We start from the raw sequence: 55,168 nt of genomic DNA on the forward strand, positions 1-55,168 counted from the left end.
ACCGCGCCGGCGACGACGCCGACGAAGAGGGCCGACGCGACCGCGGTCGCGACCGGGAAGGAGGCGACCGCGACGACCGCGACGGGCAGCGCCGCGAAGGCGGCCATCACGCGCGGCGAGGGCAGGGGGGCTGACGGGTCGGGACCCGCGTACGGGTCGGGGTGTACGGTGCGTCTGGAGCGGGATCGGTCTCGTCTCATGATTGGATGGGGGCGGGTGGCGCGAGGGCCTCGCGCCGCGGTCTGGTGCTGTGCGTCGGTCGGGGACCGTGTCGAGTGCGTCGCGGTCCGGTCGGCGTCCGGGAGCGGTCGTCGCCCGCGGGAGGTCGTCGCCCGCGGGAGGTCGTCGCCCGCGGGCCGGTCATCGGTCGCGGTCGGTCGCCGCTCGCTCTCGCGAGCGGGCCTCCGAGACCCCGACGACGTCGGTGAGGTCGGCGACCCCGACGTCCGGCGCGAGCCGGACCGAGGCGTCGACGTCGACCGTGAGGTCGTTGAGGCGGGGGCGGAGGTCGACCACGTCGACGCGTTCGACGTCGACGCCGTCGCGACCCTCGAGCTTCGATCGGACGCCGGCGTGGAGGTCGCCCGCGGCGTCGCGGGGGACCGCCACCCGGAGCGCGACGTCGGTCGCGCGGTGGCAGGGTGGGGCTGCCATACGGACCCGGGAGGGAGTCGATTCCTCACCCCGAGGCTCTGCCGCTTGAGCTACCGGGTCTAACGGTCGAAACGACCAGAGCGTCGGGGGACGGGGAAAGAAGACGGCACGCGCCTCGACGGGCGGGGGCCGACCGTCCCCGCGTCGGGGTCACGCGGCGACGGCGTCGAGACGAGCGACGACCGACCCGCGGACCCGCTTCCCGACGCTCCGAAGGGGGGCGAACGTCGGAATGGGGTCGCGGACGGTCATGGTGGGGGCGCCCGGCGGGAGATCCGCTCGGACGTGTACTCACGCAGAGGGGGAACCGAATTAATAGTTGCCCGAGTGTGGGGATCAATGGCGTGATTCGACGCCGGTGAAATATGACTATTGAGTATAATAAACGGGATGACATCGGCGGACGATTCCGCCTCGGATCACCAATACACTAAGGATGCCGGCGACCGTACACGTGGTAGACGTGTCCAGCCTGTTGCCGGTCATCGCGGCGATTCTTGTGTCGGGGCTCGTCGTCCAACTGGTCGCCCACCGACTGAAGGTGCCGAGCGTCATTTTCTACCTCCTCATCGGGGTGGTGCTGGGGCCGGAGGTGTTGGGGCTCGTGACCCTCGAGACGTTCGGGAACGGGTTGGAGATCATCGTCGGGATCAGCGTCGCGATCATCGTCTTCGAGGGCGCGTTCGCCCTGCGGATCGAGCGTATCCGCGGCGCGTCCACGGTGTCGCTCCGGCTCGTGACGGTCAGCGCGCTCGTGATGTTCCTCGGAACGGCGGCCGCGGTTCGGTTCTTCGAAGGCGCCGACTGGGAGATCGCGCTGCTCATCGGGGCGCTGCTCGTGGCGACGGGGCCGACCGTGATCACGCCGATACTCAACGTCGTCCGCGTCAGGGACCACGTCGCGACGGCGTTAGAGACCGAGGGGATCGTCAACGACGTGACGGCCGCGATCGTCGCCGTGGTGATCTTCGAGACGCTGCTGCTCGACGACCTCGGCGTTCCGGCGACCCTCTTCTCGTTCGTCGAGCGGCTCGGCGTCGGCGTGGCCGCCGGAGTGCTCGCGACGGCGATCATCTACTTGCTGCTGGACAGCGAGTTCGTCCCCGACCGCGACGTGCAGGCGTCGCAGTTCCTCGTGTTGGCGGCGGCGGTCGGGGCGTTCGCGGCCGCCGAGGCCGTCGCCGCCGAGGCGGGGATCGCGGCGGCGGCGACGAGCGGGATCCTCCTCGGCAACCTCGACATCGCTCACAGAGAGGAGATAGAGCGGTTCGCGGAGAACACGACGCTCGTCGTCCTCTCGTTCGTGTTCATCTCGCTGGCCGCGCTGATCGACGTCCAAGCGATCGCGGCGCTCGGCGTCGGAGCCGTCGGGCTCGTGCTCGTGATCATGCTCGTGCTCCGACCGCTCGGGGCGATCATCGCCACCGCCGGCGTCGAGCGGTTCACGTGGCCGGAGCGGCTGTTCATCGCCGGTGTCGGTCCGCGCGGGATCATCCCGGCGAGCGTGGCCACCCTGTTCGCCATCGAGCTGGAGCTCGCGGGGAACGTGGCGCAGGGCCAGCTGCTGGTCGGGACGGTGTTCGCCGTCATCTTCGCGACAGTCGCGATCGAGGCCGGGCTCGCGCGGCAGATCGGCGACTTCCTCGGAGTGTCACCAATGCGCACGATAATCATCGGCGGCGGTCGGGTCGGCCGGGCGCTCGCCACACGGCTGGAGCGGCGGGGAGAGTACGTCGTCATCGTCGAGATAGACGACGAAGAGGCCGAAGGAGCGCGCTCGGACGGGTTCACCGTGTACGAGGGCGACGGCAGCGACACGGAGACGCTGCGCGGCGCCGGGATCGAGGACGCCAAGCGGGTGATCACGGTGACCGGTGACGACGACATCAACCTCCTCGCGTGCCAGCTGGCGATCACGAAGTTCGACGTGGAATCGGTGTACTCGCGGGTGAACGAGCCGGACAACGTCGACGCCTTCGACAGTATCGGCGTGAAGGCGATCGACTCGCCGACGGCGACCGCGGTGGCCATCGACGACGAGATCGAGCGGCCGGCGATCACCCACTGGATGAGCGAGCTCGGAGACAGCCACGACGTGCAGGAGGTCGAGGTGACCTCGGAGGATCTCACCGGCAAGAGCATCCGCGACCTCAACGCGCAGATCCCCGACGGGACGTTCGTCGCCGTCGTCAGCCGCAACGGCGAGAACCACGTGCCGTCGGCGGACAGCGTGCTGGAGTACGGCGACCACGTCACCTTTATCGGCGACACGGACGCCGTCAGGAAGGCGATGAACCGGTTCCACCCGCACGACTGATCGGCGACGCGGGCCACGGTCGGCGTCGTCGCGAGCGCGGCTCCCGCCTCACTGACACCGGTTCTGTCGGAAGGTCACGTCGAAGACCGACTGCAGAGTGACGTAGAGCACCTCGCCGTAGGTGGCGCCCGGCGGACAGTCCGGGACGAACGTGTACTCACCGATGAGGCCGAGTCCCGAGACGTGCACGCGAATCAGCGCCCGTGCGGACTCGAAGGCGTCCTCGATCACCGACAGGGCCTCCTCCGGACCGGACGGGCCGACGGAGATGGTCTGCTGGAACACTACGTTCTCCGAGAGTCCCGACTCCACCGCGGCCGGGAGCACTTCGAGTTCGATCGTTCGTTCGGCGTCGAAGTCGCCGCCGACCTCGATGGTCACCGTCTGTGGGTCTCCGAACCTCTCTCTGAGAGAACAGCCGCCGAGTGCCCCGAGCACACTCGTTCCGAGCGTCCCGAGAATCGCTCGCCGCGTGCGCTCCATGTCGCGTTGCACCTCGTCCGGTTTCTTCAACGTTGGGGCTCGGCGACCGAGCGGCGGAGCCCCGAACGGGCGAGCGTGAGGCACGTCAGGACCGAACGCCGCGGCTGCCGAACGAAGTGAGGCAGCCGCAAAGTGAGCGTCCTGACGGAGATTTGAACTCGGAAAGACCGTCGGCCTCGCTTCGTCGCCGGCGCTTCGCGCCGGCTGCCTGCGAGACCGAAGGTCTCGCTTCGCTCGGCCGCTGCGACTTTCCTGCTCAAATCTCCGCGGCGTTTTCGGACACACGCACGGCTCGCGGTGCTCGCCGTTTGGTGTGTCCGAAAACGTTCTGACGGAGTCTCACGCGAGCGAAGCGAGCGTGAGGCACGTCAGGACCGAACGCCGCGGCTGCCGAACGAAGTGAGGCAGCCGCAAAGTGAGCGTCCTGACGGAGATTTGAACTCCGGTCCCTGGCTCCGCAAGCCAAGAGGATAGTCCACTACCCTACCAGGACTCAATCAAACGTACCGCGGTAGAACTTAAGACGGTTACGGTCCGTAGGCCGCGTGGCGGAGGGTCGCATGCGGCGCGGTCGGGAGAGACGGCCGTGGACGGATTGCACACCTTTTGTATCGAGGGGACCGATGAGCCCATATGACGGAACTCCGATCCGCGACGGCGACGCCGCGGACCCGACGGGCGACGACGCCCCGGCGCGGACCAGAAGCGGGCGTGGGTTCGGCCGTGAGACCCCGGCAAGGACAACGCTTATCCGCGGACTCGACAACCGAGGAGGTACGCGTATGGGAGTGATAGAGGACGTCTACGAGGACCTCGACACCGACGTCGAGTTCGAGGAGTTCGAGGCGGCCGTCGAGGACAAGGTCGAGCAGATGGGCGGGCTCGCCGACGAGGAGACGGCCGCGATGCTGATCGCCCACGAGCTCCGCGACGAGGAGGCCGACACGATCGCCGACATCGAGCCGGGGATGAACGACGTGAAGTTCCTCGGGAAGGTGACCTCCATCGGCGAGGTCCGGACCTTCGAGCGCGACGAGGAGGACGCCGAGGAGGGGCGCGTCTGCAACGTCGACGTCGCGGACGCCTCCGGCTCCGTGCGGGTCGCCCTCTGGGACGAGATGGCCGCGGCGGCCGTCGAGCAGCTGGAGGTCGGTCAGGTGCTCCGCGTCATGGGCCGCCCGAAGGAGGGGTACAGCGGCCTCGAGGTGAGCGCCGACAAGGTCGAGCCGGACGAGGACGCCGAGGTCGACGTGCAGGTGCTCGACACCTACCGCGTCGAGGACCTCTCGCTCGGCGCCTCCGACGTCGACCTCGTCGGACAGGTGCTCGACACCGACTCGGTCCGGACGTTCGACCGCGACGACGGCAGCGAGGGGCGCGTGGCCAACCTCACCGTCGGCGACGAGACGGGCCGCGTGCGCGTCACGCTGTGGGACGACAAGGCCGACCTCGCGGACGAGTTCGAGGCCGGCGAGGTCGTCGAGGTCGGCGACGGCTACGTCCGCGAGCGCGACGGTGACTTGGAGCTCCACGTCGGCGACCGCGGAACCGTCGAGCGCGTCGACGAGGACGTCGAGTACGTCCCCGAGACGACCGACATCGCCGACCTGGAGATCGGCGAGACGGTCGACGTCGGCGGGGGCGTCATCGAGACGGACCCGAAGCGCACGTTCGACCGCGACGACGGCAGCGAGGGGCAGGTGCGGAACGTCCGGATCAAAGACGAGACCGGCGAGATCCGCGTCGCGCTGTGGGGCGACAAGGCCGACCGCGAGATCGACCTGGCGGACCGCGTCGTCTTCACCGATGTGGAGATCCAAGACGGCTGGCAGGACGACTTGGAGGCGTCCGCGAACTGGCGCTCGACGGTCACCGTTCTCGACGAGGGGGCGGAGGCGGCGGGCAACGCGGAGACCGACGCGTCCGGGTCCGGCGACGGTTCCGGAAACAGCGACCGCGCCGCGAGCGACACCGGACTCGGCGCCTTCGCTGAGGACGGACAGAAGGCGGCGACCGAGGCCGTCTCCGGCGGGGCCGGCGGGGAGGAGAGCGCCGGATCCGGCGGCACGGCGACCGCGACTGCGACCACGGAGGAGGTCGAGTTCACGGGGACCGTCGTGCAGACCGGCGACCCCGTCGTGTTGGACGACGGCCAGCGGACGAAGAGCGTCGAGACCGACGCGAGCCTCCGGCTCGGCGAGGAGATCACCGTACGGGGCGCGGAGCGCGACGGGACGATCCACGCGGACGACGTGTTCTGACCGTCGCGGGCCGCTCCGTCCCGACTGACTCCGGTTTCGAGGGCGCCGAACAGCGACGCGACGAGTAGCCGCGACGCCAGCGCTCGGGCGCGGAGACGCCGGTAACGGAAAGCGTTATACGGTACACGGACGCGACTGTGTGTATGAGTGTCGAGTTGCCGTTCGCGCCGGTCGACGGGATCATCCGGCGGAACGCCGGGGAGCTCCGCGTCAGCGCCGACGCCGCCGAGGAGCTGGCGCGCCGCATCCAATCGCACGGTGCGGAGCTGGCGATCGACGCGGCCGAGCGGGCAACCGAGGACGGACGGAAGACGCTGATGGCGTCGGATTTCGGCGTCGAACAGGTGATCGCCCGAGAGGATCTCACCCTGCCCGTCGCCCCCATCGACCGGATCGCGCGGCTCCGGATCGACGACCGATACCGGGTCGGCGTCGACGCGCGGATCGCGTTGGCCGACATCTTGGAGGACTACGCGGACAACGTCGCGAGCGCCGCCGCGACGCTCGCGCGACACGCCGACCGACGGACCGTACAGGCCGAGGACATCGAAACGTACTTCGCGCTGTTCGAGTAGATGCGGTTTGGCTACAGCGAGCGGTGTCTCGCGCACGACACGGGGGAGCGGCATCCGGAGAATCCGGACCGACTGCGCGCGATCCGCCGCGGCCTCGCCAAGCGGCACGGCGTCGAGTACGCCGAGGCGGACCCGGCGACCCGCGAGGAGGTCGTCGCCGTCCACGACGCGGAGTATGTAGACGAGTTCGAGGCGTTCGTCGACGACGGGGGCGGAAGCTGGGACCCGGACACTGTCGCGAGCGAGGGGACGTGGGACGCCGCGCTCACCGCGGCCGGCCTCGCGCAGTGGGCCGCCCGATCGGCGCTCGACGGGGCCGACGGCCGGGACACCCCGTTCGCACTCGGCCGCCCCCCGGGCCACCACGCGGTCCCCGACGACGCGATGGGGTTCTGCTTCTTCAACAACGCCGCCGTCGCGGCCCAGACGGTCCTCGACGAGGGCGCCGCAGACCGGGTCGCGATCTTCGACTGGGACGTCCATCACGGGAACGGCACCCAGGACGTGTTCTACGACCGTGGCGACGTGCTCTACTCGTCGATCCACGAAGACGGGCTCTACCCGGACACCGGCGACCTCGAGGAGACCGGCCGCGACGACGGGGAAGGGACCACGGTGAACCTCCCGCTCGCGGCCGGCGCCGGCGACGCCGACTACCGCTACGCCATCGACGAGGCGATCGGGCCGGCGATCGACCGGTTCGACCCCGATCTGCTGATCGTCTCCGCGGGGTTCGACGCGCACCGCCACGACCCGATCTCGCGGATGCGCGTCTCCTCGGAGGGGTACGCGATGATGACCGACCGAGTCCGGTCGGTCGCCGACAACGCCGACGCGGTCGAGGCCTACGTGCTGGAGGGCGGCTACGGGCTCGACACCCTCGCCGAAGGGGTCTCGATGGTTCACGAGACGTACGACGGTCGAACGCCGGTCACCGACGACGAGGAGCCGGACGCGAAGACGGAGTCGTTAGTGGCGGACCTGCGGGAGTTGCTCGACCTATAGGCGGCACCGACCGGCGATCCGGGACCCGACGGACGCGCCGATCAGGCGGCTTCGCTCGTCGGTTAGCGTCGACAGAAACGCCCGGAGCGGGGTTTGAACCACAATCGTTCCGCTCGTTTCGCTCGCGTCACTCTCTGATTCACACCCGCAGCGATCGATTTCGACGAACGGCTCGCTACGCTCGCCGTATTGTTCGGAGAAAACGCCCGGAGCGGGAGTTGAACCCGGAGGACTTCGTTCACTCCGTTCGCTCGTCCTCAGATTCAACTCCCTGCGAAACGATTCGTCGCCGCCGGTATCGACTCGCTGCGCTCGTCGATTGGCGGCGACAGAATACGCCCGGAGCGGGATTTGAACCCGCGTCACGACCGTGACAGGGTCGTATGATGGGCCACTACACCATCCGGGCAAACAGCGACAAAGCCCCGAAACGGGGGACGCCCGGAGCGGGATTTGAACCCGCGTCACGACCGTGACAGGGTCGTATGATGGGCCACTACACCATCCGGGCTTGTCGCAGTCATTCGTACCCCTGTCTGGCAAATAAGGCTTGTCATCGCCGGCGACGATGGGGACGGGTGACAGGGCGAGACGGCCGGCCGCGTCGCCGCTCGCGGCGGTAGCCTTTTGTATAATACCCGCATGAGTGTGAGTATCGCACGCCCCCGTCGTCGTGAGCCGCGCGCGGCGGAGCCGGTTGGCAAGTCTTATGTCGCTGGCGCATATAGCGATCTGTAGTATCTCGTGATAGCTTCTTTCAATAACCACCACCCATGGTAGACGTAAGCCAACACGAACTCGTCCCGGACCACGTCCTCCTCGACGACGACGAGGTCGACGAAGTCCTGGCGGAGTACGACGTGAAACGGACGAACCTACCGAAGATCAAACGCACGGATCCCGCGATCCCCGACGAGGCCGAGGTCGGCGACGTGGTGAAGATCGTTCGAAACTCCCGCACGACGGAGGAAGCGGTCGTGTACCGATTAGTCGTCTCATGAACAGGCAAGACCGACGCGTGGTTTCACGCGAGTACTTCTCCGACGAACGGCTGGCCGAACACCACTTCCGATCGTTCAACAACTTCCTCGACCGCGGCATGCAGGAAGTCGTCGACGAGAAGGAGACGATCGAGACCGACATCGGTGACAAGGAGGGCCAAGAGCCCGTCTACGTCGAACTCGGCGACGTGCGGATGGTCACCCCGCGCGTTCGCGAGGCCGACGGCTCGGAGGAGCTGCTGTACCCGCAGGAGGCCCGCCTGCGGAACATCACCTACTCGGCGCCCGTCTTCATGGAGATGTCCATCGTTCGCGGCGGCGAAGACGAGCCCGAACAGGTCGTCGACACCACCGAGACGAAGGTCGGCCGGATGCCGATCATGGTCGGCTCGGACAAGTGTAACATGGCCGGCTTCTCGGACGAGGAGCTCATCGACATCGGCGAGGACCCCGTCGACCCCGGCGGTTACTTCATCGTCAACGGCTCCGAGCGCGTGCTGATGACCTCGGAGGACCTCGCGCCGAACAAGATCCTCGCGGAGTACGACTCGAAGTACGGCGACGAGATCCAGGTCGCGAAGACGTTCTCCCAGCGCCGCGGCTACCGCGCGCTGGTGCTGTGCGAGCGCAACCGCGAGGGGCTGCTCGAAGTGTCGTTCCCGTCCGTCTCGGGCTCGATCGACTTCGTGACCCTCGTCCGCGCGCTCGGACTGGAGTCGGACGAGGAGATCGTCCACCGCGTCTCGGACGACCCCGAGATCGTGAAGTTCATGCTGGAGAACTTGGAGGAGGCGGAGGTGCAGACGACCGAGGAGGCCATCGAGACCCTCGGCGAGCGCGTCGCCTCCGGCCAGGGGAAGAACTACCAGCTCAAGCGGGCGAACTACGTCATCGACCGCTACCTCCTGCCGCACCTCCACGAGGAGGGCGTCGAGGAGGAGGACGTCCGGATCAACAAGGCGTACTACCTCTGCCGGATGGCCGAGGCGTGTTTCGAGCTCGCCTTGAACCGCCGCGAGTCCGACGACAAGGACCACTACGCCAACAAGCGCCTGAAGGTCTCCGGCGACCTGATGCGCGACCTGTTCCGGACCGCCCTGAACAAGCTGGCGCGCGACGTGAAGTACCAGCTGGAGCGCGCGAACATGCGGAACCGGCAGCTCACGGTCAACACGGTCGTTCGCTCGGACGTGCTGACCGAGCGGCTCGAACACCCGATCGCGACCGGGAACTGGGTGGGCGGTCGCTCGGGCGTCTCCCAGCTCGTCGACCGGACGGACTACATGGGCGTGCTCTCGCACCTGCGGCGCCTGCGCTCGCCGCTGTCGCGGTCGCAGCCGCACTTCGAGGCGCGGGACCTCCACGCGACCCAGTGGGGTCGCATCTGTCCCTCCGAGACGCCGGAGGGGCCGAACTGCGGGCTCGTGAAGAACTTCGCGCAGTCGATGGAGCTGTCGCAGACGGTCGAGGACGAACAGGGGCTGAAACGAGAACTGGCGTCGATGGGTGTCGAGGGGATCCCCGGCATCGAGGGCGTCGAACGACAGACGGCGGACGACTAATATGGCTCAGGCAGAACGCGAAGCGAAGGTGTACGTCAACGGGAGCCTCGTCGGGACCCATCCGGACCCCGAGGCCCTCGCCGAACAGATCCGCGAGGCGCGCCGCCGTGGCGATGTCTCCGACATGGTGAACGTCTCGGTCAGGGACCGGACCCAAGAAGTGATCGTCAACGCGGACGCGGGGCGGGCCCGCCGGCCGCTGATCGTCGTCGAGAACGGCGAGCCGCTGCTCGGCGACGAGGAGATCGAGGCGCTCGAGCGCGGCGACATCGAGTTCGAGGACCTCATCGACCGCGGCTACGTCGAGTTCATCGACGCCGAGGAGGAGGAGGACATCCTCGTCGCCGTCGACGAGGAGGACGTGACCGAGGACCACACGCACCTCGAGATCGACCCGCAGCTCGTGTTCGGTATCGGCGCGGGGATGATCCCGTACCCCGAGCACAACGCGAGCCCGCGCATCACGATGGGCGCGGGGATGATGAAGCAGTCGCTCGGGCTTCCCTCCGCCAACTACCGGATCCGGCCTGACACGCGTCAGCACCTGCTGCACTACCCGCAGCTGGCGATGGTGAAGACGCAGACGTCCGACCAGATCAGCTTCGACAAGCGGCCGGCGGCGCAGAACTTCGTCGTCGCCGTGATGTCCTACGAGGGGTTCAACATCGAGGACGCGCTGGTGATGAACCAGGGCTCCGTCGACCGCGCGCTCACCCGCTCGCACTTCTTCCGGACCTACGAGGGCGAGGAGCGCCGGTACCCCGGCGGTCAAGAGGACCGCTTCGAGATCCCCGACCAGGACGTCCGCGGCGCGCGCGGCGAGGAGGCGTACACCCACCTCGACGAGGACGGCCTGGTCAACCCCGAGACGAAGGTGGACGAGTCCTCGGTACTCCTGGGCAAGACCAGCCCGCCGCGCTTCCTGGAGGAGCCCGACGACATGGGCGGGCTCTCCCCGCAGAAGCGCCGGGAGACCTCGGTCACGATGCGCTCGGGCGAGTCGGGCGTCGTCGACACCGTGACGCTGATGGAGGGCGAGGACGGCTCCAAGCTCTCGAAGGTGAAGGTTCGCGACCAGCGCGTCCCCGAGCTGGGCGACAAGTTCGCGTCCCGCCACGGCCAGAAGGGCGTCGTCGGCCACCTCGCTCCGCAGGAGGACATGCCGTTCACCGAGGAGGGGGTCGTCCCCGACCTCGTGATGAACCCGCACGCCCTGCCGTCCCGGATGACGGTCGGCCACGTGCTGGAGATGCTCGGCGGCAAGGTCGGTTCGCTCCGCGGCTCGCGGGTCGACGGCACGCCGTTCCAGGGCGAAGACGAGGAGGAGCTCCGCGAGGGGCTCGAGGAACACGGATTCAAGTCCTCCGGCAAGGAGGTCATGTACTCCGGCGTCACCGGCGAGAAGATCGACGCGGAGATCTTCGTCGGGACGATCTTCTACCACAAGCTGTACCACATGGTGTCGAACAAGCTCCACGCTCGCTCGCGCGGGCCGGTCCAGGTGCTCACGCGCCAGCCGACCGAGGGGCGCGCCCGCGAGGGCGGCCTGCGCGTCGGTGAGATGGAGCGCGACACGATCATCGGCCACGGCGCGTCGATGGTGCTCAACGAGCGGCTGTTAGAGTCGTCCGACGCCGAGACGGTCCACGTCTCCGCGGAGACGGGGCTCGTCGCCGTCGAGGACCGCGAACAGCGCCGGGTGTACGACCCGGTCACGGGCGACGAGGACGACATCCACGAGCTCGAAGTGAGCTACGCGTTCAAGCTCCTGCTCGACGAGATGATCGCCCTGGGAATCCGACCGAAGCTCGAACTGGAGGACGCTATTTAAATGTCAATGCAAACACCGAAAGTGCTCGGCGGCATCGACTTCGGCCTCATGGACCCGGAAACGTACCGGGACATGTCGGCGACGAAGGTGATCACGGCCGACACGTACGACGACGACGGCTACCCGATCGACATGGGGCTGATGGACCCGCGGCTCGGCGTCATCGACCCCGGCCTGGAGTGCCGGACCTGCGGCTCCCACTCCGGCTCCTGTAACGGTCACTTCGGCCACATCGAGCTGGCCGCGCCCGTCATCCACGTGGGCTTCACGAAGCTCATCCGGCGCCTGCTCCGCTCGACGTGCCGCGAGTGCGGCCGACTCGCCCTGGACGAGGCGCAGCGCGACGAGTTCCGCGACCGCTACGAGCGGGCGAAGGAGCTCGGCGACGACGAGCACGACGTGCTGAAGGCCGCCGTCCGGCAGGCCCGGAAGGCGTCGACGTGCCCGTTCTGCGGCGAGCCGCAGGCGGACATCAAACACGAGAAGCCGACCACCTACTACGAGGTGCAGGACGTGCTCTCGGGCGACTACTCCGAGCGGATCGCGGCCGCGATGCAGCCCGACGAGGAGGAGGACGACCCGGGGACCTCCCCGCAGGAGCTCGCCGAGAAGACCGACATCGCCTTAGACCGGATCAACGATATCATGGCCGGCGAGTTCCGCCCGCGCAAGGAGGACCGCCGGTCCATCGAGAAGGCGCTCGACGTCGACCTCACCGAGGAGGACATGAACAAGCTGATGCCCTCGGACATCCGCGACTGGTTCGAGGACATCCCGAACGAGGACTTAGAGGTCCTCGGCATCGACGCGGAGGACTCCCGGCCGGAGTGGATGATCCTAACGGTCCTCCCCGTCCCGCCGGTGACCACGCGCCCGTCCATCACGCTCGACAACGGCCAGCGCTCCGAAGACGACCTCACGCACAAGCTGGTCGACATCATCCGGATCAACCAGCGGTTCATGGAGAACCGCGAGGCGGGCGCCCCGCAGCTGATCATCGAGGACCTCTGGGAGCTGCTCCAGTACCACGTCACCACGTTCGTCGACAACGAGATCAGCGGGACCCCGCCGGCGAGACACCGCTCCGGCCGCCCCCTCAAGACGCTCAGCCAGCGGCTGAAGGGGAAGGAGGGCCGCTTCCGCGGCTCGCTGTCCGGGAAGCGCGTCAACTTCTCCGCTCGGACCGTCATCTCGCCGGACCCGACCCTCTCGCTGAACGAGGTCGGCGTGCCGGACCGCGTCGCCAAGGAGATGACGCAGACGCTCAACGTCACCGAGCGCAACGTCGAGGAGGCGCGCCAGTACGTCCGGAACGGCCCGGAGGCGCACCCCGGCGCGAACTACGTCCGACGACCTGACGGGCGTCGCCTGAAGGTGACCGAGAAGAACTGCGAGGAGCTCGCCGAGAAGGTGGAGGCCGACTGGGAGGTCAACCGGCACCTCGTCGACGGCGATATCGTGATCTTCAACCGGCAGCCCTCGCTGCACCGGATGTCCATCATGGCCCACGAGGTCGTGGTGATGCCGTACAAGACGTTCCGGCTCAACACCGTCGTCTGCCCGCCGTACAACGCCGACTTCGACGGCGACGAGATGAACATGCACGCGCTCCAGAACGAGGAGGCCCGCGCCGAGGCGCGCGTCCTCATGCGCGTGCAAGAACAGATCCTCTCGCCGCGGTTCGGCGGGAACATCATCGGCGCGATCCAGGACCACATCTCCGGGACGTACCTGCTCACGCACTCGAACCCCGAGTTCACCGAGACGCAGGCGCTCGACCTGCTCCGGGCGACGCGAGTGGACGAGCTCCCCGAGGCCGACGGCGTCGACGACGACGGCCGCGACTACTGGACCGGCCGGACGCTGTTCTCCGAGCTGCTGCCCGACGACCTCACGCTGCACTTCTCGTCGTCGACCGGCGACGACGTCGTCATCGAGAACGGCCAGCTGGTCGAGGGGACGATCGACGAGGACGCGGTCGGCGCCTTCGGCGGCGAAGTCGTCGACACCCTCACCAAGGAGTACGGCGAGACGCGCTCGCGCGTGTTCATCAACGAGATCGCGTCGCTCGCGATGCGCGCGATCATGCACTTCGGCTTCTCGATCGGGATCGACGACGAGTCGATCCCGCCGGAGGCCGAAGAGCAGGTCGACGACGCGATCGAGAGCGCGTACGACCGCGTCCAAGAGCTGATCGCGACGTACGAGGCCGGCGAGCTGGAGTCGCTGCCGGGCCGCGGCGTCGACGAGACCCTGGAGATGAAGATCATGCAGACGCTCGGAAAGGCCCGCGACTCGGCCGGGGAGATCGCCGACCAGCACTTCGGCGACGACAACCCGGCGGTCGTGATGGCCCGCTCCGGCGCGCGTGGCTCGATGCTGAACCTGACGCAGATGGCCGGCTCCGTCGGTCAGCAGGCGGTCCGCGGCGAGCGGATCAACCGCGGCTACGAGGACCGGACGCTCTCTCACTACAAGGAGAACGACCTCTCCGCGGAGGCGCACGGCTTCGTCGAGAACTCCTACCGCGGCGGGCTCACGCCCGAGGAGTTCTTCTTCCACGCGATGGGGGGCCGCGAGGGGCTGGTCGACACGGCGGTCCGGACCTCCAAGTCCGGCTACCTGCAGCGCCGCCTCATCAACGCGCTCTCCGAGCTGGAGGCGCAGTACGACGGCACGGTCCGAGACACCTCGGGCCGGATCGTCCAGTTCGAGTTCGGCGAGGACGGCACCTCGCCGGTGAAGGTGTCCTCCGGCGAGGGCGACGGCATCGACGTGGACGACATCGTCGACCGCGTCGTCGACTCCGAGTTCGACTCCGACGACGAGAAGGAGCGGTTCCTCGGCGAGCGCACGCCGCCGACGAACCTGTCGGAGCACGCCGGACCCGGCCTGAACAAGGCCTCGGGGGTGGAGTCGGATGACTGAGTACGACCACGTCACCGACGACATGGAGGCGGTCGTGGAGGCGACCGAGCTGCCCAGCCGCCTCAAAGACGAGGTGTACGAGGCGCTCGAGAAGAAGGGCGAAGAGACCGGCGAGATCACGGTCGAGCAGGCCACCGAGGTCGCGACGGGCGTCGAGAACCGCTACGTCGAGACGCGCGTGGACCCGCTCGACCCCGTCGGCACCGTCTCCGCGCAGTCGATCGGCGAGCCCGGAACGCAGATGACGATGAACACGTTCCACTACGCCGGCGTCGCGGAGATCGACGTCACGCAGGGGCTCCCCCGGCTCATCGAGCTGGTGGACGCCCGGAAGACGCCGGACACGCCGATGATGACCGTCCACCTCGAGGGCGAGTACGCGACGGACCGCGAGAAGGCCCACGAGGTCGTCTGGTCCATCGAGGCGACGCGCATCCTCGCGCTCGGCGACGTGTCGACGAACGTCGCCGACATGCTGGTGCGGATCGACCTGAACGACGACACCCTGCTCGAGCGGTGGCCGACCCACTCCGATCCCTCGGAGGTCGCCGAGATCATCGCCGAGACGATCGAGGACTCGCTCGGCGTCGACACCCGGCAGTCGGGCACCGTCATCGAGTTCGGCCCCGGAGAGCCGAGCTACCGCGAGCTGCTCCAGCTCGTCGAGCGGCTCCGGGAGATAGTGTTCAAAGGGATCGAAGAGATCGAGCGCGTCGTCATCCGGAAAGAGGAGATCGACGGCGACGAGGAGTTCGTCCTCTACACCGAGGGATCGGCGTTCGGCGACACTCTCGACATCGAGGGCGTCGACGCCTCGCGCACGACGTGTAACAACATCCACGAGATCTACCGCAACCTCGGCGTCGAGGCGGCCCGCGAGACGATCATCGACGAGACGAAGAACACGCTCGAAGAGCAGGGGCTCGACGACGTGAACGTCCGCCACCTGATGCTCGTGGCGGACATGATGACGACCAACGGCGAGATCGACTCGATCGGCCGCCACGGCATCTCGGGATCGAAGGACTCCGTGCTCGCGCGCGCGGCGTTCGAGGTGACGGTCAACCACCTGCTCGACGCCGCGATCCACGGCGAGTACGACGAGCTCGACGGCGTCATCGAGAACGTCATCGCCGGCAAGCCGATCTCGCTCGGCACCGGCGACGTCGACCTCCGGATGGGGTCACGCGTCGTGGGCGACGACTGATGTACGTCGAGCTCTCCGACGAGGCGCGGCGCTACATCGGTCGGTTCGACGAGCTGACCGGGGTCGCGCCGAAGGACTGCCTCGTGGAGGGCGACCGGCTCGTGTTCCTCGTGCCGGCCGGCGAGATGGCCGCCGCGATCGGACAGGCGGGCGAGACCGTCGAGGAGGCGGAGCGGCGGCTGGGCAAGTCGGTCGAGCTGGTGGAGGACGCGGACACGCCGGAGGCGTTCGTCTCGAGCGCGCTCGCGCCCGCGGCGGTCAACGCCGTGACCATCTCCGAGCAGAACGACCGCGTCGCGTACGTCGAGGTGCCGGAGCCGGACCGCGGCGTCGCCATCGGCGCCGACGGGACCAACATCGAGACGGCACGGACGCTGGCGAAGCGCCACCACGACATCGACGACGTGCAGCTGACGTAGGTCGCGATCCCGCGTCTAGCCGTCCGCGAACGTACGTTCCGTATCCGGGGATCCGCGCGCTTTTGACCGCGGCTCCGTTTTGTGACCCATGAACCGCAGACGCCTCCTCGCGAGCCTCGGGACCGCAGTCGCGGTCGGGAGCGCCGGCTGTTCCGACGACGACGGTGACGGGTCGGGCAACCCGACCGACGACGGGTCCGACCGCCCGTTCACCGACGCGAACTGGCGCGACGGCGACGCGCTCGCGCTCGACGCGCTCGCCGAGTCCCACGTCGACGCGTTCGTCGACGCGGGCGGCTTCACCCTGTTCTCGACGGCCGAGACGAGTCACGACGGCGACGCGGATCCGACGCCGTGGCTCCCGTCGCAGGTGTACGAATCGGGCTACGACCTCGAGAACGGTCGCCAGTACGTGAGACAGGAGCTGACGGAGACGGAAGAGCCGGACGTCACGGAGCTGTACATCGCCGGCGACGAACTGCTGTTCCGGCGGCAGACCGACGGCGAGACGCAGTACGACCGCCAGTCGGTGGACCGCTCGGAGGGCGACCTCGAAGAGGCGATGCGACAGGAGGCGCTGACGGGGATCCGCGTCGAGGGGGAGACGGAGACCGGCGAGACGCAGTACGAGGGACTGAACCGCTGGAACACGGCGAGCGACGGGGCGGGCGAAGTCCGCGGCGAGACGACCGCCCGGTTCACCGCCGACGGGTTCGACGGCGACCGGAACATCCCCGAGACCGTCGAGACCGCGTCCGCGACGGCGCACGTGTACGAAGCCGGCGTCGTCCCGCGGCTGGAACAGTCGTGGGCCGGCGGACACGACGGGGGAGAAGCGACCGTCGACATCGACATCGACTACCGCGATCCCGGGGCGGAGATCCCCGAACCCGACTGGGTCGCCGACGCCCGCGAGGCGACGAGCGAGTGATGACGACCGGCGGCGACGGCGACTCGCGGTCGGCGGCGAACGACGGGCGCTCGCGACGGCTTACCGTCTCAGCGGAGACGAGCGGCGGTCGTTTCGAATGCGCTCGTGGAGAGAAACACTCTCAGAACGGACGAGAGGTACCGCTCGGGCGATCTGAGGGCGTTTCGCCGCGTCGAAAGACGACGCTTAAGTAGCTCCGTTCGGAAGTAGACGTACGATGGCGAACGGCAAATACGCGGCCCGTAAGCTCAAACAGGACCGGCAGAAGCGCCGCTGGTCCGACTCCGAGTACGCTCGGCGAGAGCGCGGGCTCAAGAAGAAGTCCGACCCCCTCGAGGGCGCCCCACAGGCTCGCGGGATCGTCCTGGAGAAGGTCGGAATCGAAGCAAAGCAGCCGAACTCGGCGATCCGAAAGTGCGTCCGCGTCCAGCTCATCAAGAACGGGAAGCAGGTCACCGCGTTCTGTCCCGGTGACGGCGCCATCTCGTTCATCGACGAGCACGACGAGGTCACGATCGCCGGGATCGGCGGGGCTAAGGGTCGCGCGATGGGCGACCTCTCCGGTGTCAACTACAAAGTCGAGAAGGTCAACGGCGTCTCCATGATCGAACTGGTTCGCGGAAACGCGGAGAAGCCCGTCAGATGAGCGGCGAGGAGACCGAGGCGCCGTCCGACGAGGACGTCGCCGCCGACGAACCGGATCCGGACGCGCCCGCGTCCAGCGAGGCCGCCAACGAGAACGCCAAGCTGTTCGGCGTCTGGGACGTCACCGAGATCGCCTACGAGGACCCCTCGACGAAACGCTACATGACCGTGACGCCCATCGCCCACACGATGGGGCGCCACGCGTCGAAGCAGTTCAAGAAGTCCGAGATCTCCCTGGTCGAGCGGCTGATCAACCGCCTGATGCAGACCGACGAGAACACGGGCAAGAAGCAGCAGGCGACGCGGATCGTCCGCGACGCCTTCGACATCGTCCACGAACGGACCGAGGAGAACCCGGTGCAGGTCCTCGTTCGCGCGGTCGAGAACGCCGCGCCGCGGGAGGAGACCGTCCGCCTGAAGTACGGCGGCATCTCCGTCCCCAAGGCGGTCGACGTCGCGCCCCAGCGCCGCGTCGACCAAGCGCTGCTGTTCATCTCTGACGGCGTCGCCAGCGCGACGTACAAGTCGAGCACCGCCGCCGCCGAGGCGCTCGCCAACGAGCTTACGACCGCTGCCGACTACGACGCCGACCGCTCCTACTCCATCTCGCAGAAAGAGGAGCGCGAGCGCGTCGCCGCCGCGGCCCGCTAACGAGGCGGACCTCGGCGAGCCGACCGGCGCCGAGCGATTCTCTCTCCGCGCCCCCCGAGCGACGGCCTCGTCCGGACCGCGAAGGCTCTGACTCCTGACTCCCGCCGCCTCGTGTCACAGGTCCCGGCGAGCCTGCGGGTCTGGCAATATTTACTTGTGGGTCCTCCAGAAACACGCTCGCCGTATGGCAAACGCGCTGATGCAGTCCTGGCGGCGGTACCGCGAGGTACCGATCGTGTATCGCATCGGACTGGCGTTCGTGCTCGGTTCGGTGTTCGGGCTCGTCGTGGGGCAGCCGGCGACGGTGCTCCAGCCGCTCGGCGACCTGTTCGTGAACCTGCTGAGCATGCTGATCGTCCCGATCGTCGTGTTCACGCTGCTGATGGGGGCGCGGCGGCTCTCGCCGAGCAACCTCGGGAAGATCGGCGGGCAGGTGGTCGGGTTGTACGCGCTCACCTCGGCCGCGGCGGTCGGGTTCGGACTGCTAGTCGCGAACCTCATCGATCCGGGAGCCAACCTCGAACTGGGCGACGCGGAAGCACAGACCGCAGAGGCGCCCGACATCGTCGAGGTGCTCCTCGGGATCGTTCCCGAGAACCCGATCGGCGCGATGGCGGCCGGGGACATTCTCCCGACGATCTTCTTCGTCATCGTGTTCGGACTCGCGCTGGCGCTCGTCGAGCAGTCCACCGACTCGGCCGACATCCGCGAGGGCGTCGAATCGTTCTACAACTTGGCTGAGGCGGGCGCAGAGGCGATGTTCAAGGTTGTCTGGGGCGTGATGGAGTACGGCGTGATCGGCGTGTTCGCGTTGATGGCGGCGGTGTTCGGGGAAGCCGGCGTCGACGCGATCGTCCCGTTCGCCCTGCTTATCGCCACACTAGCGATCGCCGTCGCCGCGCACATCGCGGTCGTCCACCTCGGGGTCATCGTGCGGCTGCTCGCCGGACAGTCGCCAACAGCCTTTCTCGCCGGGGGACGCGACGCGCTGATCACCGCGCTGTCGATCCGCTCGTCGAGTGGGACGCTTCCGGTGACGATGGCGAACGCCGAGGACAACTTCCACATCGACGAAGGGGTCTACAGCTTCTCGTTGCCGCTTGGCGCGACGATCAACATGGACGGCACCGCCCTCTACCAGGGCGTGGCCGCGGTCTTCGCCGCGAATCTCGTCGGCGTACAACTGTCCATCGCCGAACAGGTGACCGTCGTCCTCGTGGCGGTGCTGGCGAGCGTCGGGGCGGCGGGCGTGCCGGGGACCGGGCTCATCATGTTGACGCTCGTGTTGACGCAGCTCGGACTGCCGCTCGAAGTCGTCGGGTTCGTCGCCGGCGTCGACCCGATCCTGGATCGGCTGCGGACGATGACCAACATCAGCGGCGATCTGGCGGTCACCACGATCGTCGCGAAGTGGAACGACGCGGTCGACTTCACGCGGGGCGCGTGGGTCGGGAAGAGCGATGACCTCGGCGTCGCCGCCGGCGACGATTAAAAACGGAGTAAGCTGGGACGATCGGCGTCGGCGGTCGCCTCAGTCGTCGGCCGGCGCCGCGCCGGAGCCGTCGTCGACGTGCTGCTGTTTGACCCACGAGAGCTTGCCGCCGGCGGCGAGGATGTCGCGCTCGCGCTCGGAGGCGTCGAGGTCGGCGGTGAACTCCCACTCGCCGTTGACGCTCACGGTGAACTCCTCCTGCCCGGAGGAGACGCCCGCGGGCACGTCGTCGACGATCTCGAGGTCGTCGCCCTGCTCGATCTCCTCGTACGTCTCCGCGTCGATCGCCAGCGGGACGATGCCGAAGTTGAACAGGTTCGCCTTGTGGATACGGGCGAAGCTCTGCGCGAAGACCGCCTCGATGCCGAGGTACATCGGACAGAGGGCGGCGTGCTCGCGGGAAGAGCCCTGCCCGTAGTTCTCGCCGGCGACGAGGACGCCCCCGTCGGCGTCGAGCGCGCGCTGCGCGAACGTGTCGTCGACGCGCGAGAGCGTGAACTCGGAGAGCTTCTCGATGTTCGAGCGGAACTTCAGGATGTCCGCCGTCGCCGGGATGATGTGGTCGGTGGTGATGTTGTCCTCCATCTTGAGGAGCGCCTCACCGCCGTCCACGTCGATCCCGTCCTTGAGCGGCACGTCGCCGATGTTCGGGCCCTTGACGAGACCGTCGTCGATCGCCTCGTCGGGCGAGATGATGTCGGAGTCGGACTCACCCATGCCGGGGCCGTACTTCGTTCCCATTTCCAGGCCGGGCTCCTCGAGGTCGCCGAGGTCGTCCGCGAGGTCGCGCGGGTCGACGATCTCGCCGGTGATGGCCGCCGCGGTGGCGACCTCGGGCGAGCAGAGGAAGACGGAGTCGTCCTCGATGCCCGAGCGGCCCTCGAAGTTGCGGTTGAAGGTGCGCAGCGAGACGGAGTCGGAGGCGGGCACGTGACCGATGCCGATACACGCGCCGCAGGTCGCCTCGGAGAAGTTGACGCCGGCCGCCATCATCTCCGCGGTCCAGCCCTCGCGGGCCAGCATCTCGGACGCCTGCTTGGAGCCGGGCGCGACGATCATCTCGGTGCTCTTGGACACCTCGCGTCCCTCCAGCATCTTCGCGCTGGGGAGGATGTCCTCGTAGGCGCCGTTGGTACAGGAGCCGATGATGACCTGCTCGACGTCGGTGCCCTCGTACTCGCTGACGGGGGCGACGTTGTCGGGCATCGACGGGGCGGCGACGAGCGGTTCGAGGTCGGAGAGGTCGACCTCGATCGTCTCCGCGTACTCCGCGTCGTCGTCGGGCTGGAGGTCGACGTACTCCTCTTCGCGGTCCTGACGGGAGAGCCAGTCTTTCGTCTTCTCGTCGGTCGCGAAAATGGAGGAGGTGGCGCCGAGCTCGGTGCCGAGGTTGGTGATCGTGGTCCGCTCGGGGATCGAGAGGTTCTCGGCGCCAGGGCCGGTGTACTCGAAGATCTTGCCGACGCCGCCCTTGACCGTCAGATCGCCGAGGAGGTGGAGCGCGATGTCCTTCGCGGTCGCCCACTCGGGGAGCTCGCCCTCGAGGTGGACGTTGACGACCTCGGGCATCTCGACGTAGTAGGGGCCGCCGCCCATCGCGACGGCGATGTCGAGCCCGCCGGCGCCGATCGCGAGCTGGCCGAGCCCGCCGGGGGTCGGCGTGTGCGAGTCGGAGCCGAGCAGCGTCTTGCCGGGCGCCGCGAAGTTCTCCTTGTGGACCTGGTGGCAGATGCCGTTGCCGGGCCGCGAGAAGTAGGCCCCGTACGTGCCGGCCGCGGAGCGGAGGAACCGGTGGTCGTCGGTGTTCTTGAAGTCGAACTGGTACGTCTGGTGATCGCAGTACTGCGCGGCGAGCTCCGTCTGGATCTCGTCCATCTCCAGCGCCTCGAACTGGAGCCACACCATCGTCCCCGTCGTGTCCTGCGTCAGCACTTGGTCGATCTCGATGCCGATCTCCTCGCCGGGCGTCAGCTCGCCCTCGACGAGGTGGTCACCGAGGATCTTCTCCGTAATCGTTTGTCCCATATCATCCGCACGTCGCTCTCCCGTGGATATAAAACCCGCGAGTTTCCCGAAAGATCGACCGTGTAGGATCCGTCTGACCGGCAATTCTTGGCGGGAGATCGGCGGGATACCGTTCCCCGTGAGAGCGGTATCCGTAACCAGTTTATAAGGCTCATAAAGGCCGTTATCGGCCGAACTATCTGGATCCCACGTCGGCGGCGACTGGGCCGGGCCGCGTCGCGACCGGGTGCGACACCGTTTAGTCTCGCCCGCGGATTCGGTCGGGCATGTTCGACTCGGGAGCGACGGTCGCGGCGGCGCTGGAAGCCGGCGACGCCGACCTCGACGACGCGCAGCGACAGCCGAACGGCGTCGACCTCACGGTCGGAGAGGTCTTCCAGCAGACGGCGCCCGGACGGATCGGCCGCGACGGGAAACGCGTCGGCGAGCGTGAGCCGGTACCGCTCGAAGACGGCGTCTACCGGCTGGAGCCGGGAACGTACGTGGTCCGGTACGGGGAGCCGGTGCGGATACCGAGCGAGCGGGTCGGGTTCGTGCTCCCGCGGTCGACGCTGCTGCGAAACTCCTGTACCCTCGACACCGCCGTCTGGGACGCCGGCTACGAGGGCGTCGGCGAGGGCCGCCTCGACGTGGGCCACGCTCTCGAGATCGAGCCCGGCGCGCGGATCGCCCAGTTGGTTCTCGCCGCCGCCGATCACGACGGAGCGTACGAGGGGTCGTATCAGGGGGAAAATCTCTGAGAGCGTCGGGGGAGGACCGCTGAGAATATCAGGGGAGGACCGCTGAAAAACGGGCGCGGAGTCGGCGACGCTCGCACGCGCCGGGGGCGCGGCCGCGGAAGACGGTCTTCGCTCGCCGACATGAGGCCGTCGCTCGCCGACATGAGGCCGTCGCTCATCGATACGAAAGGACGAACGGCACGCCCGTGCCGGGAAAAGGTGGCACAGGCGTGCCGTTCAGTAGGTCCCCGCTGACGCTTCGGCCCTCCAAGCGAAGCGTCAACCGAGATAAGCAGTGGAACGCACTTAAGGGTAGCGGGGGCGGCAGGGCTATCGGATTCGGATCCAGTGAAGTCGACAGGAGAATCGGCCGACACGAGCGACCTACCGCCTCGCCGGATGGTCGTCGCGGAGCCGGGACTGCCCCTCGCCGAGCAGCCGCTCGCGGAGGGTGCCGTCGCCGCGGGGAGCGTCGCCGGCGTCGTCCGGGTCCGGAACGAGTCCGCGCTCGCGGAGCTCCGGGACGACGAGGTCAACGAAGTCCGTCAGCGAGTCGGGGCGGACGACCTCTTTGACGTTGAATCCGTGGACGCCGACCTCCTCGTGCCAGTACGCCAACTCGTCGGCGACCACCTCGGGGGTACCGACGATCGTCGGTGAAGTGGTGCCGAGCCCGCAGAACTCCGCGACCTCGCGGACCGTCCACTCGCGGTCCGGCTGCGCCTTCGTGAACGCGTTCATCGTCCCCTGTATCGCGTCCGTCTCGATGTGCTCGACCTTCTGGTCGGGGTCGAGCTCCGAAAGGTCCATGTCGAGGAAGCCGGAGAGGAGCGCGAGCGTCGCCTCGACGTCGACGTGGCGCGTGTACTCCTCGTGCTTCGCCTCCGCTATCGCCTGCGTCTCGCCGACGACAGGGACGACGCCGATGAAGAACTTCAGGCTCTCGGGGTCGCGGCCGTGGTCGGCCGCGCGCGATTTCACGTCGGCCATATACTCGCGAACGCCCTCCTCGGTCGGCTGGCTGGCGAAGACGGCCTCGGCGTTCGCGGCCGCGAACTCCCGGCCACGGTCGGAGGAGCCGGCCTGATACACGACCGGGGTCCGCTGCGGCGAGGGCTCGCAGCCGTGGGGGCCGGGCACGGAGAAGTGCTCCCCCTCGTGGGCGATCGCAGACACCTTCTCGGGGTCGGTGTAGCGCCCGGCCTCGCGGTCGACCTCGACCGCGTCGTCGTCCCACGACTCCTCCCACAGCTTGTAGCAGACGTCGAGGAACTCGTCGGCGCGGTCGTAACGCGTCTGCTTGTCCATCCGCTCCGAGAGCCCGAGGTTTTCGGCGGCCGACTGGAGGTAGGAGGTGACGACGTTGATCGCGATCCGCCCGTCGGTGAGGTGATCGAGCGTGGAGAACTCCCGCGCGAGCTGGTAGGGATGGGTGTACGTCGTCGACCGCGTCACGGCGAACCCGAGGTCGTCGGTGACCTCCGCCATCGCGGGGACGACGAGCTGCGGGTCGCTCGCGGGCGTCTGGACCCCCTTCTCGACGGCCGTGTGCCGGTCGTCGCCGTACACGTCGTAGATCCCGCGCACGTCCGCGAAGAACACCGCGTCGAACCCGCCGCGCTCGGCGGTCCGGGCGACCTCGGTCCAGTACTCCCGGTCCGCGTACTCCGGCGACCGGTCGCCGGGGAAGGTCCACGACCCCGGCGAGACGTGCTCGACGGAGGCCATGGTAAAGAGGTTGAGATGCAGGTGGTCGGGCATGGACGCGGATACGGGAGGCCCCGGTAATACCCCACAGAAAGGGGCGTCACTTGTCGGCGTCGCGGACGCGGGGAGCGGCGGCGGTGAGCCCGACGGGGCGGGACGACCGTGCGGAGGGGAAGCGGCCTACGGAGACGCCGTCTCCGGCGAGGAGACGTACGCGGCGAAGTCGGAGGTCGTGATGATCCCGATGGGCGTGTCGCCGTCGACGACGGGCACGTGGTGGAACCCGTGCTCGACCATGACCGCGGCGATCACGGAGACGGAGTCCTGCGCGCTCGCCGTGATGGGATCGCGCGTCATGTACCGCTCGACGGTCGTCTCCGCCTTCGGCTGGCTCTTCGCGACGATGTCGACGAAGTCGGTCGTGGTGAGGATGCCGACTAGGGCGCCGTCGTCGTCGACGACCAGCGCCGAGCTGATGTCGTTGTCGAGCAGCACGGCGGCCGCGTCCTCGACCAGCGTGTCCGGCGTTACCGTGTGGAGCTCGCTCGTCATCAACCGCGCGACGAACACGTCTTCGATGTCGTCCATACGTGTGAGTCCGTCGCTCGGGGTATAAGGATTCCCACAACGATCGTCCGCGACGGCTACAGGAACCGCGAGAGCCCCGACTGTCTGCGCGGCCCGTCGCCCCCGGGGTCGGCCGCCCACGCGGTCCGTTCGTCGCGGAGCCCGTCGCGGTCGACCGCCGGCGGGTCGGCGGGGTCGTACGCGTCACAGCCCGCGCCGCAGTCGCGACCCGGGTCCACCACTCGGTCGAACCGCTCGCAGTACGGGCGGCCGTCGGCGGTCCCCGTCGCGTGCGCGCATCCCGGGGGCGCCGGACGCCACCCCTTTCCGTACGCGCGCTCCGCGATCCGGCGCCGCTTGCGGGCCAACGCGTCCGGGCCGGCGAGCGCCACGTCGGTCCGGAGCGACCGCTCGTCGCGGATCTCGACGCCGGGCGCATCGGGGTCGAGGGGGGACGGCTCGCGGACCACCTCGCGCTCGCCCGTCTCCGGGTCGAACCGCCAGACGCCGACCGGGTCGGGGATCCGGTTCAAGTGCGCGCGGGTGACGTACGAGGCGGTGGCGAGAATCGCCTCGTCGAACAGGCCGAGCGCGACGTCGTACCGCAGTTGGGCCGCCAGATCGCCCGGCGTCCCGAGGTCGGGCTTGTTCTCGATCGCGGTCAGGGAGCCGATCCAGTCGTCGGGGTATCTGGCGGTCGCGCGCACGACCGGGCGCCCGTCGCGGCGCTCGCGTTCGAGGTAGCCGACCTCGGCCGCGCGTTCGACGACCGCCGCCGCCCGGTCCGGCGGGAGGTCGAACGCCTCGGTCACGGGGACCGCCTCCCCGGGCCCGACCGCCGCCTCGATCGCGGGGTCCGGGATCCGCTCGGGCGCGATCGCCGCCCGCCGATCGAACTCCGGTCCGGGTTCCAGCACGCAGACGTCGACGATCCGGCCGCCGGGGTTCGTGACCCCCGCGCCGAGCTGGCGGGCGACGACCTGGTCCGTCGATTCGAGCGCGGCGCACAGGGCCAGCTCGAACCGGAACTCCATGAAAGAGGTGAGGGGCGCCGGCGAGTAAAGCGCGTCGGCGCGGGCAGGGTTCGACCACGGCGAGCGGCAGGGGAGACGGGACCGCAACGGGAAGGCGGGACCGCGACGGGAGCGGCGGGGAAACGGGACCGCGCCGCCGCGGTCGAAACCGGTATTCCCGGCCGGCGCCAACGTCGACCATGCGCCGGGTCACCCGGAACCTCCTCGTCGCCATTGCGCTGGTCATCGTCGCCCTGCTCGCGTTGGGGGCCCTGCCGAGCTACCTCGGCAGCGGCGATCCCTACTACCTGACCGCCGAGCCGATCGAGACCGACGGGCCGGCCGTGGACGCGAACAACGTCTCGGAGCGCCGGTGGCCGTTCCTGACGAGCGCGCTCGCGAGCGACGACGGTCGCTCCGACCCGTACCGGGCCGACGCGTACGGGATCAAGAAGTGGTTCACCCACACGCCGTTCGACGAGGTGGACGCGCTCGCGCGACAGACCCCAGAGGCCGCGACCGGCGACGCGGTCCGCGTGCGGTACGAGGGGACGGTTTATCGCGTGGAGGTGGTTCGCCCGTGAGCGACGACGGTGAGCGCGCGAGCGACGAGGGCGACGCGCCCCGCCGCAACGACTCGGGCCGCGACGACGCGCCCGCCGCCGACCTCCGCGACCTCCCGGCCTTTTCCGACGGTCGCAACCACTCGCTGCCGGGCGAGCCGGAGTGGCCGGTACGGGAGGTCGCCGTCGAGTACGACCCCGGCTGGTTCGTCGGGGGGTACGACCGCGTCGAGCAGCCGGACGGCTCGGAGAAGAAGTACTACTGGGCGGAGCTGTCGCCGGCGACGGTCGTGATCGCGGTCGCCGACGGCGACGTGCTGTTCGTCGAGCAGTACCGCCCGACCGTGCGGAACACCCAGCTGGAGCTGCCCGCCGGGATCGTCGAGCGCGGCGAGTCGTACACCGCGGCCGGGGCGCGCGAGCTCGCCGAGGAGACCGGCTTCGAGCCCTCGTCGACGTCGCTGTTACAGGAGGTGTGGTGCTCGACGGGCGTGCTCCGGCACACGCGCGGGTACGTGTTCGCCGAGGGGCTGGAGCCGGTCGACGTCGACCACGACAGCAACGAGTTCCTCTCGCCGCGCGCGGTCCCGATCGAGGAGGCGCTGGAGGTCGCACGCGACCCGCCGACGAACGACGCGACGCTGGAGGGGCTGCTGCTCGCCGAGCGGGAGGGACTGCTGTAGGGGGAGACCGAATTTCGACGACGACGAGGGAGCGTGCGGCCCCGGAGCGAAGGCGACGAAACCCGACGAACGTCCAGTTCACGGGCGAGAAGCGGGGATATTAGTCGTCTCGGCCCCTGTCTATTACCATGAGTCAGACCTCGAAGCAGTCGGTGTTGCTGTCGGACGACCCGCCGCTCGACCTCCGTCTCTCGGAGTCGGAGCTGGAGGCGACCCGCGAGCGCGTCGTCGCGTTCATCGGGGACGTCGTCGACGACGCGGGCGCGGAGGGCGCCGTCCTCGGCCTCTCGGGCGGAGTCGATTCGACGCTGACCGCCTACCTCGCCGTCGAGGCCCTCGGCGAGGACGGGCTCCACGGGATCACGATGCCCTCGGCGGTGAACGACCCGGACGTGATGACCGACGCCGAGCGCGTCGCCCACGAGCTCGGGATCGAGTACGACGTGGTCGAGATCCAGCCGATCGCGGAGTCTTTCTTCGACGCATTCCCGGAGGCCGCGGCCGATCAGACGGCGGCCGGGAACGTGTACGTCCGGACCCGCGCGGTCCTCAATTACCTCGTCGCCAACGCGGAGAACCGGGTCGTGCTCGGGACGGGGAACCGCGCGGAGGCGATGACCGGCTACTACACGAAGTACGGCGACCAGGCGGTCGACTGCAACCCGATCGGGAACCTCTACAAACAGCAGGTCCGGCAGCTGGCGGCGCACGTCGGCGTCCCGCGCGAGCTCGTGATGCAGGAGCCGACCGCGGGGATGTGGGAGGGCCAGACCGACGCGGAGGAGATTGGCCTCGACTACGACACCGTCGACGCGATCCTCGCCGTCCACGTCGACGGCGGGCTCTCCCGGGCGGCGACGGTCCGCGAGCTCGACGTGCCCGCCGAGGCCGTCGACCGCGTCGTCGAGCTCCACGATCGCAGCGCTCACAAGCGGTCGATGCCGCCGGCTCCGGAGCGGTAAGCGGCGTCAGCGGGGACGGCGAGGGCCGGAGCGGAGAGCGGGCCGAAGCGGAGAGTGGGCCGAAGCGGAGGGAGTCGGAACGGAGAGCGGGCCGTTCAGGCGTCGTGCGCCCGTTGTTTCGTGACCTCCGCGATACCGGCGTTGGCCGAGCAGTTCGGGCACGCGTGGATCCGGCCGCGCGCGTCCGAGAACACGCGGGCGAACCGGTCGGAGACGTGCGCGTCGCAGTGTTCACACGTGGGCATGGCAGGGGCTCCCCTCGTGTGAGGTGGCGTCGTGTATCATGGTGTTCTGTGCGTGTGAGAGTTGGTCACGAACACCTAAGTGGGCTTTCCGAACTCCGGCCCAAATTACGCCCAAAACTCCGGCCGGTCGCCGGGAGACGGGGGCGGTCAGAACGCTCGCAGGTCTTCGAGCACGGCTAGCGCGGAGCCGTCGTCAATGGCCCCGCGGGCGGCGTCGAGTCCCTCCTCGATCGAGTCGGCGTCCTCGCGGGCGTAGATCCGGAGCGCGGCGTTGACCGCGACCGCGTCGGCGAAGGCGTCGTCGCGCTCGCCGGACAGTACCTCCTCCGTGATCCGCGCGGAGTCGACGGCGACGTCGTCGACCGCGAGGTCCGCCTCTTCGAGGTCCATCCCGTACTCGGCGGTCTCGATCTCGAAGTCGTCGAACGACGCGCCCTCGCTGCCGGCCACGTCGCCGTCGGCCGCGTCCCACTCGGCGACCTTGGTGTAGCCGGGCCGCACGTCGTCGTACCCCTCCATGCCCTGGAACATCAGGACGCGGTCGAGGTCGTGGAACTCGCTCTCGACGAACGTGTCGACCACCTTCTTCGCGAACGCGAGGTGGTAGAAGGAGCCGAGGTGGACGGACGCGCCGGCGGGGTTCGCCAGCGTCTCGATCGTGTTGACGAACGTGCGGACCCCCATCATGTCCCGGCGGTCAAACAGGTCGTCGATCGCGGGGTTGAACGCGGGCTGGTAGTAGAAGCCGAAGCCGGTCTCGTCGACCATGTCGGCCGAGTCCGCGGGGGTCAACTCGGTGTGGACGCCGAGATCTTCCAAGACGTGCTTGTAGGCGTCCTGCTTCTGCGTGGGGACGCGGTCGCCCGAGTGGACGACGACGGGGGTGCCCGCGGCGGCCGCGACCGCCCCGGCCGCGACGCCGAGGATCGCGGAGCGCCCCTTGCCGTCGTAGTTGGCGCCGCAGTCGACGGGGTCGGCGTCGGGTTCGGCGTACTCGACGCGCTCGCACATCACGTCGACGTACGCGCCAAGTTCCTCGGGCGTGTTCCGCTTCCAGCGGTTCGCGAGCCAGAACGCCCCGAGCGTCGTCGGGTCGGGCTCGTCCGCGAGGATGCGTTCGAACGCCTCGGTCGCCTGTGCGCGCGTCAGGTCGTCGGCCGACTTGTGGCCGGAGCCGCAGACCTCGGTCATCAGCCGCTTGAGGGGCCAGTCGCCGAACTCCTGAGTCGCCTGAGCCATACGCGTCGTTCGGGTCCTCGGACGAAAAGTCCCTCGCTCGGCTCCCGTGCGGTGGGAACCGACCGGCCGAGATCGAACCCGGCGAGAGCGGCCCCGTCAAGTGCAGGCCCGGCGAGAGCGGACCCGGCGGGTGCAGGCCCGGCGAGTGCGCGCGAGCGACGAGCCCGCCGACGCGACCGTCTCTCTCCGGTTCCGTGGTACTGAATCACACACACTAAACCACCAATCGTTGTGTTTTCTCTTCTTACACTGTACATTCTAAGTACTCTATCGTCACTAGAGTTTGTAACACACCAAGGTAAGCGTTAGAGTTATATGTATGTCCATCCAGTAAAGAATTGTTCCCGATGACGTCCAAATCCGTGGCCACCGCACTCACGCTGTATCGCGCCCGCACCCTGACGCTCGAACAGGCCGCCACCGTCGGCGGCTGCTCGGCGGCGGAGTTGGAGGAGAGCGCCCGGGCGTTCGCGCCGGCGCCCGGAGCGGCCCCCGCTGACGACTGACTCCTCCGCGACGACCGACGGTTCCCGGAACCGCTGACCACCTCCGAAACCGGTAGGTACGCGCGGTCCCAACGGAACGCAATGAGTTTGGACGCCGATTGGCGGGCCGACATCGACTCGGTCGACGCCGTGCTCATCGACGAGTTCCAGAGCGACTTCCCCGTCGAGTCGCGCCCGTTCGAACGGGTCGCCGGCGAGATCGCGGCCGAGACGAGCGTCGACGTCGACGCCGCGGCGGTGCTCGACCGCGTCCGCGACCTCCGCGAGCGGGGGGTGTTCCGGCGGTTCGGCGCGGTGCTCAATCCGCCCGTCATCGGCTCGTCGACGCTGGCGGCGGTGCGGGCGCCCGACGAGCGGTTCGACGAGATCGCCGACGTGATCAACGGCTACCGGCAGGTGAACCACAACTATCGTCGCGACCACGAGTGGAACCAGTGGTTCGTCGTCACCGCGGGCTCCCGCGAGACGCGCGACGCGATCCTCGCGGAGATCGAGGATCGGACCGGCTGCGAGGTGCTGGCCCTCCCGATGCTGACAGACTACTACATCGACCTGGAGTTCCCCGTGGTGAACGGGGACCGGTTCGCGCGCGAGTCGCTCGACCACACGGCGGTCTCCGCCACCCGCATCTCGGAGGACGCCCGGGGCGACCTGACCGCGCTGGAGGCCGATCTCCTCCTGGCGATCCAAGACGGCTTCCCGCTGTCGGCGACCCCCTACGCCGACGTGGCGGCCGAGATCGACGCCCCCCTCGACGACGTCCTCGCGGCGGTCGATCGCCTCCTCGCGGACGGCTGTATCAAGCGGATCGGCTGCGTCGTCAACCACGTCGTCACCGGGTTCACGAACAACTGCATGGTCGTCTGGGACGTGCCCGACGACGAGCTCGACGAGCGCGGCGAGGCGGTCGGCAGCCTCCCGTACGTCACGCTCTGTTACCACCGCCCGCGCCGGCCCGAACAGGAGTGGGAGTACAACCTGTTCACGATGATCCACGGGCGCGAGGCCGAGGCGGTCGACGCGAAGATCGACGAGCTGGCGGCCGAGCACCTCCCGTTCGACCACGAGCGGCTCTACTCCACGGAGACGCTGAAACAGACCGGCGCGCAGTACGAGGACCTCGTCGCCGACGAAGAGGAGTGAGGAAGGGGTCTATCGGGGTTCAGTCGGTTCAGTCGTCGCCGAGCGACGGCGACGAGCCGTCCGTGTCGGTGCCGGGCGCGTCGCGGCCGCGGCCGCGGACGCCGGCGTCGAGCCCGCTCCCCGCGCCGAGCCGATCGAGCGCGTCCGCGCCGGCGACCGCGACGACGACGAAACCGACCTTCGAGACGACGTCGAGGTAGACGAACACGAGCATCTCCGTGGAGCCCGTCAGGAGCCCGAGCCCGGTGGGCGCGAGCACCCACACGACTGGGTACAGCGTCCAGAGGACGACCGTGATGTTCCGGAGCGTCCCGAAGACGGCGCGGACGCGGTCCCCCTCGGCCGACGCCGAGCGCGGGAGCGCGGCGAGCAGGCCGTAAACGAGCGCGGCGTACGCCGCCGCGGCGACGCCGAACAGGGCCCACGAGAGCGTGCCGGCGGTGACGACCGCGGCGGTCCCGCCGGCGATGATCACCACGTCGACCGCGATCAGCCCGGCGAGCAGCCGGCGCGACGGCCGCGCGAGCAGCCCGAGGTACAGGATCAGCAGCGGCGTCGTTATCAGCCAGTCGACGTAGCGGGCGACCTCGAGGTCGCCGCCGGGCGTCGACAGCACGCCGAAGCCGAGCGCCATCGCGAGGTACGCGAGCGCCGCGACCCCGGTGACGCCGGTGAGAGTGGCGTAGTACCGCGCGTGCGACTCGCCGGTCTCGGACGACCCCGTGAGCCACGCCCACAGCGGCGGGACCGTGCCCGCGCCCATCGCGAGGACGCCGAGCCACGCCCATATCGTCGTGTCGGCGATCATCTCGGGTCACCTCCCTCCCCGGCGGCGCCGTCGTCGGGCGCGCCGGACGAGAAGTCGAAGGCGGAGTCGTCTCCCCCGCCGTCGGTTCCGGGGTCGCCGCCGCCCGCCGTCCCGCCGTCGGAGACCGCCGTCGCCGTCGCGGGCTCCGGGCCCCCTCCGAGCGCGTCGTCGGCCGTGAACTCGAAGCCGCCGACGGCGTCGCGCAGGCTGCGGGCCCGGTCGGAGAGCGACTCGGCGGCGGTCTCGACCGCCCCGAGGGTCCGCTCCTGCTCGTCGACCGCGCCGGTGACGTCGCCGGCCGCGCCGGCGGTCTGCGCGCTGATCGCGGAGACGTCCTCGACGTGGCCGACGACCGCGTCCACGGAGTCGGCCTGCGTCTCCGTGGCGCGGGTGATCTCGGTCATGCTGGTGTCGGTGCGCTCGGAGGCCTCCGCGAGCCGTTCGAGCGCGTCGATCGACGTCTCGACGGTCTCGACGCCGGCGGAGATCCGCTCTTCGGTGCGCTCCATCGCGTTCGCGCCCGTCTCCGCGCGCTCCTGTACGGAGTGGATCCGCGCTTCGATCTCGCTCGCGGACTCCTGCGTCTCCTCGGCGAGCGCCTTCACCTCCTCGGCGACGACCGCGAAGCCGGCGCCCTCCGCGCCGGACCGGGCCGCCTCGATCGACGCGTTGAGCGCGAGCAGGTTCGTCTGCTCGGCGATCTCCGAGATGGTGTCGACGACCTCGCCGATCTCCTCGACCTCCGCGGCGAGCGCCTCGACCTCGGCGGTCGTCTCCGCGGTCGTCTCCTCGACCGCGTCCATCTCCGCGAGCGCCTCCTCCGCGGCCTCCCGTCCCTCCTCGCCGACCGCCGCGGCGTGCTCCGCGGTCTCGGCCACGTCGGTGACGGTGGAGGCGACCTCCTCGGCCGACGACGCGAGGTTCTCCGCCTCGTCGGTCGCCGCCTGGAGGTCGTCGCGCTGGGTGCGCGCCCCCTCGGCGATCTCCTCGACCGCCTCGCTCACGGTCCCGGTCGTCGCCCGCAGGCTCTCCGTGCGGTCGTCGACGGTGCCGGCGACGTCGGCGGTGTCCTCGGCGACCGTCGCGACCGACGCCACCGTCCCCTCCAGCTCGTCGGCCATCTCGTTGAAGGCGGCGCCGACCCGAGCCATCGCCTCGTTGTCGCTCTCGGTGTCGACGCGCTGGGTCAGGTCGCCGTCGGCGAGCGCCCGCATGGCCGACTCGTACTCGGTCGCCTTGCGCTCGACCGTCTCGGCTCGCTGCGTCGCCTCCCGGCGGGCCTCCTCGGCCTCCCGGCGGGCGGTCTCCGCGTCGTCGATCTCGGCGCGGAGCGAGCCGCGCATGGCGTCGAACGCCTCGAACAGCCGACCGATCTCGTCGGTCCGGCCGGTCTCGAGCGTCACGTCGAGGTCGCCCTCGGCCATCCGCTCCGCCTTCGTCGTGAGCTGGCGCAGCGAGATGACCGTGTTCGACCCGACCGTGACGCCGATGAGCGCGAGCCCGATCACCGTCAGCAGCGTCATCCCGATGAGGCCGGAGCGGATCTCCGCGCCGACCGCGCCGATTCCCTCCGTCCGGAGGTAGACGACGGCCCCGTACGTGACTGAGATCCCCGTGACGCCGATCAGCGACAACGCGAGCTTCGCGCCGTAGCTCGACCGGACGCCGGAGAACGGTCCCTCTTGCATGATGTATCGATCCACAGGGAAAGCATCAGGATAATAACTTGGGCAAAAATATCAATCATGAGAACCCTGCGGCGCGAAGTCGGTCGGAGACCCCGTCGACCGACGGGCGGCCCGACGCCGACCCGAGATCGAGGGGAACGAGGTGGACCGGTACGTTCACAGGGATTGCGCCCCCCGGGCAGGTATGTCCGACGCGTTCGATCGGCTCGGGTACGGGACGTACAAGCTGGCGGACGGCGAGGAGTGCGTCGCCGGGGTCGCCCACGCGGTCGAGACGGGGTACCGCCACGTCGACACCGCGCAGGGGTACGACAACGAGGCGTCGGTGTCGGCGGGGATCGACCGCACCGACGTCGATCGCGACGACCTGTTCGTCGCGACGAAGCTCTCGACGGACAACCTCTCGTACGACGACGCCACCGCGACCGCGCGGGTGAGCCGGGACCGGCTCGGCGTCGACTCGATCGACCTCCTGTACGTCCACTGGCCGATCAACACCTACGACCCCGACGAGACGCTGCCCGCCCTCGACGACCTCGTCGACGAGGGCGTCGCCGACCGGATCGGGCTCTCGAACTTCCGTCCCGACCAGCTCGAGGCGGCTATCGACCGGCTCGACCACGACGTGTTCGCCCACCAGGTCGAGTGCCACCCCCTGCTCCGCCAGCCGGAGCTTCGCGAGCTCGCGGTCGAGCACGGCCACTGGCTCGTCGCGTACTCGCCGATCGCGCGCAACCGAGTCGCCGACGTGGACGTCCTGCGAGATATCGCCGCGAAGCACGACGCGAGCCCGGCGCAGGTGAGCCTCGCCTGGCTGCTCTCGAAAGAGCGGGTCGCGCCGATCCCGAAGGCCGCGAGCGCCGATCACGTCGAGGCGAACTGGGCGGCGCGCGACCTCGACCTCGATCCCGTGGACGTCGAGCGGATCGACGCTCTCGACCGCGAGGATCGAGTCGTCGACTTCGACGAGGCGCCGTGGAATCACGGGTGACGGGAGGACCTCCCGGCCGGTTCGGTATATAGCCGTCCGGAGCCGATCCCACCGCTACGACCCTCTCATAGTCGGTTTTACGTCGGTTCCGGCCGACGCCAACACCGTGACCGACCCCGAGACCGATCCCGCCGGTCGGCCGGCGCTGCTCGCCGCGACGCCGAGCGCGGAGTGGGTCGCCGGATGGCTCCGCGCGCTCGCCCTGCTCGCCGGCGCGACGGCGCTGTTGCTCGCGCTGATCGCGTTCGAGCTCCTCGTTCGGCTCTGAGCGGGGCGCGGCGGTCGCGGCGGAATCGCCGCGGCGACGTCGCCGAGCCCCCGCCGTCGCCCGAGGCGGAACTGAACGCCGCGTCGCACCGAACCGCGACCCTGACGTCCCGTCCGTCGCGATTTCACTTCCGCTTTCGGGCGCGTTTTTAAAAGGCGTCGGGACGACGTGACGGGTATGGCCCAGTCCACGTTCGACGACGACGACCTGTTCGGGGAGGCGGCCGCGGAGACGCGCGCGGAGGTCGAAGAGCACCTCGCGGCCGCTCGGGCGGAGCTCCCCGACGCGGACGACGTGTGGGAGACGGACGCGGACAACGTGCTCGGCACCCTCAACGGGCTCAAATCCGCCCTAGACGTCGGCGACGCGATCGGCTCCGTCCGGTCGGCGAAGAAGGCGTACGTGCTCGGGGAGCGCGCCGACGCCTTCGAGGACGCCGACGATCTGAAAGCCGAGATCGAGGAGCTGGAGTCGCTCGTCGGCGACATCGAGAGCGCCGCCGAGGAGGTCGCCTCGCTCACCGGCACCGTCCCCGCGATCCGCGGGGCCCTGCAGGACGCGGCGGAGGCCGCCGAGGAAGGCGACGAGTAGGGTCCCCCGTTTTCACTCGGACTCCCGCTCGACGACCGCCGCCGCGAGCGACGCGAGCGCGTCGCTCGCGAGGCTCAGGAGCTCCTCGCCGCGCTCGGCGTCGCCGGCGGTCGGGTCGCCGACGATGCCGTTCTCGGTGAATTCGTCGGAGTCGTGCGCGAGGTTCACGCCCGAGACCCACTCGCCCCAGCGGTCGGCGGCGCCCTCGCCCGCGGCCGCGACGCGGTCCTCGCGGACGAGGTCGGGGTTCGTCGCGCGCAGCAGCGCCGTCTCCAGCGGGCCGGCGTGGCCCATGTCGGCCCCGTGCTCGCCGACCGCCTCGAACCACGTGAACGCGACGGCGTAGCCGTCGTGGGCGTCGTCCCGGGAGAATCGCCGGGCGACCTCCGCGAGCGCCGCCACGTTGCCGCCGTGGCCGTTGACGAACACGATCCGGTCGATCCCGTGGTGCGGCAGCGATTCGGCCGCCTCGCGGACGTACGCGCGAAAGGCGTCCGGCGAGACCCACATCGTCCCGTCGAAGGCGCGGTGCTCCTCGGCGACGCCGACGGGGATCGGCGGGGCGACCGCGACCTCGCCGGCGGTATCGCCGGGCCCCTCCGTCGCGTCTCCGTCCGCCGATTCGCCTTCCGTCTCCTCGTACGCCGCCGCCCCGGCCTCCGCGACCGCGACGGCGTCGAGCGTGTCGGTCCCGAGGGGCGCGTGGGGGCCGTGCTGTTCGGTGCTGCCGACGGGGACGAACGCGACGTCGACGTCGGCGTCGCGCACGTCGGTCCAGGTGGCGTCCGTGAGTCGCATGCGGTCCCTTCGACGGGACGCGCCGTATAGCCGACGGTCGGACGAGGGGATCGACCGCGAACGGACCGCGAGTCGCCCCGGGAGTTATTCCGATCCGCGATGACAGTCACCTCATGAGTAATGAGAACGAAGACCGCGGTCGAACGGCGGGGGTGACGTTCGGACCGCTGAAGCGGGCGCTTCGCGAGCACGCCTATCCGGTGTCGGTCGCGGAGTTGATCGAGCAGTACGGCGGCTTCGAGCTGGAGACCGGGAGCGGAGGCGAGCGGCTCGAAACCACGCTGGAGCGGTGCGAGCGGACGCGGTTCCACGAGCCGCGCGAGGTGCGCGACGCGATCCTCGACGCGCTGGGCGAGGAGCCGAGAGGGGAGGCACCGACCGCGGGAGAGCGCGGGGAGGAGAGCGAGGCCGACGGCGCCGACGACTGGAGTCAGCTGTCGACGTGAGCGGCCCGAGGGGAGGCGTCGGGGCGCTTCGGCCCGTCCCGTCCCGCCTCAGTCGTCGTCGGTCTCCGCGTCCTCGATCAGGCGCGCGGTGCGCTTCTGCGCGCGGTCGATGAACTCCTGCGGGAGCTCGTCGATCTCGCCGGCCTGCACGCCCCAGAGGTGGGCGTACAGCCCCCCGTTGTCGAGCAGCTCCCCGTGGGTCCCGCGCTCGACGACCTCGCCGCCCTCCAACACGAGGATGGTGTCGGCGTCCTTGATCGTGGAGAGCCGGTGCGCGATGGCGAACGTCGTCCGATCGGCCGTAAGCCGGTCGAGCGAGCGCTGGATCAGCATCTCCGTCTCGGTGTCGACGTCCGAGGTCGCCTCGTCGAGGACGAGGATGTCGGGGTCCTTGAGGACCGCCCGCGCGATGGTGACGCGCTGGCGCTGCCCGCCGGAGAGCTTCACGCCGCGCTCGCCGACCATCGTGTCGTAGCCGTCCGGGAGGTTCTCGATGAACTCGTGGGCCTCCGCGGCCTTCGCGGCCTCGCGGACCTCCTCGTCGGTCGCCTCGAACGTGCCGTACGTGATGTTCTCGCGGACGGTCCCGTAGAACAGGTACGACGACTGGCCGACGTAGCCGATCGACCGGCGGAGCGACTTGAGCGTCACGTCGCGGACGTTCTGCCCGTCGATCCGGATGGCGCCGTCGTCGACGTCGTACATCCGGAGCAGGAGCTTGAGCACCGTGGACTTGCCGGCGCCGGTCGGGCCCACCAAGGCGAGCGTCTCGCCGCCCTCGACTTCGAAGTCGACGTCGGAGACGATGGTCTCCTCGTCGTAGCCGAAGCTCACGTCGTCGTAGACCACGTCGCCGTCGTCGACGACCAGCTCCTCGGCGTCCGGGTCCTCGGCGAGCCGCGAGGGCTCGTCCATCAGACCGAAGATCCGCGCGGAGGAGGCGCGGGCGCGCTGGTACATGTTGATGATCTGCCCGAACTGCGCCATCGGCCAGATGAACCGCTGGGTGTAGAGGATGAAGACGACGAACATCCCCTCGGAGAGCTCGCCGGAGAACGGGCCGGGCGGACCCTGGAACACCCACAGTCCGCCGATGATGAACGTGATCACGAAGCCGATCCCGGCGAGCACGCGGAGCGCCGGGAAGAACTTGATCCGGGTCGTGATCGCGTCCCAGTTGGCGCCGAAGTAGTCCATCGAGACATCGTCGACGCGGTCGGACTCGTACGGCTCGGTGTTCGACGACTTGATCACCTGAATACCGCCGAGGTTGTTCTCCAGCCGGGAGTTCATCTTGCCGACCGTCGACCGCACCTCGGCGTACTTCGGCTGGATGGTCTTGATGAACAGGTAGGTGAACCCGGCGATGATCGGGACCGGAAGCAGCGCGACCAAGGCGAGCTGCCAGTTGATCCAGAACAGCAGGACACCGATCCCGACCACCATCACGGACAGGCGAAACACGGAGTTCATCCCGTCGTTGAGGAACCGCTCCAGCCGGTTCACGTCGTTCGAGAGGATGGACATCATCTCCCCGGTCTGCTTGTCAGAGAAGAACTCCATGTTGAGCCGCTGCATCTTGTCGTAGGTGTCCGTCCGGACGTCGTGTTGGATGTTCTGCGCGAACGCGTTGAACCCCCAGTTCCGGATCCAGTGGAACCCCGCGCCGAAGAGGAACGCCCCGGCCAGCACCGCGATCGTGAACCAGAACTGCTCGGTCTGCGCGGTCGGGAGCCACGCGTCCGGTAGCAACACGAGCGGGATCTGCTCGTTGAACGGGGCCTCGCCGCGGAAGATCGCGTCGAGGGCGATACCGAGCATAAGCGGCGGGAGGAGGTCGAGGAGCCGCGCGAAGACGCTGGCGAGGACACCGACGGAGACCTGCGGGAGGTAGTCGCGACCGTACTCGAGGAACAGGCGTTTCATCGGGTTATCGATCTTGTCCCGTTGTTCCTCGAAGGGGTCGTCTTCTTCCCATTCGACGCTACTCATTACCGTTTCATATCGTATCGCGCCGCAAATAGGTTTCCTTCGAACCGAAATACATCGGCGGAAATCTCCGGTTTCGAAGGCCAACGACCGCGTTTCTGTCGTCGGCTACCCCTGCGAGCACGAGCGGCCCCTCACACCTGCCGGCGTTCGACGGACGGGTCGACGTCGGCGGCGGCGAGGTCCTCGCGGATACGCCGTCGGAGGGGATCGGGGATATCGTCGCGGGGCACCGGGGAGGCCGTGGCGGTCGCCGTCGCGGCGTCGGTCGCCTCAGGGCCGTCGCCATCGGCGACCGGCACCGTCCAGTAGATGACCCGCTCGGCGTCGGCGTAGAACTCCACCGCGAACCGGTCCCCGCCGCCACCGTCGTAGTGGACGCGGGCGGCGTCGCCCTCGGCGCGCCACCCCTCCCGTCCGACCAGCGCGGCGATCGAGTCGTGCATGGGCGCGCTCGGGCCGGCGGACACATGTGGGTGTCGCCGTCGGGGCGCGCCTCCCGCCGTCATCGATACCGGTTTACAACCGCCGCTCCGACGTGCGGGCATGTCCCTTCGCGTCACGTTCCTCGGCACGGGCGGCGCCGTCCCGACCACCGAGCGCGCGCCGAGCGCACTGTTCGTCAACCGCGAGGGCGACCGCCTCCTCTTCGACTGCGGCGAGGGGACCCAACGCGGGATGATGCGGTACGGCACCGGGTTCGGGATCGACCACGTGTTCGTCTCGCACCTCCACGGCGACCACGTCCTCGGGATCCCGGGCTTGGTCCAGACGCTCGGGTTCAACGACCGATCGGCGCCGCTGACGGTCCACTGCCCGCCGGGGACGGGCGAGGACCTCCGCGACCTCGTCCACGCGGTCGGGCACGACCCCGCGTTCCGGGTGCGAATCGAGGAGGTCGCGCCCGGCGAGGTCGCGCTCGACGCCGACGGCTACGCGGTCCGCGCGTTCGAGACGGAGCACCGGACCGTCTCGCAGGGGTACGTCCTCGACGAGGACGACCGGCCCGGTCGGTTCGACCGCCCGAGGGCGGAGGAACTCGGCGTTCCCGTCGGCCCGAAGTTCGGCCGGCTCCACGACGGCGAGCCCGTCGAGGCCGAGGACGGGACGGTCGTCGAGCCGGATCAGGTCGTCGGCCCGCCGCGGCCCGGTCGGACGCTCGTCTACACCGCCGACACGCGCCCGCGAGAGCGGACGGTCGAGGCCGCCGCCGGCGCCGACCTCCTCGTCCACGACGCGACCTTCGGCGACGACATGGCCGACCGCGCCCGCGACACGGCCCACTCGACCGGCCGCGAGGCCGGGGAGATCGCCGAGCGCGCGGACGCGGAGCGGCTGGCGCTCGTCCACATCTCCTCGCGGTACGCGGCCGACGCCTCGCCGATCCGTCGGGAGGCGATGGAGGCGTTCGACGGCGACGTGCTCCTCCCGGACGACGGCGACCTCGTCGAGGTGCCGTTCCCCGACGCGGAGGAGTAGGGTCGGCCGAATCGTGGCCCGGATCGACTCCCCCTTCCGGGAAAGCTTGATGAGTCGCGCCGCCGACCCCTCGCGTATGTCAGACGACTGCATCTTCTGTTCGATCGTCGCCGGCGACATCCCGGCGCGGACCGTCCACGAGACCGACGACGTGCTTGCGTTCCTCGACGCCAACCCGCTCGCACGCGGGCACACGCTCGTGATCCCGAAGTCGCACGCGCAGCACGTCGGCGACCTCGACGAGGACCTCGCGAGCGAACTGTTCGCGACGGTGACCGAGCTCACCCCGCGGGTGCAGGCCGCGGTCGACGCCGACGGCGCCAACGTCGGGATCAACGACGGCGAGGCGGCCGGGCAGGAGGTCCCGCACGTCCACGTCCACGTCATCCCGCGGTTCGAGGGCGACGGCGGCGCGCCCCTCCACGCGGTGGGCGGGACGCGACCCGACCTCTCCGACGACGAACTGGACGCGGTGGCCGAAGCGATCGCCGGGTGAGGGCGGCCCTCGTCGACGGCCGAGTACCGCGCCCCTGATAAACGGCGGCCCTCGTCGACGGCCGGCGTACGACAGAGTTAACAGCGAAACTCCGAGTAGCCGACCGCATGCAGGCGACGACGCTCGCGCTCGTCGGAGCGACCGGCGGCGCGGGGACGACACGGACCGCCGTCGAACTGGCCGCGCTGGGCGCGAGGGACGGCCGCGACGTGGCCGTGGTCGACGCGGCGTTCACGACGCAGGGGCTCTCCGAGTACGTCTCGGGGCGGATAGACCCGGACGTGACGGCGCTCGTCACCGACGAGACCGGCGCGTCGCTGTCGGCGGCGGCGTACGCGACCGACACCGGGTCGAGCGATCGTGACGGGGAACCCGATCTCTCGGGACGCGCCGATCTGCTCCCGGCCCGCGCGCCGTTCGAGCGCGCCGCCCGCGCGAAGACGGCCGAGGCCGCGCGGAAGTTGGAGCGACGGATCGACGAGGCGGCGACCGCGTACGACGCCGTGGTCGTCGACGCCGCCCCCGTGGGGTCGAACGAGGCGGTCGCGGCGGTCACGGCCGCCGACCGCGTCGAGGCGGTGACCCCGGCGACGGCGCACGGCCGCGACGCGCTCCAGCGGCTCCGCGGCCGCGTGGCCGACGTCGGCGGGAGCGTCGACGGGACGGTCGCGGTGGCTCGCGCGGAAGGGCCGGCCGAGAGCGACGTCGGGGAGAACGCCGACACCCGGCTTCCGGCCGTCGACCCCGCGGTCGAGAGCGCCCCCGCGGCGGCGACCGGGACCGGCGACTACGTCGCGGCGCTGGCCGAGACGTACGAGCGCGCCTTCGACGCGGCGCTCGGGATCGAGTTCGAGGAGCCGGGGCTGGTCGATCGGATTCGGTCCTGAGGCGGTCGGAAGGACGGTGAGGAGCGGAATCGAAGGCGGTCGAGACGGTCAGCGCAGGCCGTCCGGCGACCCCAGCGCGCCGCCGAGAGCGTCGCCGTCGCCGCGGAGGCCGTCGCCGAGCGGCGCGGAGCCCGCGACGTGCGCGTCGACGGCCTCGGCGACCGCGGGGACCGGGTCGTGGGTCTCGACGTACGTCGCCAGCGCGAAGTCGGCCTCGTCGCCGCCGGCGAGCGCGACCGCTTCGCTCCGGGCGGTCCGTCCGTCGAGCCAGTCGCGGACGACGCTCCGGCGGCTCGGCGCGAGCGGGCAGACGCCCTCGACGCCGCAGCGGTGGAGCGCCTTCGCGCCCGTCATCGGCGTCACCCCGGCCTCGCGGGCGGCGTCGCCGACGCTCCGCCCGGCCGTGTACGCGTCCACCAGCGTCGCGGTCGCGGCCGGGGTACACGGGAGGTCGTCCGCGTGCGCCGCGAGCCGGTCGACGAGCGGCGTCTCCGTGTCGTCGGCGACGGCGACACCGCGGTCGCGCTGGCTCGCGGTCACCTCCACCCCGTCCGCGATCTCCGACAGCGTCATGCGAACCGATGGCTCGGTCAGCGGGTTAAAACCACCGTACTGCGGCGGTGCGAGACCGCCGATCACCGACCGGTAACCGGTCGGTTCGAACGCGTCGATCCGGCCGATCACCCCCGAATTCGCCCGGGTTTAAGTAAGGCATCGGGCCCGAGTTCGACGTGTGATGAGTCAGGCACGCTCGACCCGCGTCCGTTCGCACCGCACCGAGACCGCCGACCGCGCCGCCGAGACGACCGCCGACGGAGAGGCGACCGCCGATCGCGAGGCGACCGCCGACAGCGAGACGACCGCTGCGGCGGGGGAGAGAGAGGCCGAAGGGACGCCGGCGACCGGACCGACCGCCGTCGACGAGTGTCCCGAGTGCGGCGGTCGGACCCGCGTCGACTCCGCCGAACGCGTCTGTACGGAGTGCGGACTCGTCGTCGAGGCCGATCGGATCGACCACGGCCCGGAGTGGCGGTCGTTCGACGACGACGACGCGAACCCCAAGCGCACCGGCGCGCCGCTGACGCGCTCGCGGCACGACCGCGGACTCTCGACGGAGATCGGTCGCTCGACACGCGTGAAGGGGCGCAAGCGCCGGCGGCTCGCCCGGATGCGGACCCAGCACAACCGCGCGCAGATCTCGACGAAGCGCGACCGCAACAAGGTGTACGCGTACACCGAGATCCGTCGGCTGACCGGCGTCTTGGAGCTCCCCGACAGCGTCCGCGACGCGGCCTGCGCGCTGTTCGACTCGGCGCAGGACGAGAGCCTGCTGCGGGGGCGGTCGCTGGAGGGCTTTTCCGCCGCCTGCGTCTACGTCGCCTGCCGAACCGCCGACGTGGCCCGCACGGTGGGCGAGGTGTGCGCCGAGGCGAAGGCGACCGAGGACGAGCACCAGGCCGCCTTCGACGCGATGAACCGAGAGCTCGGGCTCCCGATCGGCCCGACCGGACCCGCGGAGTACCTCCCGCGGTTCGCGAGCGACCTCGGCTGCGCGGCCGACGTGGAGCGGCGGGCGGGCGAGCTCGCGGAGCGCGCCGTGGAAGAGGGGATCGCGAACGGCCGCAACCCGGTCGGCGTCGCCGCCGCCTGCCTGTACACCGCGGCCCGCGAGCTGGGCGCCGACTGCACGCAGCGGGAGGCGGCCGACGTCGCCGACGTGACGCCCGTGACGGTCCGGCGGACGTACGTGGACCTGACCGGGGAGTGAGCCGGGCGCGACCGGGGCGCCGCGGGGGGAGCCGTCAGCCGATCAGGAGCCAGCCGAGGACGACGGCGGTCCCGCCGACGACGGAGCTGACGGCCGCGTGAGTGCGGAGTCGGTCGCGGAGGCGGTGTCCGTCGGCCGCGGCGTCCGCGGGGCAGGTCTCGCTTCCGGCCGTGCACTCGGGCAGCAGATCGACGGCGACGTGGAGGAACACGCCGGCCCCGACGCCGAACAGCAGACCGCGGACGGTGCTGGACGGGGTGACGCCGACCGCGGCGACCGGGAGGGCGATGAGGCCGACGGCGGCCGCCGGGAGCGCGAGCACGGCGACCGACCGGTCCCGCCCGGCGAGGCGGCGCGCCGCGGCGTACCCGGCCGGCGCCTTGTGCGAGACGAGCGCGATACCGAGCAGCGACGTGAGCGACGGCATCGCGCCGTAAATGGCGCCGATGATCGCGCCGGCCGCGAGCGCGTGGACCGTCAGCTCCGCGGCCGTGTGGTCGACCGGGAGATCGAGGTGCGTGAACCGGTGTCCGAGCGAGTGACCGGCGTACCCCGCCAGGAAGCCGACGGCGATGCCGAGGCTACCGAAGCGCCCGTGTTGGGCGAGCGCTTGCGGGATCAGAAACAACGCCGTGCTCGTCACCATCGCGCCGCTCGCCAGCCCGTACCCCCAGACCGGTTCGAGCGGGTGATCGGCCGCCGCCGCCCGGGCGCCCAGCGGCGCGCCGAGCGCCATCGCACCGAACGCCACCCACGAGATCGCGGGTAGCTTCCACGTGACGTCGGTCGCGAGCGCGAGCGCCGAGAGAGCGACGAGCGCGAGCACGCCGGCGCCGCCGATCGCCCGCTCGCGGGTCGACAGCGGGACCCGATCGCCGTTCGCCCGGTCGGCGATGTCTTCGAAAGACACCATTGTGCATTAATAACTATATTGTATTAATTGATAATTGTTCCGCCGAGGACGCGATTCGCGGAGCGCTATCGGGGCGTCGAATCCGGGACGGACGGGCCGAGAGAGCCGCAGTCCGTGACGCCCCGTCGGGCGGGCGCGCGGCGTCAGCGGGGACGCCGCGAGCCGAGGCGCGCGGAGCGGCCGACGGTACGAGAGGAACGCGGTACGGCCGGCGGCGCGGTAGGCGCGTGGTGCACGCGGTGCGCTCTGGCGAGCGCACCAAAAATGTGAGGTCACAGAGGCCATTACCTGATATTTCTGTCATACCACTTATGATCCTATCTGCTGATATACGGATGTCGACCGGGAATATCGGTCGACGCGGTCCCCGGAACGGGGAACGCTGTCAGAGGCACGGCGCGTGACTCGGTGAGGACAGCGAGTCACGCAGGTCGCCGCTCGGAGGACGTCGGTGGGAGATCGGGCCGAGTGTGAGGCCGAGCAGACGACCTCGTCCGGTCGCGTGAGACGGAGAGCTGAACGGCCGTCGAGTCCCGCACACGCGTACATATTCGGTATCGCCCGCGAGAAGCGGATTATTCCGTGAAACGTGACATACTGATTCGGTGAAATTATTCGGCATGAATTCGGACGTGTCAGTTACTCGGTTCGACGCGGCGAGTGCACCGTCCGCGCTCGACGCGATGTTCGATGCGGTCTCGGCGTTCAAAAACACGGAAGGCGACGAGCTCCGACGCCTCGATAGGTACGTCAGCCCCGATGGCATAAACCTCCTCTTCGGCGGGCCGGGCGGTTCAGCGACGCGTCTCGAAGAGGGAACGCTGTCGTTCCGGTACGACGACGTGTTCGTGACGATGACGCACGACGAGCTGATCGAGGTCATCGACGCCGACGCGTTCCGCTCACGGCCATTGCATTACGGACTCTCAGCGGACGCACGCGCACGGGAGTCGACCGAAGCGGCTCTCGAAGTGGCGGCAACGGCACTCGCCGAGGCTGAAGAACACGTCTGGACCGCCGCTACCAACGCGTCGGACAGTGAACTCGTCGACCCGCTCTGGGCAGTGGTGGAGCGGCTCTGGGCCATTCAGACATTGATCGATGACCTGACCGCTCGGCCGTGTTCGACTGAACCGCTGGCAACACGGGTCGATGACGAGCGGTGACGAGGTGACCGAGGACGCGCTGTTCAACCTCGGCGTCGACCTCAACCGGGAAGAGACAGTAGGCGGCGCTGTTGATCGGACACTGACCGCGATCCGTGCCACACTGGGAGACGCAGCGATTACCGTGTGGCGAAACCACAACGAGCGCGACAGCAGCGTTGAGAACGCCCAACCGCCGGAACAGCCGTCCCAACCGGCGTTTAGTTCCGAACGTCATATCGGTCGGCCGGGCCGAACACCCCCACCGGACGCAGCTCTTATCAAGCGATGTTTCACGACTGATGCGCCGGCTCGAACCGACGGGGTGGCCGGACCAATCGCACCGGATGACAGCCGCTGGCTGCCGCGTGAGGAACTGTTCGTTCCGATCGGTCCCGAGCGTGTGCTGTCGGTTGGATGGGGTCACCGCGACGCTGCGACCGCGTTGGACGGGGCCGCCGTCCGCGATGTCCTAGAGCGAGCAGCGGAGTTACTGGCCGCGGCACTCGACCGCATTGGCTCCCAGACACGTGAGCCGACAGGCGAGATCGCCTCTGAGATTCGCCTCGGGGCGTTTCAACAAGCGATTGAGGACGCCGCCGATGGCGTCGCCATTCTTGACGACGAGTCGTACGTCTATATCGACCAGACGCACGTCGACATGTACGGATTCGACAGCAAACAGGAGTTGCTCGGTCGAAGTTGGCGAGAGCTATACGCTGCGGATGAAGCGGCACGGATCGAGAAGGAAGCTTTCGACGCGCTCGAACGCGATGGTCACTGGCAGGGGCGAGTAACGGGAAGTCGGCCAGATGGAACGACGTTCCCGGCGGAGCTGTCCCTGACGATGGTCACCCCATCCCGAATGGTCTGTACGGTGCGTGACGTGAGCGATCGTGAAGCGCGGGAACACGAACTCGCATTAAAAGAGCGGGCGCTGGACGAAGCAGGGACCAGCATCCAGATTACGGACCCGACCCAACCGGGGAACCCGTTGGTGTACGTCAACGAGGAGTTTGTACAGCTAACCGGATACGAGCGGTCAGAGGCTCTCGGCCGAAACCCGAGATTCCTCCAGGGCCCCGGATCAGATTCGGAGACGACAAAGCGCATCCGTACGGCGATCGAAACCGAGCGACCGATAACGACTAAGCTGAGAAACTACACCGCGGAGGGTGAACCGTACTGGGCGAAGCTCTCCGTGACGCCGGTTCGAGACGCAAACGGAATCGTGACAAACTACATCGGGGTTCAACACGATATTACCGAGCAACGACGGCGGATCAGAGAGCTCAGAGACCAGACTGAGCGGCTGGAACTCGTCCTCAGCGGGACGGAGACGGGCATCGGTGAGTGGGACTTCAGTACCAACACAGTCACGTTGGACGCCACTTTACGAGAGACGGTCGGAGCGAGCCCGACGACGATAGACGAATGGCAAGCAGTAGTTTATCCGGAGGACCGCGAACGTGCCGCTGACGCCCTGCGGCGCCCGATCGAGACCGGTGACCCGGCTGCTGAGACGATACGAATCGGGACGGATGACAGCGAAGTCACGTGGATAGATCTACACACCGTTGTGAGTGATGCGGGTGATGGCTCTGCCAGTGTGCTGGCGATGGGGCGGGACGCGACGAAGCGCTCCGAGCGTGTGAAATGGGCGTCGAAACTGTTTGATCAGGGCCCGCTGCTGTTCGTTCAAACTCGGGCCGTTGGCGGCGAAGCAGTCATTGAGGCCTGTGACCGGTCGTTTTCCGACGCGCTGGGGTGCGAGCGCGAAGCGGTGGTTGGACAGCCGCTCAGTGAGTTTTATGACGATAGCTCGACTGATTCACTCCAGTCAGACGGCTACGAACGCGCGCTTAGCGGTGATCTCACCGTCGCAGAACGCACGCTCGTGACGACGGACGGCGACACGGTCCCGTGTCTGTTACGGGCGATCCCACGCACCGTTGACGACGAAGTCGTCGGTACCGATGTGTTGTTTATTGATATCTCTGAACGCGAGAAGTACACTCGGCGACTGGAGGCTGTGTTTAACAGCCCACACCAGCTTACCGCGTTAGTCCGCCCCAATAAAACCGTGACTGACGTGAACGATACGCTGGTCGCACGCATCGGTGTTGATCGGTCGGCAATTGTTGGTGAACCGATCGACAAATTCCCGTGGCTGAGCCTTGACCCGAACCACGAACTCACGGTTTCTGAGGCGGTCAACCGCGCGGGTGACGGTGAACTCGTCCAGACCGAAGGAGAACTACAGGGTCCAGATGGTCTCGCACGCATCGACGTGTCGTTCAAGCCAATTCGTAACGCCGCTGGTGAAATCACGCTGATCGCCGTTGAGGGGAAGGATATTACCGTGAAGACGCGACAGCGACAGCATTTACAGGTGTTCCAGCGGGTCGTCCGACACAACGTCCGCAACGATTTAAACAAGCTCGTGGGATGGACAACGATGCTCGCCGAGGAACCGGACGCTGACTGTCGTCACGATCACCTCCGCCGACTGACGCGTATATTCGACGGATGGGAACGGCTTACGAGCAAAATGCAGGTGATCGATCGCGCGATACGGGAGATACCACACGACGAGTCAACCGTTAACATCGCTGAGGTCACTGAAAAGGCCGCGACGGCGGTACGGGATGACCACTCGGACGCAACGATCGCCGTCTCTGTCGACGCGACCGACGGGACTGTCTCACGATGGCTTACACACCCGCTTACCGAGGTGATAAAGAACGCGGTGGCCGCAGGAGACAGAGAAGACCCGCACGTCAACGTATCGGTGAGACAGGCAGACGACGGCTGGCTCCAGATCGTCGTGACTGACGACGGGCCTGGCATGCCAGATATCGAGCGGGGGGTACTCGTCACCGGCGAAGAGACGCCGTTACAGCACGGTTCCGCGCTCGGGATCTGGCTGATTCGTATGTTAGTTTCGATGCTTGGCGGGGAGGTCGACGTCGACGTGACCGACACAGGTACCGAGGTCGTGCTTCGCGTTCCGACGGCGCCAGCAAACCGCAACCCGGCTTCGGTCGAACCCAGCCGGATGGCCTAAAGAGCGTACTGTACAAACCGCGAGGAGTATGGGGTGGTCGACGAACAAAGCGCGGCCTCACGACGAAGATCAGCGAGCCGAAATCCAGCGATCGAGGCCGGCTCGTGGCCCGGATTCGCCGGGTGCTATTCCGAGGTAGACTCGCCGCCACCTTCGTCGGCTGTCCCGGAGAGCTGTCGGTCCACCAACCGGACCGACGCTTCGCTATCCGAGCACGGCGCCGAGCCAACCACCTGCCATGTGGGAGCAACGTCCTGCTTCCCAGACACGCGCGCCTCGATCTGGCCGTCGCCGGTTCGCATCTCGATGACGTAATCGAGGTGCGCCGCCCCGAACCGGTCGGCGCCGTCGACGTCGGTTGTCGGCGGCAGGTGGACGAGTCCGCCGACGCCCTGATTGCGCCACTGGCCGACCAGCTCGTGGAGGAACTTGTCGAGCGTGCGGGCGTCGTGGTGCGCGAGCAGCTGCGTCATCGTCGCGATCGCGAAGGTCCCGGGTCGGTCGTCCGTCACGAGCCGCATCGTCGCGCGCTCGGCGGCGACCCCGAGCGACGTGAGGTCGCCGCACCGGACCGACCCCGCGTCGCTCGTCGCGATGTCGACGCCGCCGTCGGCCTCCGCGCCGGGCGTCGAGTCGATGACGAGCGGGTCCATCGCCGAGAGTCGGCCGTAGACCTCGTGACGCGGGTACTTCGTCGTCAACACCGCGCCCGTTTCCGCCATCGCCTCGTACACGGCGTAGAACAGGTCGTCGTACAGCTGGGAGCTCGGCGCCGCGAAGCCGACGACGTCGTCGTACTGAACGGCGGTGTCGGCGATAAAGGCCGGCGTGACCGTCTCCGGAGAGGGGTTCAACACGGCTTCGAACACCTCTCCGGGGCGTCGCTCGGCGGCGAGCAGCCTCTCGACCAGGTCGTCCCCCCGTTCGTTGACGGAGACAGAGGGGTGGACCCACGACGACCGGTCGTCGCCCGCCGCACTCGCGAGGGGGTCAGTAGAGCGGTTCAGGTACTCGTACACCAGCGTCGGCAGCTCGGATCCGTCGGCGCTCACCGATCCTCACCCCCGGTCGACACTGCCCGTGTGAGGGGCGCCACAGGAGTTCGCACCGCGCCGTTTCGAGCGGGGTTCATACCTGTTATTGTCGTAGTATCGCCGATAGTTCTACGTCCGAAGATATGTGGCAGGCCGGTGTGATACCGAATATGTCCGTGTGAGTTGCCGCGGTCGGCTGGCGGCCGTCACTCGAAGAAGCCGCGCATGATCTTCGACTCCGCGGCGCGGAGGTGCTGGTGGAGCGTCGACGAGGACACGTCGAATCGGTCAGCGAGGTCGGTGCCGCTGATGCGGCGCGGATCGTCGTAGTACCCCTCTCGGAGCGCCGTCTCCGCGATCTCTCGCTGGCGGGTGGTCAGGTCCGGCTCCCCGGTCCACCCGTCGGGGCCCCCGGACGGCTCGGAGACGTGCCGCTTCGAGACGAGCCGACACGAGTCGGAGACGGGAACCAGCGCCGCCCGGACCCGCCCGATCACCGTCGGGTCCGTCGTCCGAAACGCCAAGACGTCGGCGTCCGGGCGGGAACGGACGCCGCGCAGCCGCGTGTCCGTCCCGGCGAGCACGTCGCGGACGGCGGCCAGCGAGCGGTCCGGCGTGTCCCGCATCCGCACGGCGACCTCGTGGGTGTCGCGGTCGACGGAGTCGACGCCGTCGAGTTCGATGCCCGGCGTCGCCGCGACGTAGTCGCGGAACGCCGTTTCGGTGTAGCCGTCGACGCGGCCGGTCAGGTGAAAGCTCTCGCCGCCGGTCATCGCGACGTGCTCGACGGCGATCGAGCCGTCCGCCGGGAGGCCGGGGAAGAGCGGCGACGGCCGCCGGCACTCCAGGGCGAAGGCGATAGGCGCGTTCGACGCGGTGGCGGACTCGAGCGTCGACAGGCGCATCCCGGCGGCGTCCGCGACCGCGCCGAGCGCCCGCCGCTCCGGCTCGGCGAAGCGCTCGGCGTCCGTGCTGATGAACTCGGCGACGGCGTGGACGGTCCCGTAGTGGCTCACCGGAACCGCGAACGACTCCCGGTAGCCGAAGTGGAGCAGCCGGTTGATCCACTCGCCGTGACCGGCCGCGGTCGCCTGCCCGTCCACGGCGTGCTGCCGCTCGTCGCGCGTGGCGGCGACGACCGCGGGGAACGACTGCTCGTCGGTCTCGTACAGCTTCGCGGGTCCGCCCGGCTCGGTCACCTCGACCGGGTCGACCCGCTTTGCGGCCGGGTCGTACGTGCCGACGAACGCGTACTCCGCCACCCGACCGCCGACGTCGACGATCGCTTCGCGCACCGCAGCCGGCGTCTCCGCCGTCGCGATGGTCTCGACGGCGTCGACGACGCCCTCCCGCAGGTCCCTGTGCCGGTTCGCCTGTCGCCGGGTGCTGGCGACGTCGTTCGAGAGGCCCGCTATCGACGTCTCCTGGCGGAGCTGGGTGAGCGCGGCCGAGACCTGCTGGCTCACCGCTCGGATGAACGACTCCAGCGACTCGTTCCGCTCGTCGACGACCACGCTCAGCAGGCTCGTGTCACCGAGCTGCGTGGCGAGCGCCTGCTTCCCGGCCGCGTCGGCCGAGTCGACGACGGCGTCGGCCGGGAGCCAGCACGTCTCGGGCTCGCTGAACGCTCGCCAGAGGTCCGTCTCGCCCGGCTCGATGCGTCGGCGACTGGGCGGGGCGGCCTCGTCGCCCGCGGTCGCCAGCCGCACCAGCTCCCCCTCCGAGGTGTCGCGGTCGTATATCGCTAGCTCGTCCGCCGTCACCACGTCGGCGACCGCCTCGACGCAGGCGTCGAACGCGTCCTGCGGGTCCGTCGCCTGGAACACGCGGTTGCTCACGGCGTAGAGGTTCGTCAGCCGGCGCTGACGGTCGAGCTCGTCGCGCGCGTCGGTGAGGTCGGTGATGTCGTTGGCGACGCCGAGCACCGCGTCTCCCTCGCCGTCGACCGGAGAGAACGGGATCTTCCACGTCTCCAACACGCGTTCGTTGCCCGCGGCGTCGGTCAGGGCCTCCTCGGTGCGATGGAGCGGCTCGCCGGTCTCGATCACCCGCCTGTCGTCGGCGGCGAACGCGTCCGCCTCGTCCGGGTCGGTCGCGTAGTCGGCGTCGGTCGATCCGATCAGGTCCGAGACCGTGGTGCCGTACGCCTCGGCGACCGCCTCGTTCGCGAGTAGGAACTCGCCGTCGGTGTTCTTCGCGAATATCAGCTGCGGGACCGTGTTGATGACGCGTTCGAGCTGGTTGCGCTCGGCCTCGATGCGGTCGCGTGCGGCGCGCAGCTGTCGGCGCTGCGCGACGAGTTCGATCGCCGTCCGGAGGTACTGCGTGACGATCAGGATGAGCTCGCGCTCGTCCTCGTCGAGGGCGTCCGACTCCCGCGCCCCGACGATGAACACGCCGTCGTCGCCGACGGGGACGATGAACTCCGTGCTGATCGGCGTCGCCGGGTTGTGGACCCCGCGCTCCGCGGCGACGTCCGGATAGTACGCCGGCGTCCCGGCGTCGAACGCGTCCCACGCGAGCGACTCGCCCGGGCGGAATCGCGGCACGTCGTCGACGATCGACGCCCCCTCGTCGGAGACGGACACCGGGACGAGGGCGTCGTCGGGGGCGCTCGGCCCGGCGGAGTCCGTCTCGGCGGCGCCGTCCGCCCAGTAGCCGGAGAACGGTCGGTCGATGATCTCCGCGATCCCCTCGATCGCGGTGTCGATCACGTCCTCATACTCGTCCGCGGTCATCAGCGTCTCGGCGAGCGACCGCGTCTCACCGAGGCGGCGGAGCCGGCGCTCCTGCTCGGTGAGGTCGAGGTTGACACAGGTGATCCCGCCGTCGGGGAGCTGCGCGAGCGACACGCGTTGCGTGATCGGCGTGCCGTCCCGCTTGACGCCGACCAGCTCCCCGTCCCACGATCCCGTCTCCGCGACGACCGGGAGGACCTCGCGTTCGATCCGCTCGATGACATCGTCCGCGTAGATCTGTCGCCACGTCCCGCCGAGCAGCTCGTCGGCGTCGTCGTAGCCGAACATCGTGACGTGGGCGTCGTTGAGGTACGTGTACGTGCCGTCCGCGTCCAGCAGCGCGATGCCGGATGTCGTGAGGTCCATCGCGGTCGCCTGCCGTTCGACCCGGGTGAGGTGCGCCACCCGCTCGCTCGCGTCCGTGAAGATGCCGAGCACGTACTCCGTGCCGGCGTGCGTGAACGGCGTCGACCGCACGTCGACGGGCACCGTCGACCCGTCCGCACGCAGGATCGTGACCGGCTCCGCCGCCTCGCCGGAAGCGCGTTCCCGTCCCGCGTCTCGGACCGCCTGAAACCCCTCGCGCACGTTCTGCTCGGCCTCCGGCGGGTGAAGCTCGGTCTGGTGCATGCCGACGAGCGACGAGCGGTCGCGACCGAACAGCTCGGTCGCGGCCTCGTTGACCGCGACGACCGTGCCGCTGTCGGCCTCCGCCGCGAGGATCGGAGAGGGAGCTTTTATCGCCAGCCGCGCCAGGAACGGGTCGGCCCCAGAGTCGGCCGAGATGCGATCCAAACTCATCTTGTTACGTAAATCAGTATTCCGAACTGACCTGAGTGTATCGGCTCGGGAGCGCTCCCGAGCGCTCGGGAGCGATCACGTGACGTGGGGACGGATCGCACGAAAACCGTTAAGCCCGGCTGTCGCCTACGAGCGTGTATGAGCGCTGACCGGTCCGCGTTACGGCGGGCCATCGAGCGCGGCGAGCGCGACGGCGGCGCGATCGAGTTCAAAGAGCGGCTGACACGCGAGGTCCACTTGGCGGAGGGACGCATGGAGTCGCTCGTGGCCCAGCTCCGCCACCGAGTGCTCTCGGGCGACGGCGAGGCGACGTACGTCCTCGGCGTCACCGACGACGGCGGGCTGGCCGGGATCGCGCCCGAGACCTTCTCCGAGACGATGGACGTCCTCTCGCTGTTGGCCGACGAGGCGGACGCCCACATCGCCGACGTGGAGACGTGGAGCGCCGGCTCGGCCGGCAACGGCGGTTCGGAGGGACTCGTCGGTCTCGCGACCCTCCGCGACGGCGGGATGTTCGAGACGGACGACGACCACCTCGTGGTCGGCACGGCCGGCCACGTCGACCACGGGAAGTCGACGCTCGTCGGCACCCTCGTGACCGGGCGGGCCGACGACGGCCAGGGCGGGACGCGCGGCTTCCTCGACGTCCAGCCCCACGAGGTCGAGCGGGGGCTCTCCGCCGACCTGTCGTACGCCGTCTACGGCTTCGAGGAGGCGGGCGGCGAGCCGGTCCGGATGGATAACCCGCACCGCAAGTCCGACCGCGCGCGGATCGTCGAGGAGGCCGACCGACTCGTCTCCTTCGTCGACACGGTCGGCCACGAGCCGTGGCTGCGGACGACGATCCGCGGGCTCGTCGGCCAGAAGCTCGACTACGGGCTCCTCGTCGTCGCCGCCGACGACGGGCCGACGAAGACGACCCGCGAGCACCTCGGCATCCTGCTGGCGACCGAGCTGCCGACGATCGTCGCGATCACGAAGGCGGACGCCGTGAGCGACGACCGGGTCGCCGAGGTCGAGCGCGAGGCCGAGTCGATGCTACGGGACGCCGGGCAGACCCCCCTCCTCGTGGACCGCCACGGGATCGACGCGGCGGTCGCGGAGGTCGGCGACGGCGTCGTGCCGCTCCTCCGGACCAGCGCGGTGACGAAGGACGGGCTCGGGACGCTCGACCGACTGTTCGAGACGCTTCCGAAGCGGGCGACCCCGGAGCGCGCGGAGTTCCGGATGTACGTCGACCGGAGCTACAAGGTGACCGGCGTCGGCGCCGTCGCGTCCGGCACGGTCAACTCCGGCACCGTCGAGGCCGGCGACGAGCTCCTCCTCGGCCCGATGGCCGACGGCTCCTTCCGCGAGGTGGAGGCGCGCTCGATCGAGATGCACTACCACCGGGTCGACAAGGCGAGCGCCGGCCGGATCGTCGGCATCGCGCTGAAGGGGGTCGACGAGGCGGAGATCGAGCGCGGGATGGCCCTGGTGCCGCGCGAGAGCGACCCCGACCCCGTCCGCGAGTTCGAGGCCGAGGTGATGGTGCTGAACCACCCGACCAGAATCCAGGAGGGGTACGAGCCGGTCGTCCACGTGGAGACCGTCTCCGAGGCCGCCGTCTTCGCGCCCGAGGGCGGCCGGCTCCTGCCCGGCGACACCGGACAGACGCGGGTCCGGTTCAAGTTCCGGCCCTACCTCGTGGAGGAGGGCCAGCGGTTCGTCTTCCGCGAGGGGTCGAGCAAGGGCGTCGGGACGATTCGGGACGTGGATTCGGCGGAGTGAATCGACGGATTGGGCCTCAACGGGACAGTTCAGTCCCCCTCGACGAAACGGATCAGTCCCCCTCGACGAAACGGATCAGTCCCCCTCGACGGAGACGAGTTCCATCAGCGGGTAGCCGTCGGCCATCGTCATCTGAGGGCGAACCGCCACCCCCCCC

Annotated in this window: 48 protein-coding genes and 3 tRNA genes; 31 read left to right on the forward strand and 20 right to left on the reverse strand. The window is 69.1% G+C overall.

The features are described from left to right. Positions 1–360: 360 nt before the first annotated feature. On the reverse strand, positions 361–654 hold the full coding sequence (locus tag DJ81_RS06860) for a hypothetical protein (RefSeq protein WP_094522278.1): 294 nt from the start codon (positions 652–654) through the stop codon (positions 361–363). A 436-nt stretch (positions 655–1,090) separates the two neighbouring features. Here DJ81_RS06860 and DJ81_RS06865 point away from each other — a divergent pair, with 436 nt between their 5' ends. After that, complete coding sequence (locus DJ81_RS06865) at positions 1,091–2,971, forward strand: cation:proton antiporter (RefSeq protein ID WP_170938264.1); 1,881 nt, start codon at positions 1,091–1,093, stop codon at positions 2,969–2,971. A gap of 48 nt (positions 2,972–3,019) precedes the next feature. Here the strand turns inward: DJ81_RS06865 and DJ81_RS06870 are convergent, their stop codons facing one another. Further along, positions 3,020–3,454 (reverse strand): hypothetical protein, encoded by a 435-nt coding sequence (locus DJ81_RS06870; RefSeq protein ID WP_094557037.1) that lies wholly within the window; start codon positions 3,452–3,454, stop codon positions 3,020–3,022. A gap of 420 nt (positions 3,455–3,874) precedes the next feature. Continuing rightward, a tRNA-Arg gene (locus DJ81_RS06875) sits at positions 3,875–3,947 on the reverse strand. 289 nt (positions 3,948–4,236) lie between these two features. Between DJ81_RS06875 and DJ81_RS06880 the strand changes: the two genes are divergently transcribed. The 3 genes from DJ81_RS06880 (at position 4,237) to DJ81_RS06890 (ending at position 7,295) form a co-directional block, all read left to right on the forward strand. After that, a complete protein-coding gene (locus tag DJ81_RS06880) occupies positions 4,237–5,715 on the forward strand; it encodes a single-stranded DNA binding protein (RefSeq protein ID WP_094557036.1) in 1,479 nt (492 codons plus the stop codon). Between the two features lie 143 nt (positions 5,716–5,858). After that, entirely contained in the window at positions 5,859–6,290 is a 432-nt protein-coding gene (locus tag DJ81_RS06885; RefSeq protein ID WP_094522281.1) for a histone, read from the forward strand. Next, complete coding sequence (locus DJ81_RS06890) at positions 6,291–7,295, forward strand: histone deacetylase (RefSeq protein WP_094589092.1); 1,005 nt, start codon at positions 6,291–6,293, stop codon at positions 7,293–7,295. Positions 7,296–7,631: 336 nt separating this feature from the next. On the opposite strand, the gene DJ81_RS06895 is transcribed toward DJ81_RS06890, so the two are convergent. Together DJ81_RS06895 and DJ81_RS06900 are read right to left on the reverse strand one after the other, a co-directional pair. Continuing rightward, a tRNA-Asp gene (locus tag DJ81_RS06895) sits at positions 7,632–7,704 on the reverse strand. A gap of 29 nt (positions 7,705–7,733) precedes the next feature. Further along, a tRNA-Asp gene (locus DJ81_RS06900) sits at positions 7,734–7,806 on the reverse strand. Positions 7,807–8,068: 262 nt separating this feature from the next. Between DJ81_RS06900 and DJ81_RS06905 the strand changes: the two genes are divergently transcribed. The 10 genes from DJ81_RS06905 (at position 8,069) to DJ81_RS06950 (ending at position 19,962) form a co-directional block, all read left to right on the forward strand. Next, entirely contained in the window at positions 8,069–8,296 is a 228-nt protein-coding gene (locus DJ81_RS06905) for a DNA-directed RNA polymerase subunit H (protein ID WP_094522283.1), read from the forward strand. Next, on the forward strand, positions 8,293–9,858 hold the full coding sequence (locus tag DJ81_RS06910) for a DNA-directed RNA polymerase subunit B'' (protein ID WP_094522284.1): 1,566 nt from the start codon (positions 8,293–8,295) through the stop codon (positions 9,856–9,858). The genes DJ81_RS06905 and DJ81_RS06910 overlap by 4 nt, the downstream gene beginning before the upstream one ends. Before the next feature lies 1 nt (position 9,859). Then, entirely contained in the window at positions 9,860–11,689 is a 1,830-nt protein-coding gene (gene rpoB, locus DJ81_RS06915) for a DNA-directed RNA polymerase subunit B (protein ID WP_094522285.1), read from the forward strand. 6 nt (positions 11,690–11,695) lie between these two features. Next, positions 11,696–14,617, forward strand: a complete 2,922-nt coding sequence (locus DJ81_RS06920; RefSeq protein ID WP_094522286.1) for a DNA-directed RNA polymerase subunit A' — start codon at positions 11,696–11,698, stop codon at positions 14,615–14,617. Further along, positions 14,610–15,824: a DNA-directed RNA polymerase subunit A'' gene (gene rpoA2 / locus DJ81_RS06925; protein WP_094522287.1), complete on the forward strand. Its 1,215-nt coding sequence runs from the start codon at positions 14,610–14,612 to the stop codon at positions 15,822–15,824. Before DJ81_RS06920 ends, rpoA2 begins: the two co-directional genes overlap by 8 nt. Continuing rightward, positions 15,824–16,243, forward strand: coding sequence for a NusA-like transcription termination signal-binding factor (locus DJ81_RS06930; protein WP_094522288.1), 420 nt, complete (start codon positions 15,824–15,826; stop codon positions 16,241–16,243). Before rpoA2 ends, DJ81_RS06930 begins: the two co-directional genes overlap by 1 nt. Before the next feature lie 88 nt (positions 16,244–16,331). Further along, positions 16,332–17,174, forward strand: a complete 843-nt coding sequence (locus DJ81_RS06935) for a hypothetical protein (protein WP_094589094.1) — start codon at positions 16,332–16,334, stop codon at positions 17,172–17,174. A 217-nt stretch (positions 17,175–17,391) separates the two neighbouring features. After that, the gene (locus tag DJ81_RS06940) at positions 17,392–17,820 is read left to right on the forward strand and encodes a 30S ribosomal protein S12 (protein ID WP_004048726.1); all 429 of its coding nucleotides are present in this window, start codon (positions 17,392–17,394) and stop codon (positions 17,818–17,820) included. Next, entirely contained in the window at positions 17,817–18,470 is a 654-nt protein-coding gene (locus tag DJ81_RS06945; protein ID WP_094522290.1) for a 30S ribosomal protein S7, read from the forward strand. Before DJ81_RS06940 ends, DJ81_RS06945 begins: the two co-directional genes overlap by 4 nt. Positions 18,471–18,654: 184 nt before the next feature. Continuing rightward, on the forward strand, positions 18,655–19,962 hold the full coding sequence (locus tag DJ81_RS06950; RefSeq protein WP_170938265.1) for a dicarboxylate/amino acid:cation symporter: 1,308 nt from the start codon (positions 18,655–18,657) through the stop codon (positions 19,960–19,962). A 39-nt stretch (positions 19,963–20,001) separates the two neighbouring features. Here the strand turns inward: DJ81_RS06950 and DJ81_RS06955 are convergent, their stop codons facing one another. Further along, positions 20,002–21,987 (reverse strand): aconitate hydratase, encoded by a 1,986-nt coding sequence (locus DJ81_RS06955; protein WP_094581883.1) that lies wholly within the window; start codon positions 21,985–21,987, stop codon positions 20,002–20,004. Between the two features lie 266 nt (positions 21,988–22,253). Here DJ81_RS06955 and DJ81_RS06960 point away from each other — a divergent pair, with 266 nt between their 5' ends. After that, entirely contained in the window at positions 22,254–22,727 is a 474-nt protein-coding gene (locus tag DJ81_RS06960; RefSeq protein WP_094581882.1) for a deoxyuridine 5'-triphosphate nucleotidohydrolase, read from the forward strand. Between the two features lie 363 nt (positions 22,728–23,090). On the opposite strand, the gene DJ81_RS06965 is transcribed toward DJ81_RS06960, so the two are convergent. The 3 genes from DJ81_RS06965 to DJ81_RS06975 all read right to left on the reverse strand — a co-directional run bounded on the left by DJ81_RS06965 (position 23,091) and on the right by DJ81_RS06975 (position 26,014). Further along, positions 23,091–24,467 carry an LLM class flavin-dependent oxidoreductase gene (locus DJ81_RS06965; RefSeq protein ID WP_094527136.1) on the reverse strand — a complete coding sequence of 459 codons (1,377 nt, stop codon included), beginning with the start codon at positions 24,465–24,467 and terminating at the stop codon, positions 23,091–23,093. 126 nt (positions 24,468–24,593) lie between these two features. After that, a complete protein-coding gene (locus tag DJ81_RS06970; RefSeq protein WP_094589096.1) occupies positions 24,594–25,001 on the reverse strand; it encodes a cyclic nucleotide-binding/CBS domain-containing protein in 408 nt (135 codons plus the stop codon). 56 nt (positions 25,002–25,057) lie between these two features. After that, the gene (locus DJ81_RS06975) at positions 25,058–26,014 is read right to left on the reverse strand and encodes a DUF5787 family protein (RefSeq protein WP_094589098.1); all 957 of its coding nucleotides are present in this window, start codon (positions 26,012–26,014) and stop codon (positions 25,058–25,060) included. 179 nt (positions 26,015–26,193) lie between these two features. On the opposite strand from DJ81_RS06975, the gene DJ81_RS06980 reads away from it, so the two are divergent. The 3 genes from DJ81_RS06980 to DJ81_RS06990 all read left to right on the forward strand — a co-directional run bounded on the left by DJ81_RS06980 (position 26,194) and on the right by DJ81_RS06990 (position 28,201). Next, a complete protein-coding gene (locus tag DJ81_RS06980) occupies positions 26,194–26,577 on the forward strand; it encodes a hypothetical protein (RefSeq protein ID WP_094522297.1) in 384 nt (127 codons plus the stop codon). Beyond that, complete coding sequence (locus DJ81_RS06985; protein WP_394338290.1) at positions 26,574–27,239, forward strand: NUDIX hydrolase; 666 nt, start codon at positions 26,574–26,576, stop codon at positions 27,237–27,239. Before DJ81_RS06980 ends, DJ81_RS06985 begins: the two co-directional genes overlap by 4 nt. 128 nt (positions 27,240–27,367) lie before the next feature. Further along, positions 27,368–28,201: an NAD+ synthase gene (locus tag DJ81_RS06990; protein ID WP_094522298.1), complete on the forward strand. Its 834-nt coding sequence runs from the start codon at positions 27,368–27,370 to the stop codon at positions 28,199–28,201. Positions 28,202–28,296: 95 nt separating this feature from the next. Here the strand turns inward: DJ81_RS06990 and DJ81_RS19145 are convergent, their stop codons facing one another. Together DJ81_RS19145 and DJ81_RS06995 are read right to left on the reverse strand one after the other, a co-directional pair. Beyond that, a complete protein-coding gene (locus DJ81_RS19145; RefSeq protein WP_170938266.1) occupies positions 28,297–28,446 on the reverse strand; it encodes a hypothetical protein in 150 nt (49 codons plus the stop codon). Between the two features lie 147 nt (positions 28,447–28,593). Then, a complete protein-coding gene (locus DJ81_RS06995; RefSeq protein ID WP_094589100.1) occupies positions 28,594–29,685 on the reverse strand; it encodes an anthranilate phosphoribosyltransferase in 1,092 nt (363 codons plus the stop codon). Between the two features lie 347 nt (positions 29,686–30,032). Here DJ81_RS06995 and DJ81_RS19150 point away from each other — a divergent pair, with 347 nt between their 5' ends. Next, on the forward strand, positions 30,033–30,191 hold the full coding sequence (locus DJ81_RS19150; RefSeq protein ID WP_170938267.1) for a hypothetical protein: 159 nt from the start codon (positions 30,033–30,035) through the stop codon (positions 30,189–30,191). Between the two features lie 81 nt (positions 30,192–30,272). Further along, on the forward strand, positions 30,273–31,334 hold the full coding sequence (locus DJ81_RS07000) for an Lrp/AsnC family transcriptional regulator (protein WP_094589102.1): 1,062 nt from the start codon (positions 30,273–30,275) through the stop codon (positions 31,332–31,334). Between the two features lie 28 nt (positions 31,335–31,362). Here DJ81_RS07000 and DJ81_RS07005 read toward each other — a convergent pair whose 3' ends face one another. Together DJ81_RS07005 and DJ81_RS07010 are read right to left on the reverse strand one after the other, a co-directional pair. Beyond that, a complete protein-coding gene (locus DJ81_RS07005) occupies positions 31,363–32,142 on the reverse strand; it encodes a bacteriorhodopsin (protein ID WP_094527626.1) in 780 nt (259 codons plus the stop codon). Next, positions 32,139–33,830 (reverse strand): methyl-accepting chemotaxis protein, encoded by a 1,692-nt coding sequence (locus DJ81_RS07010; protein WP_094527632.1) that lies wholly within the window; start codon positions 33,828–33,830, stop codon positions 32,139–32,141. The genes DJ81_RS07005 and DJ81_RS07010 overlap by 4 nt, the downstream gene beginning before the upstream one ends. Positions 33,831–34,014: 184 nt before the next feature. Between DJ81_RS07010 and DJ81_RS07015 the strand changes: the two genes are divergently transcribed. From DJ81_RS07015 to DJ81_RS07020, 3 genes are all read left to right on the forward strand, one after another. After that, positions 34,015–34,821: an aldo/keto reductase gene (locus tag DJ81_RS07015; protein WP_094522302.1), complete on the forward strand. Its 807-nt coding sequence runs from the start codon at positions 34,015–34,017 to the stop codon at positions 34,819–34,821. Between the two features lie 106 nt (positions 34,822–34,927). After that, complete coding sequence (locus DJ81_RS19155; protein ID WP_170938268.1) at positions 34,928–35,089, forward strand: hypothetical protein; 162 nt, start codon at positions 34,928–34,930, stop codon at positions 35,087–35,089. Positions 35,090–35,266: 177 nt separating this feature from the next. Continuing rightward, positions 35,267–35,680, forward strand: coding sequence for a DUF5790 family protein (locus DJ81_RS07020; RefSeq protein WP_094522303.1), 414 nt, complete (start codon positions 35,267–35,269; stop codon positions 35,678–35,680). Positions 35,681–35,692: 12 nt separating this feature from the next. On the opposite strand, the gene DJ81_RS07025 is transcribed toward DJ81_RS07020, so the two are convergent. Further along, a complete protein-coding gene (locus DJ81_RS07025; RefSeq protein WP_094522304.1) occupies positions 35,693–36,478 on the reverse strand; it encodes a creatininase family protein in 786 nt (261 codons plus the stop codon). Positions 36,479–36,591: 113 nt separating this feature from the next. Here DJ81_RS07025 and DJ81_RS07030 point away from each other — a divergent pair, with 113 nt between their 5' ends. Then, a complete protein-coding gene (locus DJ81_RS07030; RefSeq protein WP_094522305.1) occupies positions 36,592–36,924 on the forward strand; it encodes a hypothetical protein in 333 nt (110 codons plus the stop codon). A 48-nt stretch (positions 36,925–36,972) separates the two neighbouring features. Here DJ81_RS07030 and DJ81_RS07035 read toward each other — a convergent pair whose 3' ends face one another. Together DJ81_RS07035 and DJ81_RS07040 are read right to left on the reverse strand one after the other, a co-directional pair. Next, complete coding sequence (locus DJ81_RS07035) at positions 36,973–38,916, reverse strand: ABC transporter ATP-binding protein (RefSeq protein WP_094522306.1); 1,944 nt, start codon at positions 38,914–38,916, stop codon at positions 36,973–36,975. Positions 38,917–39,047: 131 nt separating this feature from the next. Further along, positions 39,048–39,359 (reverse strand): hypothetical protein, encoded by a 312-nt coding sequence (locus tag DJ81_RS07040; RefSeq protein WP_094589104.1) that lies wholly within the window; start codon positions 39,357–39,359, stop codon positions 39,048–39,050. Positions 39,360–39,459: 100 nt separating this feature from the next. Between DJ81_RS07040 and rnz the strand changes: the two genes are divergently transcribed. The 3 genes from rnz (at position 39,460) to DJ81_RS07055 (ending at position 41,775) form a co-directional block, all read left to right on the forward strand. Next, a complete protein-coding gene (gene rnz, locus DJ81_RS07045) occupies positions 39,460–40,392 on the forward strand; it encodes a ribonuclease Z (protein WP_094589106.1) in 933 nt (310 codons plus the stop codon). 76 nt (positions 40,393–40,468) lie between these two features. Beyond that, positions 40,469–40,888 (forward strand): HIT family protein, encoded by a 420-nt coding sequence (locus DJ81_RS07050; protein ID WP_094589108.1) that lies wholly within the window; start codon positions 40,469–40,471, stop codon positions 40,886–40,888. Between the two features lie 107 nt (positions 40,889–40,995). Continuing rightward, positions 40,996–41,775: an AAA family ATPase gene (locus DJ81_RS07055; protein WP_094527620.1), complete on the forward strand. Its 780-nt coding sequence runs from the start codon at positions 40,996–40,998 to the stop codon at positions 41,773–41,775. A gap of 48 nt (positions 41,776–41,823) precedes the next feature. Here DJ81_RS07055 and DJ81_RS07060 read toward each other — a convergent pair whose 3' ends face one another. Further along, positions 41,824–42,348, reverse strand: coding sequence for a hypothetical protein (locus DJ81_RS07060; protein WP_094524638.1), 525 nt, complete (start codon positions 42,346–42,348; stop codon positions 41,824–41,826). 163 nt (positions 42,349–42,511) lie between these two features. Between DJ81_RS07060 and DJ81_RS07065 the strand changes: the two genes are divergently transcribed. Then, entirely contained in the window at positions 42,512–43,543 is a 1,032-nt protein-coding gene (locus DJ81_RS07065; protein WP_094524621.1) for a transcription initiation factor IIB family protein, read from the forward strand. A 34-nt stretch (positions 43,544–43,577) separates the two neighbouring features. Here the strand turns inward: DJ81_RS07065 and DJ81_RS07070 are convergent, their stop codons facing one another. Then, complete coding sequence (locus tag DJ81_RS07070) at positions 43,578–44,456, reverse strand: ZIP family metal transporter (protein ID WP_394338277.1); 879 nt, start codon at positions 44,454–44,456, stop codon at positions 43,578–43,580. Between the two features lie 620 nt (positions 44,457–45,076). Here DJ81_RS07070 and DJ81_RS07075 point away from each other — a divergent pair. Continuing rightward, a complete protein-coding gene (locus DJ81_RS07075) occupies positions 45,077–45,622 on the forward strand; it encodes a HalOD1 output domain-containing protein (RefSeq protein WP_094524622.1) in 546 nt (181 codons plus the stop codon). Continuing rightward, positions 45,609–48,668, forward strand: a complete 3,060-nt coding sequence (locus tag DJ81_RS07080; RefSeq protein WP_094589110.1) for a PAS domain-containing protein — start codon at positions 45,609–45,611, stop codon at positions 48,666–48,668. Before DJ81_RS07075 ends, DJ81_RS07080 begins: the two co-directional genes overlap by 14 nt. Positions 48,669–48,793: 125 nt before the next feature. Here DJ81_RS07080 and DJ81_RS07085 read toward each other — a convergent pair whose 3' ends face one another. After that, the gene (locus DJ81_RS07085) at positions 48,794–49,720 is read right to left on the reverse strand and encodes a hypothetical protein (RefSeq protein ID WP_094589112.1); all 927 of its coding nucleotides are present in this window, start codon (positions 49,718–49,720) and stop codon (positions 48,794–48,796) included. A 188-nt stretch (positions 49,721–49,908) separates the two neighbouring features. Next, a complete protein-coding gene (locus tag DJ81_RS07090; protein WP_094589114.1) occupies positions 49,909–53,241 on the reverse strand; it encodes a PAS domain-containing protein in 3,333 nt (1,110 codons plus the stop codon). A 138-nt stretch (positions 53,242–53,379) separates the two neighbouring features. Between DJ81_RS07090 and DJ81_RS07095 the strand changes: the two genes are divergently transcribed. Then, a complete protein-coding gene (locus DJ81_RS07095; protein ID WP_094527616.1) occupies positions 53,380–55,011 on the forward strand; it encodes a GTPBP1 family GTP-binding protein in 1,632 nt (543 codons plus the stop codon). Positions 55,012–55,168: the final 157 nt, after the last annotated feature.

This window comes from Halorubrum sp. Hd13 (assembly GCF_002252755.1).
Lineage (GTDB): Archaea > Halobacteriota > Halobacteria > Halobacteriales > Haloferacaceae > Halorubrum.

What these genes read in the sequence shown, in the direction of transcription:
- DJ81_RS06870 (WP_094557037.1), bottom strand. Translation starts at nt 3,454, where the DNA reads ATGGAGCGCACGCGGCGAGCGATTCTCGGGACGCTCGGAACGAGTGTG.
- DJ81_RS07035 (WP_094522306.1), bottom strand. Translation starts at nt 38,916, where the DNA reads ATGAGTAGCGTCGAATGGGAAGAAGACGACCCCTTCGAGGAACAACGG.
- DJ81_RS07055 (WP_094527620.1), top strand. Translation starts at nt 40,996, where the DNA reads ATGCAGGCGACGACGCTCGCGCTCGTCGGAGCGACCGGCGGCGCGGGG.
- DJ81_RS06995 (WP_094589100.1), bottom strand. Translation starts at nt 29,685, where the DNA reads ATGGCTCAGGCGACTCAGGAGTTCGGCGACTGGCCCCTCAAGCGGCTG.
- DJ81_RS07015 (WP_094522302.1), top strand. Translation starts at nt 34,015, where the DNA reads ATGTCCGACGCGTTCGATCGGCTCGGGTACGGGACGTACAAGCTGGCG.
- DJ81_RS07050 (WP_094589108.1), top strand. Translation starts at nt 40,469, where the DNA reads ATGTCAGACGACTGCATCTTCTGTTCGATCGTCGCCGGCGACATCCCG.
- DJ81_RS06860 (WP_094522278.1), bottom strand. Translation starts at nt 654, where the DNA reads ATGGCAGCCCCACCCTGCCACCGCGCGACCGACGTCGCGCTCCGGGTG.
- DJ81_RS07025 (WP_094522304.1), bottom strand. Translation starts at nt 36,478, where the DNA reads ATGCGACTCACGGACGCCACCTGGACCGACGTGCGCGACGCCGACGTC.
- DJ81_RS19145 (WP_170938266.1), bottom strand. Translation starts at nt 28,446, where the DNA reads ATGCCCACGTGTGAACACTGCGACGCGCACGTCTCCGACCGGTTCGCC.
- DJ81_RS06920 (WP_094522286.1), top strand. Translation starts at nt 11,696, where the DNA reads ATGCAAACACCGAAAGTGCTCGGCGGCATCGACTTCGGCCTCATGGAC.
- DJ81_RS07095 (WP_094527616.1), top strand. Translation starts at nt 53,380, where the DNA reads ATGAGCGCTGACCGGTCCGCGTTACGGCGGGCCATCGAGCGCGGCGAG.
- DJ81_RS06865 (WP_170938264.1), top strand. Translation starts at nt 1,091, where the DNA reads ATGCCGGCGACCGTACACGTGGTAGACGTGTCCAGCCTGTTGCCGGTC.
- DJ81_RS06945 (WP_094522290.1), top strand. Translation starts at nt 17,817, where the DNA reads ATGAGCGGCGAGGAGACCGAGGCGCCGTCCGACGAGGACGTCGCCGCC.
- DJ81_RS07065 (WP_094524621.1), top strand. Translation starts at nt 42,512, where the DNA reads ATGAGTCAGGCACGCTCGACCCGCGTCCGTTCGCACCGCACCGAGACC.
- DJ81_RS07080 (WP_094589110.1), top strand. Translation starts at nt 45,609, where the DNA reads ATGACGAGCGGTGACGAGGTGACCGAGGACGCGCTGTTCAACCTCGGC.
- DJ81_RS06910 (WP_094522284.1), top strand. Translation starts at nt 8,293, where the DNA reads ATGAACAGGCAAGACCGACGCGTGGTTTCACGCGAGTACTTCTCCGAC.
- DJ81_RS07090 (WP_094589114.1), bottom strand. Translation starts at nt 53,241, where the DNA reads ATGAGTTTGGATCGCATCTCGGCCGACTCTGGGGCCGACCCGTTCCTG.
- DJ81_RS06960 (WP_094581882.1), top strand. Translation starts at nt 22,254, where the DNA reads ATGTTCGACTCGGGAGCGACGGTCGCGGCGGCGCTGGAAGCCGGCGAC.
- rpoA2 (WP_094522287.1), top strand. Translation starts at nt 14,610, where the DNA reads ATGACTGAGTACGACCACGTCACCGACGACATGGAGGCGGTCGTGGAG.
- DJ81_RS07010 (WP_094527632.1), bottom strand. Translation starts at nt 33,830, where the DNA reads ATGCAAGAGGGACCGTTCTCCGGCGTCCGGTCGAGCTACGGCGCGAAG.
- DJ81_RS07020 (WP_094522303.1), top strand. Translation starts at nt 35,267, where the DNA reads ATGGCCCAGTCCACGTTCGACGACGACGACCTGTTCGGGGAGGCGGCC.
- DJ81_RS06990 (WP_094522298.1), top strand. Translation starts at nt 27,368, where the DNA reads ATGAGTCAGACCTCGAAGCAGTCGGTGTTGCTGTCGGACGACCCGCCG.
- DJ81_RS06880 (WP_094557036.1), top strand. Translation starts at nt 4,237, where the DNA reads ATGGGAGTGATAGAGGACGTCTACGAGGACCTCGACACCGACGTCGAG.
- DJ81_RS06950 (WP_170938265.1), top strand. Translation starts at nt 18,655, where the DNA reads ATGGCAAACGCGCTGATGCAGTCCTGGCGGCGGTACCGCGAGGTACCG.
- rnz (WP_094589106.1), top strand. Translation starts at nt 39,460, where the DNA reads ATGTCCCTTCGCGTCACGTTCCTCGGCACGGGCGGCGCCGTCCCGACC.
- DJ81_RS06930 (WP_094522288.1), top strand. Translation starts at nt 15,824, where the DNA reads ATGTACGTCGAGCTCTCCGACGAGGCGCGGCGCTACATCGGTCGGTTC.
- DJ81_RS06890 (WP_094589092.1), top strand. Translation starts at nt 6,291, where the DNA reads ATGCGGTTTGGCTACAGCGAGCGGTGTCTCGCGCACGACACGGGGGAG.
- DJ81_RS06970 (WP_094589096.1), bottom strand. Translation starts at nt 25,001, where the DNA reads ATGGACGACATCGAAGACGTGTTCGTCGCGCGGTTGATGACGAGCGAG.
- DJ81_RS07000 (WP_094589102.1), top strand. Translation starts at nt 30,273, where the DNA reads ATGAGTTTGGACGCCGATTGGCGGGCCGACATCGACTCGGTCGACGCC.
- DJ81_RS06940 (WP_004048726.1), top strand. Translation starts at nt 17,392, where the DNA reads ATGGCGAACGGCAAATACGCGGCCCGTAAGCTCAAACAGGACCGGCAG.
- DJ81_RS06955 (WP_094581883.1), bottom strand. Translation starts at nt 21,987, where the DNA reads ATGGGACAAACGATTACGGAGAAGATCCTCGGTGACCACCTCGTCGAG.
- DJ81_RS07040 (WP_094589104.1), bottom strand. Translation starts at nt 39,359, where the DNA reads ATGCACGACTCGATCGCCGCGCTGGTCGGACGGGAGGGGTGGCGCGCC.
- DJ81_RS06885 (WP_094522281.1), top strand. Translation starts at nt 5,859, where the DNA reads ATGAGTGTCGAGTTGCCGTTCGCGCCGGTCGACGGGATCATCCGGCGG.
- DJ81_RS07060 (WP_094524638.1), bottom strand. Translation starts at nt 42,348, where the DNA reads ATGACGCTGTCGGAGATCGCGGACGGGGTGGAGGTGACCGCGAGCCAG.
- DJ81_RS06980 (WP_094522297.1), top strand. Translation starts at nt 26,194, where the DNA reads ATGCGCCGGGTCACCCGGAACCTCCTCGTCGCCATTGCGCTGGTCATC.
- DJ81_RS06905 (WP_094522283.1), top strand. Translation starts at nt 8,069, where the DNA reads ATGGTAGACGTAAGCCAACACGAACTCGTCCCGGACCACGTCCTCCTC.
- DJ81_RS07030 (WP_094522305.1), top strand. Translation starts at nt 36,592, where the DNA reads ATGAGTAATGAGAACGAAGACCGCGGTCGAACGGCGGGGGTGACGTTC.
- rpoB (WP_094522285.1), top strand. Translation starts at nt 9,860, where the DNA reads ATGGCTCAGGCAGAACGCGAAGCGAAGGTGTACGTCAACGGGAGCCTC.
- DJ81_RS07075 (WP_094524622.1), top strand. Translation starts at nt 45,077, where the DNA reads ATGAATTCGGACGTGTCAGTTACTCGGTTCGACGCGGCGAGTGCACCG.
- DJ81_RS07005 (WP_094527626.1), bottom strand. Translation starts at nt 32,142, where the DNA reads ATGATCGCCGACACGACGATATGGGCGTGGCTCGGCGTCCTCGCGATG.
- DJ81_RS06965 (WP_094527136.1), bottom strand. Translation starts at nt 24,467, where the DNA reads ATGCCCGACCACCTGCATCTCAACCTCTTTACCATGGCCTCCGTCGAG.
- DJ81_RS19150 (WP_170938267.1), top strand. Translation starts at nt 30,033, where the DNA reads ATGACGTCCAAATCCGTGGCCACCGCACTCACGCTGTATCGCGCCCGC.
- DJ81_RS07070 (WP_394338277.1), bottom strand. Translation starts at nt 44,456, where the DNA reads ATGGTGTCTTTCGAAGACATCGCCGACCGGGCGAACGGCGATCGGGTC.
- DJ81_RS06935 (WP_094589094.1), top strand. Translation starts at nt 16,332, where the DNA reads ATGAACCGCAGACGCCTCCTCGCGAGCCTCGGGACCGCAGTCGCGGTC.
- DJ81_RS06975 (WP_094589098.1), bottom strand. Translation starts at nt 26,014, where the DNA reads ATGGAGTTCCGGTTCGAGCTGGCCCTGTGCGCCGCGCTCGAATCGACG.